The organism is Streptomyces uncialis, from assembly GCF_036250755.1.
Lineage (GTDB): Bacteria > Actinomycetota > Actinomycetes > Streptomycetales > Streptomycetaceae > Streptomyces > Streptomyces uncialis.
In genome coordinates, this window is sequence record NZ_CP109583.1 from 4714306 (window position 1) to 4771646 (window position 57341).

Consider the following 57341-nt stretch of genomic DNA (forward strand, 5'->3'; position numbering starts at 1 on the left):
TGGATCCCGCTGGCGACGGCGAAGTCGCACGGCCGCGCGGTGTCGCACGTACCGGGGATGACCGCGCAGGAGGTGTACGTCTTCACCCGGCAGGCCGCGGATCTGGTGGGCGCCACGAAGATGGACCGCCCGGAGGACGTGGAGCCGTCGCCGCACAGCGGCAAGGTGTACGTGGCCCTCACCAACAACTCCGACCGCGGCAAGCCGGGGAAGGCGGGCGCGGACGAGGCGAACCCGCGCAGCCTCAACAAGCACGGCCAGGTGCTGGAGCTGACCGAGTTCTGGGACCGTCCGGACTCCACCCGCTTCGCGTGGAGCCTGTTCCTGGTCGCGGGCGACCCGGACGACCCGTCGACGTACTTCGCCGGGTTCCCCAAGGAGCGGGTGTCCCCGATCTCCTGCCCGGACAATGTCGCCTTCGACCCGCACGGCAATCTGTGGATCTCCACGGACGGCAACGCGCTCGGCACCCACGACGGGCTGTTCGGGGTCGCCACCCGCGGCGAACGCCGCGGCGAGCTGAAGCAGTTCCTCACCGTGCCGACGGGCGCGGAGACCTGCGGCCCGGTGATCCAGGACCGCCGGGTGCTGGTGGCCGTGCAGCACCCCGGGGAGGTGGACGGGGCGAGCGTGGAGAAGCCCGCGAGCACCTGGCCGGACGGTCCGGGCAGGCTGGTCCGTCCGTCGGTGGTCGCCGTGTGGCGCGCGGACGGCGGGGACATCGGGGTGTAGCCCACCTCCAGCAGACGGGACGGGCTCACGGCGTGTCGGCGGCCGAGGCGAGCGGGCTACGGGGGCGTCCGATACCGGGACGGTCCCGGCCCGCGAGCCACTCCCGGTACGCGGGTGCCTCCCGGGCCACCTCCCAGTAGGCGTCGGACAGATCGTCGTACACGGCCTCCAGCTCCGCCTCCGTCCGCGCCGCGAGGAACAGCCGTACGCCGATGGGGTCCCCGACCAGCGGTCGCACGGCGGTGTCGGGGCGCGGGCGGGTCGTCGGCTGGGAGACGGTGACCACCTCGCCGTCGGCGACGAGCGTGTACGCGGTGAGGTAGTCGCCGTGCAGCACCCGGGGGCTGAGCCCGGCGGCCCGCAGCACCCGGGACAGCGCGTCCCACTCCCCGTCGACGGTCGAGTCGACCATCCAGCGGTCGTCGGCGAGTTCGGTGAGGGCCACGGTGCGCCGGGCGGCGGCCGGGTGGTCGGCGGCGAGCGCCACGAACTGCGGTTCGCGTTCGACGAGGACCCGGGTGCGCAGCTCGGCGGGGAACCGCAGCGGGCTGCCCTCGACCTCGTGGACGAACGCCACGTCGAGCTGTCCTTCCGCGACCATCCGCAGCAGCGCGTTCGGGGACACGTCCATCTGGAGGGTGGGTTCGGTGCGGGGGTAGCGCAGCCGGAGCCTGCGGAGCCAGCCGGGCAGGGCGCGGCTGGCGGTGGAGCCGATGAGGAGCTGGGTGCCGTCGGCGGTGCGTCCGGCGGCGGCCCTGGTGTCGGTGACCAGGGCCCGCATCTCGGCGACCAGCGGGCGGGCCCGGCCGAGCAGCGCGCGGCCGAGCGGGGTGGGGCGGCAGCCCGTCCGCTCCCGGGTGAAGAGCGCTCCGCCGACCGCCTGTTCTATCCGGCGGAGCTGGGTGCTGAGGGTGGGCTGGGCCACGCCCAGGGCACGGGCGGCCTTGTGCAGACTGCCCGTGTCGGCGATGGCGCACAGCGCGCGGAGGTGCCTCACTTCGAGGTCCATGACAGTTGAGCGTAGAACCGCTCAGGTCGTCACACCAGACGTCCCCACCCGGCCACCCCGCCCCGGCACCCCCTCGTACCCCGCTGAACTGCGGCTTTCCGGGGCGGAGGTGACGTCAGGTGGCGCGGGGGCGGGGACGGTGGGGACGGCGGGTGGCGCGGGGGCGGGAGCCGGTGGGGACGGCGGTGGCGATGTGGCGCGGTCGGCGGGGGCGGCGGATGGCGCTCTGAACGCCGCCGGTGGGCGGACAGGCGGACGAGGGGGTCCGGACGGCGATAGCCCGGCGCTATCCCCGATTGCCATCATCCCGGCCGCGTCGAACTCCCCGACACTCACTGGAAGTTCGACCCCACCCTCCGAAGCAACGAAGCACACGAGGAGCCCCCCACATGAAGCCCCCCACAAGCTTCCTGTCCCCCGCGCTGGGTCTCGCCCTGGCCGCGGTCACCCTCGGTATGACCGCCGCCCCCGCGGCGGCCGGGGAGATCAGCACCCCCGAAGCGGCCGTCGCCGTGTCGTCGACGGAGTCGATAGCCCGCTACGAGGGCTCCGGCGAGGACAAGAAGGCGACCCGGGCCTTCTACGAGGCCGTACTGAAGTCGGTGGCCGAGAAGCGCGCGGCCAACCCGGGTGCGGCGGCCGTCACCGTCGTCTACAACGCGTCCCGCGCGCCCTCGTTCCGCCAGCAGATCGCGAGCAGCACGTCGATCTGGAACAGCTCGGTGTCCAACGTCCGCCTCCAGGAAGGGGCCAGCGCCGACTTCTCGTACTACGAGGGCAACGACGCCCGTGGTTCGTACGCGTCGACCAACGGTCACGGCCGGGGCTACATCTTCCTGGACTACCGGCAGAACCAGCAGTACGACTCGACCCGGGTCACCACCCACGAGACGGGCCATGTCCTCGGACTGCCGGACAACTACCGGGGCCCGTGCAGCGAGCTGATGTCCGGCGGCGGCCCCGGCACGTCGTGCCGCAACGCCTACCCGAACGCCAACGAGCGGGCCCGGGTGAACCAGCTCTGGGTCAACGGCTTCGCCAAGGCCCTGGAGAAGGCCGGCGCGACCCTCCCGAAGGCCGGCTGAACCCCGGCCGACCGACCCCGGACCGGCCCTGGCCGACCGTTCCGGACACCCCCCACAGGTGCGGGCCGCCCCTTCCTGGGGCGGCCCGCACCGCCTGTCCGTCCCGGTAACGGGTACGCCCACCGGCAGGGACCCGGAGCCGGATCACGTAGGCCCGCGTCCGCTCACGTACGCGGTGAGGCGATGGCGCGCGCGGCGGTGACCTCCCGCCGCAGCGGACACAGCACGCTGTCGTCCTCGACGGCGGAGAACTCGGGCCGGAACTCCCGCAGCACCGCGCTGGTCCGCAGATTCCCGGAGAGCGCGAGCAGCTCGCCCACCACCTCCGCGACCTCCTCCGTACGCGGCGGGTCCGCCCCGTGCCGTACCCGTACCCGCGCGCCGGTGGTCGCGTCCGCGATCCGCTCGACCGCGACGACCAGCGGCCACCAGGCCGCCGCGTGCCGCCCGGTGGGCGGCGGTTCGGTGAGCGCCCGCTGGAACTCGGTGCGGATGGCCGACAGGTCCCGGTACAGCCGCCGCCGTTCCCGGGCCCGTGCCACATGGTCCGAGTCGGGGGCGAACGCGCAGGTGATGTACGCGGCGGTGTCGTCGACGGCGTCGGCGAGCCGGTCACCGACCCGGGTGTGCCAGCTCTCCGGCCACAGCAGGTATCCGGCGACCAGGGCGATCGCGCAGCCCATCAGACTGTCGAGCAGCCGGGGGACGAGCAGCCCGACGCCCTCACGGTTGAGGATGTCGGACAGCAGCAGGATCACCGGGGTGATGGCGGCGGTCTGGTAGCCGTAGCCCCGGGCGGAGAACACCGGGACGAGCGCGCCGAGCACCAGCATCACCGGCACGTCCCACCAGCCGCGCGGCACCTGCGCGAGGACGGCCGCGGCGGCGACGAGCCCGACGACGGTGCCGCCCGCGCGCAGCACGGCCCGCGAGAACACCGAGCCGAAGTCGGGCTTCATGACGAAGGTGATGGTGAGCGCCACCCAGTACGAACGCGGTACGGGCACCAGCGAGACCAGGGCCTGCGCCAGCCCGATGCACAGGGCGAGCCGCAGCCCGTACCGCCAGGAGGCGCCGGACAGCAGGGCCGCGTGGGCGGTGGCGCGGGCCCGCGCGCCGAGGGCGGCGGGCCGGCCGAGCCGGTCCTCCAGGTCGCCGGGCCCGAGGTCGCGGCGGGCGACGACGTCGGCGGCGTGCGCGACGGCCTGTGCGGCGACGCGCGCGGCGGGCGAGTCGTGCGCGACGGGGTCCGGCCGTCCGGCCTCGGCGCGGCCCGAGGCGATGGCGTCGGCGAGGGTGCGCACGGCGGCCGGGATCGCGGGCGGCAGCGGGGTCGCCCACTGGTCGGCGGCGGGCGCGGACTCGGCGATGGGGGTGATGGCGTTGAGGGTGGCGACCAGCCGCACCAGGTCCGGCCCCCGGCCGTGGTAGCGGGCGCGATGGGCGAGGACGAGGTCGTACGCGCGGTTGAGGCTGGTCGTCAGCGCGACCCGGGTCTCCGGATAGCGCTCCGTACCGGCGGCTTCGAGCAGATCGGCGGCGGCGCGGTACGCGGCGGCGACCGCGGCGCGTTCGGGCACCTGGGCGCGCAGCGGCCAGGCGAGCAGCCCGAGGACGAGGACGAGCAGCCCGCCGCCCGCGAGCAGCGCGGGCGCCACCCACCAGGCCCCGGGCATGGGCAGTCCGGCGCCCACCACGGCGTTCAGCAGCAGCAGGAGTCCCGATACGGAGGCCACCGCGCCGATGCTGGACATCATCCCGGACACCAGCGCGACCCCGGTGACCACGCCGACGGCGACCCATCCGTGCCCGTACACCGCGGCCCCGACGGTCACCCCGACCGCCCCGAACAGCTGCGGCACGGCGATGTTGAGCACCCGCATCCGGTAGGCGTCGGCGGTGTCGCCGATGACCCCCGACAGTGCTCCTATCGCCGCGAGCGCCCCGTACTCGGGCCGCCCCACGGCCAGCCCGACGGCAAGCGGCACGACCAGCGCGACCGCGGCCCGCACGACCGCCGCCCACGGCACCGCGACAGGCTCCGACCGCACGGCCCCGACAAGCCAGGCGGGCGGCGCGAAACGGCTGCTGGATGAGGCCATGACGGCATTCTCCGCCATGGCGGGGCGCGTGCGGCGGTACGGCCGGGGCAGGTCCCGCCGGGGCGTCACGCTCCGCCGGGCCGGAGTTCACCCCCGCCGGTTCCGCGCCGAGAGGATGAGACCGTCGAAGTCGACGGGGCGCCAGCGGTCGCGGCCCGCTGTGCGTACGGCCCAGCCCTGTTCGTTCGTCGCGGGCTCGACCCGGACGACCTGGTGGTGACGCGCCGGCAGTACCCACCGCAGGTCTGGGCCGCCCTGCTCCGACGGCACGGCTTCGTGAACCTCGACGCACAGGCGGTCGCCGCCCCCGAACCGGACGGCCGGGCCACGCTGCTGGTCCGGGGCGAACGGCCCGCGTATCGCGTACACCGGCACGCCCCACGCTGAGCACGCCCAGGAACCCACTCCCCCGAGTGAACGTGTGGCCGGGCTCAGCGAACGCCGGGCCGGGGACCGTCAGCCCAAGGACACTGGCCCTCCCGTAGAGAGCGTGAGGAGGCCCGGAGTTGGCGAAGTCGTTCACCACCACCATCGGCGGCAGCAAGGTCGAGCTGCCCGGCACGATCCGTACCATCCGTGAAGCGCTGGCTCCGGAGCTGGTCGACGCCTTCATCGAGGACGTGGAGGACGCCGGGCCGGACGAGGTCCCCGGAGTTCTGGCCCGATGGGCGCTGCGTACGCCTCAAGCCCATGACCCGGGTGAGGAAGAGCAAGTCGCCCGCATCCTCGACGGGGATACCTCAGGCCTCGTCTACGCGGACGAGGGCGACGAGTGCGGGAGCGCCGGGTGAGCTTCCGGATCGCCTGTAGGGACGACCTGCAACTCCGCCCCAACTCATAGCCTTTGCACCATGGCGACATCCGCAGAGCCCAAGTACCAGGGCCTGATCTTCGACTTCTTCGGAGTCCTGACCTTCAACATGGTCGAAGTGATCTCGTACTTCGAGGACCGGGAGGGGCTCGCGAGGGGAACCTTCCTTCGCGGCTGGGCCGATCCACGAGGACAGGAGCTCTTCCGGCGGCTGGAACTCGGGGAGATCACCCAGACCAACTGGAACACCGGCTTCGCCGCCCTGATCGGCGTCGCGCCTGACGACCTGATGGCCAGGTATCTTCACGACGCCTTCCCGGCCCACCACGTGCTGAAGGTGGCGCGGCAGGCACGGGCCGCCGGGATCAGGACGGCTGTGGTGTCGAACAGTCTCGGACGGGAGCCGTACGACCCCTACGCGGGTTTCGACCTGGAGCGCTCCTTCGACGCGGTGGTGCTCTCCGAGGAGCACGGAGTGCGCAAGCCGGACGCCGCCATCTTCCGCCTGGCGCTCGACGAACTCGGTGTGCCGGCCGAGCGGTGTCTGTTCGTCGACGACAGCGAACAGAACCTCGCCGCCGCCCACCGGCTCGGCATCACACCGCTGCTGGCGCTGGACGAGGTGGTTGCGGCCCGACGCCTCCGCGAATTGCTCGGGCTGACCGACGAGTAGGAACCCGTGTACGGACCCGCTTCCGTCGCACGCCGCACGGTGCCCGGTCCCGTTGGTGTGGTCGTGTGCGCGGCACCCGTACGCGGCATGGCGGATCGGTGCGCTCGGCGGAAGGATCACTTCATGAGGATTCTGGTACTGGGCGGAACGTGGTTCCTGGGCAGGGCTGTCGCCGTGGCGGCGGTAGACCGCGGCTGGGACGTGTCCGTGTTCAACCGGGGCAGGTCGGGAAGCACCCCGGACGGCACACGGGCGATTCAGGGGGATCGGACGAACGTCCACGACTTGGCGAAGCTGGCAGGGCGCGGCCCGTGGGACGCGGTGATCGACACGTCGACGTCCGAGCTCGCGCCTCGCGATGTACTGGCCGGAGCACACGCCCTGCAACCCGTTGCGGACCGGTACGTCTACGTCTCCACGGTCAGCGCCTACCAGGGCTGGCCCGCCGAAGCGCTCACCGAGTCATCAGTCCTGCTGGACGCCCCCGCCGATGCCGACGCCGACTTCGGACGGCTTCCGGACGGCTGGAAAGGGCCGGACCTGCACTACGGCCGTCAGAAGGCCGGGGCCGAGCGGGCGTCCGTGGCGGCGTTCGGCCCCGACCGGGTCTCGGTCCTGCGCCCCGGGGTGATCCTCGGACCCGGGGAGTACGTGGGCCGTCTGCCCTGGTGGCTGCGCCGTGCCGAGCGGGGCGGCGCGATCCTGGCACCAGGTGAGCCGGGCCGGACCATCCAGCCCGTCGATGTCCGCGACGTGGCCGCCTTCGCGCTCGACCAGGCTGCGGCGACGACCGGCGGCGCCTACAACGTGACGGCGCCGATCGGCCGGGAGACGATGGGCGGCTTCCTCGAAGCGTGCCTGGAAGTCACCGCCGGTGACGGGCACCTCGTGTGGACGCCCGACGACGTGCTGGAGGCCGCGGCGGTTCGGCAGTGGACGGAGCTCCCGCTGTGGCGCACGCAGGCCGGGGTGTGGAACATCGAGTCGTCCCGAGCGCGGGAGGCCGGGTTCGCGTGCCGACCGCTGTCCGAGACCGTCCGCGACACCTGGCGATGGCTGAGCGAAGGCGGAACACCGGTCGCGCACCCCCGGTGGGCCAAGCACGGCATCGACCCGGTGAAAGAGGCGGAGATCCTGGCCCGGTCGTAACGGTGTGCCCTCACGAGCCGCACCCGTGCCCGCCCCACGTGCGGCGAAGGGCTTTCAAGCCGCCCGCAGCGGCCTGATCATCGAGGCGAACACCGGGGAGTCCGGGAAGGGCTGCTGCTCGCCGAACTTCGTGTATCCCCACGCCTCGTACACGGCCTGGACGGCACCCTCCCCGGCGGCGGGGTCGACCAGCAGGGTCACGCGTTCCTCGGTACGCCGGTCCAGCCACGCCTGATGGATCTGCCGCGCGACACCACGGCCACGCCACTGCTTCCGTACGACGATCTCGTTGAGGGCGGCCGTACGGGAACCCGTCTCGTCCGTCGACCCCGGAGGCACCGGCGTCGTCATGGAACGCCACCAACGGGTGTCCGGCCCGAGCGGCATACCGAACGCGAATCCCACCGGGACATCCCCTTCATGGCCGACGACCGCGGACCATCCCGGGCGGGACGCGTAAGCGGTCAGCCGTTCGTCGAACCGGTCCACGGTGTGGAAGGGGCCCGTGAGACCGAAGTCCCGGTGCCGCACCTCGGCGTGGATGTCGAGGATGGTCTGCCTGACCTCGGGCAGGGTCTCGGCCGAGTAGTGCGTGAGGTCGATCATCGGGTTCCTCTCCATGAGCTTCATGAGCTCCATGAGCTGGCTGCGGCTACGGCTACGGCTACGGCTACGGCTACGGCTACGGCTACGGAAGGGTGCGGAGCATGACGGCGAACAACGGCGAGTCGGCGAACGGTCGCCGCTCCCCGACCTTCCGGTAACCCCACCGCTCGTACAACGCCTGGACCTTGGGGTGTTCGGAATCCACCGACAGCACGGCCAGCGACTCCGTCCGCCCCACGAGCAAGGCGTCATGGAGGCGCGCGGACAGCCCGGTCCCGCGCCACCTCGCGCCGACAGCGAGTTCGGACACGCCGTAGGTGGCGGTTTGCCCGGTCGGCGGCTCGGTGTGGCCGCGCCACCATTCACGCCCGTCGGCCAGCGGAGCGCCGTACACGAAGCCCGCCGGTGCCTCACCGTCGTACGCGATGACGCAGGTGAAGCCGGGGCTGCCCGTCCAGTGGTCCACGAACCAGGGGAACCGTGCCGTGAAGGGGTCTCCGGGGTCGCTCTCCGGGAGGGCGGCGTGGATGTCGATGAGGGTCTGCCGGATGGCGGCCCGGTCGGCGTGTGTGTAGTGGCGCAGGGTGATCGCGCTCAAGGTCAGCTTCCTTTCGCGTTCATCAGCTCGGTCCAGTCGCGGGCCTGCACGGACGTCGGAGCACGGCGCACGAGCTCGCGTCGGTAGTCGCCCAAGGCCGTGCGCATACGTGCGGGCAGCGGTGTGCCGTCCATGATGTCGAAGACGGACGCGGCCGTCGTGTAGGAGAGTTCCACGTCGTCTTGTTGTAGTTGCGCGGTGGCCATCCGTGTGGTGATGAGGCCACGGTTGCGGCGGAATCGGGGCGGGAGTGCGGCGAGGGCCTGATGGGCTGACGCTTCGGCCTCCTCGGGAGCACCCAGTTCGAAATGCACAACCGCGCTGAGCGCCCAGAGTTCGGCGGAGCCGTAGAAGTCGAGCCATGAGGGCCGGGGCGCGTCGAGCGTGGAGGCGGTCTTGGTCAGGGATTCGCCAGCCCGACCGAGTTGGCGCAAGGCTGACTGCTTGTCTCCCGCGCCCGCATGGGCAACGGCAGAACGCGCATGTGCGAGAGAGGCGAGCAACGGATCCCGCCTCGCGACAAGGGCTTGAGCTGCCTCAGCAGCCGCTATCGCGTCGGCGTGCCGAGATTGGCGGAACGAGACCATCGACATCACGTTCCACACGGAGAGCTGCGCGTAGTGGTCCTGCGACATGCCCGCCAACACGGTAGCTCGGGCCAGGTGCGAGTGGGCACGGTCGAAGTCACGGGAGTCGAAGCATGCCCAGGCCGCGCGAGTGGTGTATTCGGCGCCGATGCCATGGAGCCGCTTGCGGATGCGCTGTGTGGCACTGCGCTCTTGGAGTCCGAGTGCCCGCTGTGCACCGGCAATAGCGGCGTCCTCCAAGGACTTGTGGCCGCCTCGACGGTCATCCATCAGAGTGAGGTGGTCCAGGTCCTGGCGTAGGCGCTGCACATCGGAAATGCCGACCTGGGAACTGGCCAGTACGGGTGGCGCAGGAGCGGTCGGACCCCCGCTCGTCGGCGCTGAGGACATGTCGGGTAGCGCCGCGCCTGCGGTGATGGCTGCGGCTGCGGTGGTGAACCGGCGTCGCTTCACAGATCCCTCCACGAAGGCTTGGCGGACGAGTACCGCCGACCTGGGTGGGGGCTTCTGGAAGCCCAGTTCGGCGAGTTCACATCCGAATTCTTCTTCGAGTGCGCGCCTTTGTCTCGCCTGCGGCCACCGCGTTTTTCCAGTCAACCAGTTCCGGATATGGCGGTCCTGGAGGGTCCCGTACCTCCCGGTGAAGCCTTCGATGCGCTTGTTCAGCGATTCTGCGAGCTCGTGTTGCCTCATGCCACGCGCTTCCATACGGGCGGCGAGTAAGTGGTTCCGCGACATGCACACACCGTAGCCATCCCGTCACAACAGCGAAGACCGTTCTGGCAAGAATTGCCGGTCAGCGGACGCCCGGCGTCCCGCCGTATTGCCTGTCGAACTCCGTTGTCCGCTCGTTGAATTGGCACACCCACTCCCAGAGCCGCCCGGTCGGCTCACGCCAGGAAGGGCAGCCATGGGCCTGACCCGATCTCCCGCCGGAACCGCGGCACTGAACAACGACGAGTGGTCGATGACCTACGCGATGGTGCCGCGCGTCGTGTCGCTGGCGCGGCGTCACACCCAGCGGTTCGTGGAACGGGTCGGCTGGAAGGGTGACGCGGATGTGGCGGTGCTCGTGGTGTCCGAGCTCGTGACGAACGCCGTCCGTTACGCACGGGTCCCAGGCCGTGCCCTGACGCTTCGGCTCCGCGTCCAGGAGTGCGGCGGCCTCCTCGTGGACGTGTCCGATCCGCTGCCCGACTTCCCGTGCTTCGACGAGGACACCACCCGCGCGGACGACGAGGGCGGCCGGGGGCTGCCGCTGGTCCGTCTGCTCTCCGAGCTGTCCTGGCGCCCCGACCCGGACGGTCGCGGGAAGACGGTCCGCGCGTGCTTGCCACCGTCCCCCGGGTGACAGATCCCGCTCCGGCCGGACCCATGACCGCGATCCCGTGTCACGACACGTCCCGGCGACGGGGCGGGCCCAGCCGGGCTGCTCCAACCGAACTTCCAGGAAGAACGATGACGACCACGAGGCTCTGCGACGACTGCCAAACCACCATCCGATGGTGGCACCACCCCTGCGTGCGCCGGATCAACTTCTCCGCCTCCGGGCCCGGAAGCCGCTCCTATATGCACCGGTCCTGCGCCGAGTACTGGGCGATCTCCTGTGCCGCGTGCGTGCGGGCACGGATCTTCGGCAGGCCCGAGCAGGAGCACCGCTGCTACGACACCACCCGGGTGCCGAGGTTCTTGCCCCGGAGCCGCCTCTGCCCGTGTTCCTGCCGGACCGGCCGCCGCTGGACGGGCGGAAGGCGGCGGCACTCCTGAACACCTTGCTGCCCCCTATGCCGGTCAGGAACTGGATCGAGGCCGAGACCGATATGCCCCTCACCGACGCCACCGCCACGGCCACCGCCGACGAACTCGTAGGAGCGACCCCGTGACCACCCATCCCGAACCCGAGGCCCGGATGCGGGCGCTGGCCGCCGATCTCGTACGCGACGGCTCCATCCGTTCACCGGAGTGGGAGAGCGTCTTCGCCTCCGTGCCGCGTCATCACTTCGTGCCCCGGTGGTACGAGGCGGCCACCGATCCACGGGGCATCACCGTATGGAACGAGCGCGACGACACCGACCGTGAGGCATGCCTGAGGACGGTCTACAGCGATGCCACGCTCGTCACCGGCCTCGAACCCGGTACGTCCGAGCGGGTCGGTGACCGGGCCTGGACCGGGGTGGCCACCTCGTCCAGCACCCAGCCCGGACTCATGGCCGGGATGCTCGAAGACCTGCGGGTCGGTGACGGTCATCGGGTCCTGGAGATCGGTACCGGCACCGGGTACAACGCCGCGCTGCTGTCCGCCCGGCTGGGCGACCATCTCGTCCATTCCATGGACATCGCCCCTGAGCTGGTGGAAACGGCGGGCCGACGACTTGCGGCGCTCGGCTTCCGTCCCGCGCTGGCCCATGGGGACGGGCGTGCCGGGTTCCCCGGGGGTGGCGGTTTCGACCGGATCATCGCCACCTGCTCGGTCCCCCGGCTGCCGGACGCCTGGATCGGGCAGCTCCTCCCCGGCGGGTCGATCCTGAGCGACCTCGATCTCGGCATCGCGGGCGGCCTGATGCGCTTCACCCCCGAGGAGGACGGAACCGTGCTCGGTCGCTTCACCGTGACCACCGGACAGTTCATGCCGGCCCGCGCCGATGCCCTCTCGTACGGACAGGCCCCCCGGGTTCCCTACGCCCCGGACTCGGGGAAGCGGCCCTCACGCGTCACCGCCGACGCCATCCGGGGCGCCTATCCGTTCCGGCTGCTGCTGGCCTTCGCCCTGCCCCGCGCGGAGCTCGTCCATCACACCGACGACGACGGCACCTGGTCCGTCCAGCTCCAGACCTCCGAAGGGGCCTGGGCCCGGGTGCCCCTCGGCGGGGAGTCGTACGTCACCGAGGGCGGTGACGGTGCGCTGTGGCGGGAGGCCGAGGCCACCTGGAGCTGGTGGAACGAGCAGGGGCGGCCCGGCCTCGACCGCTTCGCCGTCGTCCGGAAGCCCGACGGACGGATGCACGCCCGCTGTCTGTCCACACAGGCACGCTGGGACCTGGGTACCTGACGCGCGAGGGACCCCGAGGTACCGGTCGCTCCGAAGTCCGACCGGGCCCGGGAACGGTGCACTTCAGAACTGTCGAGGGGGCGCTTGTGGCACGTCTGGTGCTGTGGGACATCGATCACACGCTGATCGCGACGGGCGGTGTGGGCCGTGAGCTGTCGGCTGCGGCGTTCGAACAGGTGCTGGGCATCCCGATGCGGGAACAGGCGACGGTCGACGGCCTGACCGAAGCTGTCATCTTCCGGGAGACCGCCCGGTTGCACGGCGTGGACAGCGACCGGGCCATGTTCGAGCGGTTCGCGGCTGCCCTGGCCGAGGAGCACGTCCGGCGCGCCTCGGACCTGCGCGAGCGGGGGCACGCCCTCCCCGGGGCTGCGGAGGCCCTCGCCGCGCTCGCTGCGGCGGGGGTTCGGCAGACCGTCGTCACAGGGAACGTACGAGCCGTCGCCGGGATCAAGCTCGCCGTCTTCGGACTGGATCGGCACATCGACTGGGCCGTCGGAGCCTACGGGGAGGATGCCGACCTGCGGCCCGCGCTGGTGCGTATCGCCTTGGCACGCGCCGAGGCTTCCCCGGTCGACGCGGTCGTGATCGGAGACACTCCCGCCGATATGGCGGGGGCCCGCGCCAACGGGGTCCCGGTGATCGGTGTGGCGACCGGCCGCTCCGACCCACGGTCTCTTCAGCGCTCCGGAGCCGACACGGTGCTCATGGGCCTGGACGACACCGACGGCCTCGTGGAGCTGGTGCTCGGTACCGGGTGACACGTCCGGGCCGGGGTGGTCTCGGCTGTTACGTTCGACGGGTGCGTCCTCGCGGGACGTGGCCGCGTCCCGGGCGGGCGTGTGGCGAGCGGTGAGGAGCGGGACGTATGCGGGTGGACCACTGTGGTGACGGCCCCTACGACGGTGCGGGGTCGGTCGCGTGATGGCGCGGAGCAAGCTCATCCAGGAGCTTCGGCGGGACGGCTCCGCCCATACCGCCGCGACCGCCGCCGCGCTCGTCGAGGACTACGCCCATCAGCTCGCCGTCGAACTGCGGGACACCGGGCACCGGGAGGCCGCCGACCTCATCGACCCCCGCGCGGGACAGTGCGTGTGCGGGGCGCCCTCCGGCGACGACCAGGAGAGCGCGGAGATGCGCCGGTACTGGCAGCACTCCCGGTCGTGCTCCCTGGGGGAGTGACCCCGGCGCCCACCCCCGACGCCCACCCCGACGCAGTCCCCCGTACCCGCCCCGACATCCGCCTCGGCGCCCGCCCCGACACGCCTCCGGTACGCCCCCGGTTCGGACCGCGCCGGGCAGGTCCGCCCATCTGCCCGAGGAGACCCACCCGCCCCGGGCGGCCCACCTGGCCCGGGGAGACCCACCCGCCCCGGGGCGGGCCTTGGGCGCCGGTCACACCAGGCGGCGGATCTCTCCCCGGACGCGGTAGAAGCCGCCGCTGGACGGGTGGAGCGCGTCGACCACGTAGCGGGCGCCCGGCTCGCGTATGCCGCGCGGGAACTGGACGTTCCAGTCGGAGTCGTAGCCGTCCGAGACGACATGGACGCGGACCCGCGAGCCCTGCTGGACGCACTCCACGACGATGCCGCCCGCCGGGGCGACGCTGACCGTGGCCAGGGCGGTGGGCGACGCGGCGGGCGTGTAGGTGGGCAGGGCGGCGGCGGACTTGATGTCACGGGCGACGGGCACCGTGCCGTGCTGGGCGGCGGCGATCGCCGCGTCCGTGGCGTCCACGCACACCAGCGAGCCGTCGGTGGTGACCATGTACAGCCGCTCGTCCAGGTACTGCATCGACAGGGCCGAACCGCTGCCCGTGCCCAGCTTCCACAGCCGGTTGCCCGCCGCGTCGAAGCAGTACACCGACGACGACGAGTCGCCCGCGAAGACATACGCGCCGCCGGGGGCCGTGGCGCAGGAGTACACCGAGGCGTCGCAGCGGTAGGTGGCGAGGATCTTGCCGGAGTCCTTGGACAGCCGCTGCACGACGTTGCGTGAGGTGCCCGCGTACACCTCGTCGTCCTCCTGCCAGCCGAAGAGGACCCCGCCCTGGGTCGGGGTGTGCCACAACTCGCCGGTGCCGTTGGCCGCGTACGCCGTGACGCCCTTCTGGTGGCCGTGGTAGACGCCCCGGCTGTCGGCGCGGACCATCCATCCGTAGTCGCCGGAGGACTTGCGGGACCACTGGTGCTCGTCCTCGTGGTCGATGACGGTCAGCCCGCCCTTGGCGTCGGAGACATCGAGAACGCCCTCGTGGATGTCCAGCCAGAAGATGTCCACATCGGGGGTGATCGTGTACGCGCCGTACGGCAGCTTCGAGGACAGGTCGTACACCGTGCCGTCGTCGCAGCCCGCGTAGATCCAGAAGTCGTCGGCGACCAGGCACTTGACCCCGTCGGGCAGGGAGTAGCGGGCGAGGACCTCGCCGCCGTGACTGAGCGTGTAGACATCGCCCGACTGGTTGCCCACCCAGCAGCGGTCCTCCGCGATGTGGATGCCGAACGCCGCCGACCCGGTGCGGAACCGCCACAGCACCGGGGCGACCGAACGCGCCGTCGACGGGGCCGAGGTGACCTGGCGGCGGGTCACCGCACGGGCCGCGCGACCGCCCCGCACCGCCGGGGCGTACCCCTTGCGGACCTTCTCGCCGAGCTTCTTGGCCGCCGCGGCATGCGCCTTCTCGACCGTGGGGAACGACGACACCTGGGTCTGTCCGTCGGCGCCGATCCTGCCGTAACGCACCGAGACGACCGTCCCGTCGACGGTCACCTCGTAGAACTTGTGGGCGCCCGCGCCCTCCTGCGACAGCTCCAGATACGTCGTCGAAAGCGACATGACAGACCCCTCCCCCAGGACGGAACGGACGATTCCTGTACGCCTGTTCCCACTGCCAAGAACACTAAGGGTCACCACTGACAGCCGCCCAGCCCCCTCCCGCCACCTGTGGATAACTCCGCACAACGGTTCCCACCGTTCCTCAGCGGCCCGGCCCGACCGGCGACCTGTGGACAACCTGCCCGCGCGTCCGGCATGGCCGCGCCCCCGCCCCCCGTAACCGCCCCGCCCCCCGTGACCAGCGCCCCCGTACCCCGTAACCGCCCCGCGCCCTACGTACCGCCCTACTCCCCGGCCGACGACTCCGCAGGCGCCACATCCGGTACCGCCACCGGGACCGACCCCCCGGCGAGGGACCGCGCGCCCGCGACGCCCACCAGGGACGCCGCCACCGCCTGCCGCACCGGGATCAGCGGGGGCGCGCCGTCCTCCACGGTCGCCCGGAACGCCGTGAGCAGCAGCGCCGTGCCCTCCGCCGCGCGTTCCACGGTCCGTCCGCCGAGGGTCAGCGGCGGCGGTACGCGTTCCTCGTCACGTACCGTCGCGGCGGCGCCGGGAGGCGCGGTCCAGCTCTCGCCCCGTACCCGTACCGACCACGCGCGTGCGCCCGGCGCGCGCACCGACTCCGCGAGCCCGCGGGTGCCCCGGACGCCCACCCAGCTCCAGTGGCTGTCCGGTTCGCCCTGGAGGAAGCCGTGCCGGGTGACGGCGAGGGCGCCGCTGGACAGCCGTACGGTCATGACGACCGCCGCGCGGGGGTCGGCCTCGTCCACGGTGAACGCGGAGACCTCGACGGGCCACGCGCCGGTGAGCGCGAGGACGGGGGAGAGGGTGTGCGTGCAGTACGCGGTCGGTGCGAGACGGCCCCGCCAGTGGTCCGGGTCGCCGATCAGCGCGTCGACCGCTTCCGGCGCCATGCCGTGCAGGTAGTCCGCCTCGATCAGCGAGATCCGGCCCACCTCACCGGCGTCGACGGCCGCGCGGATCAGCCGGACATGCGGGTGCAGGACGTAGTTCTCGGCGAACGAGTAGGTGGCCGTGGAGCGTTCCGCCGCCGCGATCAGCCGCCGCCCCTCCGCCTCGTCCGCGCACGCCGCAGACTCCGACAGGACGTGGACGCCGTGCTCCAGGAAGGTGACGGCGAGCGGCGCGTGCGCGTAGAAGTCGTTGGCCAGGACCACCGCGTCCAGGCCGAGGTCCAGCAGGTCCTCCCAGCGGGCGGTGCTCAGCGCGTCCGGCAGCGTTTCCCGGGCGGCGGCCCGCCGTGCCTCGTCCCGGTCGCAGACGGCGACCACGTCCATGCCCACCCGGCGGCACCAGTCCGCCAGGTGGAGCCCCATCATCCCGAGTCCGACGATCCCTGTGCGCATACCCATACGGGCAGCGTCACACGGGTGCGGGGGGCGACCGCAACTCCTTTACGCCGTAAGGCTGTTCGCCTACGACTGCTCTCGTACGACTGCTCTCGTACGGCCGTTCCCGGGTGGCCGTTCCCGGGTGGCCGGCACGCGGCCGGTCGGCCCTACTCCGCCCGCGCCGCCCCCGGGGTCTCGTGCAGGGTGAGGTCGACGACGACCGTGCGGTGGTCGGTGTCGCCCAGGTCCAGGAAGCGGGCGCCGCTCGCGGCGAACTCCTCCGACACCAGGACGTGGTCGATCTGCGCGCCGATGAGCCGGGCGGTCGACGCGGGCCAGGTCGCGGTGCGGGAGGCGTCCGCGATCCGGGCGCCGTCGCGCAGCCCGGTGTCGAGGAGGCGGCGGAACGCGGCGTGGTCCTGGGTGGCGTTGAAGTCGCCCGCGACGATCGTGGGACCGTCCCCGGCGGCGGCGAAGTCGTGCAGCGCGTCGAGTTCGCGCCGCCAGGTGCCGAGTTCACCAGGCAGCGGGGGCATGGGGTGGGCGAGCTGGAGCCGGACCGGACGGCCCTTGACCTCGGCCACCGCGCCGGGCATGCCGAGCGTGCTGCCGGGGATGCCGCCGGTGCGGCGCAGCGGGGTGCGGCTGAGGATCGCGGAACCCGCGGCGCCGTACTCCTCGACGGCCGAGCTGTGCGGGTAGTCGCCGCCGAGCTTTCCGCGCAGCGCCGCGAGGCAGCCCGGGTCGCACTCCTGGACGAAGAGGAGGTCGGGGCGTTCCCGGCCGGCCGCCTTGATCAGGGCGTCCGTCGCGCCGCCGTACTCGACGTTGGACGTCATGACCCTGAGCCGGGCGAGCGCTTGGCCCGCCGGGTCGGAGACCTTGCCGTACGGCTCGGTGTACCAGGCGACCGCGCCGAGTGCGAGGACGCCCCACACCAGTCCGGTGCGCCAGCGCGCGAGCACCGCGAGCAGTAGGGCGAGCGCGGTCGGCGCGAGCAGCCAGGGCAGGAACGCGAGGAGCTGCGGTACGGGGGTGACCCCGTCCACGTCCGCGATCCGGCAGCCCATCACGACGCTGACACCGAGGAGCAGCAGCCCCGCGAACCAGGCCCCGGCGCCTGCCCGACGGCGCCCTTCGTACGGCGGGAGCCCGGGGAAGGTGCTCCCGTCGCTCCGTGTGGCCGTGGCCATGTCCACCTTCGCCTTTCCCGCGTGTGCGGCGCGCCGCGGGTCCTGTGCGCCCCGTGCGCGCCTCCCGGGCAGGTTACGTACCGCCTGAATCCTCCCTCAAGGACGGCGGGACGTCGGTGACGGTTGCCCCCGCGGGCTCCCGGTGCGCGCGGCCGTCGGAGTCGACGGCGGGTTCCGGCAGGTCAGCGGGCCACGGCAAGGGCATCGGGGTGCCGATGGCGATGGCGTCGGGGTGGGGGACGGCGTGGGTTTCGGGATGGCTGACGGGGTGGTGCGCGGGGTCCGGTGCGGTGCCCTGGGTGGGGGCCTGGGTGGGGGCCTGGGCGGGGGCCTGTCCCCCGGTGGCGGTCCGGGCGCCGCGTACGCCCTCGAAGCGGCCCGCGGCCCATGCGGTGAGCGCCACGACGACACCGGCCGTGAGGATCACCCACGCGGCGGTGCGCAGTGAGCCGGTGAGCGCGTCGAACACGGCGCCCGCCGCCGCGCGGGACACATGCGGCGGCAGGTCCGCGAGGGTCACCTCCCGGCAGACGGCGATCCCGGCGGCGAGCACCGCCGCGCTCGCCGCCGCGCCGAGGGCGGTCGCGGTGACGGCGCGGCGGCGGACCGTCGCGAGCAGGATGCCGCCGAGGGCGAGCAGCACGGACACGGCGGGCAGCCAGACCCCCGCGAATTCGAGCATGTGGAACCCCTTCCGCAGGCGCTCCGGTTCCTCGCCCCGGAGCACGGTGACGACCGTGGGCTCGACCGGGATGCGCCCGGCGAACGGGACCCCGTCGTGGACGAGTCGCTCCTTGACCCGTTCGGTCACGGGAGCGAGGTCGATGGTGACGCTCTCGCCGTGCTGTTCGCGGACCGCGCGCATCACGACGTCGTGCGCCGCGCGGTTCGCGGCGTCCCAGCCGGCGCGGTACGCGTCGGTGCCGGTGAACGAGCCGACGGCGTCCCGGACGAACAGCCGGACCGTCCGCTCCTGGAGGGGGCCCCGGTCGACCTCGCGCATGATGCCCGCGGTGACGGCGTCCGCGAAGGCGTCCCGGACGCCCGGTTCGGTGGCCAGGGGGGCCATCGCCGCGGTGTACGCGTCGGGGTCGCCTATTTCGAGGCGTGCCCAGGTCGCCAGCGCGCCGAGGGGCAGCAGGGCGCAGGCCGTGGCGGTCAGCGTGGCGGCGAGGGCGCCGCGGGCTGTTGTTCGGGGCACGGTTCCACGGAAGTCCTCCGGACGGGTGGGCGCGAGTGGGGTGCGTCGTTCGGGGGGTTCCGGGCCCCGATGGACGCATCTGGCACGCGGGGGCGTGCGGCTCGTGCTAATCGCTTCCGCGGGGGTGTCGGTTTTCGTCGTCCGTCGTCCGTCGTCCGTCGTCCGTTGTCCCTGTCCCTTGTCCGTGCGGGTGCGTGGTGCCTTGCGGCACGGCACTGGGGTTTGTCCGGGTGCACGTATTCACGGCTGTGCGGGTCGCTCGTGGGTGCGCAGTTCCTCGCGCCCCTGGATGCTGCCCCAGCCGGTTGTCCGTCGGGTGCGGGGCGGCCCTCGTCTTTGCGCAGTTCCCCGCGCCCCTTCGGGGTCGCCTCGGGTGCACGTATTCACGGCCGTGCGGGTCGGCCGCGCCCCTGGATGCTGCCTCAGCCGGTCGTCCGTCGGGTGCGGGGCGGCCCTCGTCTCTTGCGCAGTTCCCCGCGCCCCTTCGGGGTCGCCTCAGGTGCACGTCCCCACGACCGTGCGGGTCGGCCGCGTACCTGGATGCTGCCCCAGCCGGTCGTCCGTCGGGTGCGGGGCGGCCCTCGTCCTTTGCGCAGTTCCCCGCGCCCCTTCGGGGTCGCCTCAGGTGCACGTCCCCACGGCTGTGCGGGTACTCCGGGGGTGCGCAGTTCCCCGCGCCCCTTCGGGGCCCGCCTCGGGTGCACGTATTCACGGCCGTGCGGGTCGTTTCCCCGCGTCCCTTCGGGGTCACGGGGCCTTTGTCCGGCGTACCCGGCGGCGGCGGGGTGGCCGCTGTGCGGTCTCCCACGGGGGGCCGCCCGGTTCCTCCTCGTCCCAGAACCCCGTCCCCGCCTCCGTCCCCGTACCCCGCACCGCGAAGATCGTCGTGTCGTCGCCGAGGTGTCCGTTGCAGTGGGCGAGGGTCGCGTCCCGGACGAGGGTCACCAGCCGTTCCGGCCGGGCGTTCTCCGGATCGGCCGCCACCATCCCGGTGACCGCCTGGAACAGCGGGAAGAAGACGCCGTGCGCGTCGCGGGCCTCGGTCACCCCGTCGGTGACCAGGAGCACCGTCTCGTCGGGGCGGACGGCCACCCGCTGGACGAGTGCCGGGCTGTCGGAGAGGTCCCCGAGGCCGAGCGGCAGCCCGTCGCCGGGGACGAGTTCGCGGACCCCGGCGGGGCTGACGAACAGCGGCGGCTGATGGCCGAAGTTGACGATCTCCAGCCGGGACCCGGGCCGCTCGGACGGCGGGAACCCGAGCAGGACCGCGGTGGCGAACCGGTCGCCGTCGTCGCGGCCGACCCGCAGACAGTAGTAGCGGTGGCGACGCATCCGGGTCTCCAGCCGCTCCGCGACGGTCGACAGCCGTGGCTCGTGGTACCCGGACTCCCGGAACGAGCCGAGCAGCACCGCCGCCCCGTCGACCGCGCCGAGGCCCTTGCCCTGGACGTCCCCGAGCAGGACCCGGGTGCCGTGCCGGCTGGGCTGGATGTCGTAGAAGTCGCCGCCGACCTTGGCGACGCTGTCCGCCGCGAGGTAGACGGCCGCGTGGTCGAGTCCGCCCCAGCGGGGCGGCAGCGGGCGCAGCACGGTGAGCCGGGTGGTGTCGGCCACGTCCCGCATGTGCAGGGCCCGCCGTTCGTTGCGCAGCCGTACCCAGCTGGCACCCGTGGCGAGCGCACCGCCGATGCCGACGAGGATGAAGTCGGGCAGCCCGGTCTGGAACTCGTGCGGCCAGGCGTTGTCCACCAGGGTGTACGCCGCCAGCGAGATCACCGCGAAGGCCGCCGTCCCCCACACCCCGCACAGCGCCGCCGCGATCCCCGGGACCATCACGATCCAGGAGGCCACCCGGAACTCGCCCCCGGTGTTCCAGTCGAACAGCACGAGGGCGACCAGCAGGACCAGCGGCGGCAGCCACGCCACGCTGTACCCCCGTATCCGCAGGGAGGACGTGGCGGCGGGCTCCTGACCGCCCGGCACGGGGAAGGAGCCGAGGGGCACCCCGGCGCGGGTACGCGGGCCCCCGTCGCGCCGGCGCACCCGGCCGCCGCCGGGTCGCGGCGGGCGGGCGCGGGAGTCCGGCGGGGCGGGGTGGGAGCTGCGGATACGCATAGGGCGCCGGGTGTCCGTAGCGGGACGGGGGCTCAGTCCTCGTTGATGTAGTAGTGGTAGTAGGTCGCCGCGAACACACCGGCGGCCACCGCGAGGGAGATCCCCGTGGAACGCAGCACGGAGTGCCCGGTCTGGCTGTAGCAGAAGCCGAAGGCGAGCCCGGCGAACACGGCCCAGGACATCGCGCGCGGTCCGGAGCGCAGGGCCGGTCCCACCCGGTGCAGTGCGAAGGCGACCGCGGCGACGGCGATACCGGCGGCGAAGCCGAGGAAGATGTTCCAGCCGGTGACCTGGTAGCCGCTCGCGTCCCGGCTGATCCCGGAGATCCAGAAGCCGTACACGACGCCCAGCAGGACGGGCAGCCAGGTGCCCGGCGCCATGGGGTCGACGGCGGACGACGCGGCGGGGGTACGGGGACGCGGGGCCGGGGTCCCCGTTGCGGGGGCCGTGTGCGTCATGGGACCACTTCCTCTCCATGGGCGCTGCCGGGCGGGCCGGGTGTGCCGGGTGTGCCGTGCGGTCCGGCCGTCGCCCGTACCTCTCCAGAGCACACCCGGGGGGCCGTGCGGGCAACTTGTGCCGGGTCCCGGACCGCCGCCAAGAAATTCGCACACACATTCGGCAAGGACCGATGAGTTCCGGCCCCGCCACCGGTCCCCACTCCACGGACCGCACTCCCACGCGTTCGCCCGGCACCGTCCGGCGCGGATCGTGGACCATGGATGAAACGGACGAAAGGCGCGAGGCGGACATGAGCAGCGCACAGAGCGGACGGGCGGCCACCACGGCCGGGCCCGCCATCGAGACCGAGGGCCTGGTGAAGACGTTCGGCGGCACCCGGGCGGTGGACGGCGTCGACCTCGTCGTCCCCGTCGGCACCGTCTACGGCCTCCTCGGGCCCAACGGCGCGGGCAAGACCACCACCGTCAGGATGCTGGCGACCCTGCTGCGGCCCGACGGCGGCCGGGCCCGCGTCTTCGGCCACGACGTCGTCCGCGAGGCCGACGCCGTACGCACCCGGGTCAGCCTCACCGGCCAGTACGCCTCCGTCGACGAGGACCTCACCGGCACCGAGAACCTGGTGCTGCTCGCCCGGCTGACCGGCCACGGCCGCAAGGCCTCGTACGGGCGGGCGGAGCAGCTGCTCACCGCGTTCGGACTTGAGGAGGCCGCCGAACGCCAGGTCAAGAACTACTCCGGTGGCATGCGGCGCCGTATCGACATCGCCGCCTCCATCCTCAACACCCCTGACCTGCTCTTCCTCGACGAGCCCACCACCGGGCTCGACCCGCGCAGCCGCAACCAGGTCTGGGACATCATCCGCGCGGTCGTCGCCCAGGGCACCACCGTGCTGCTCACCACCCAGTACCTCGACGAGGCCGACCAGCTCGCGTCCCGGATCGCCGTCATCGACCACGGCCGGGTGATCGCGGAGGGCACCAAGGGCGATCTCAAGGCGTCCGTGGGCGCGGGTTCCGTGCATGTCCGGCTGCGGGACGCGGGCCGTCGCGAGGAGGCCCGGGAACTGCTCGCCCGCGTCCTCGACGCGCGGGTCGTCCTCGAACCCGACCCCGTCGCGCTCAGCGCCCGGATCGGGCAGGACACCGCGCCCGACGGGCACAACGCCGCCGACCAGGCGTCCCGCGCGCTCGCCGAACTGACCCGCGCCGGGATCACCGTCGACAACTTCGCGCTCGGCCAGCCCAGCCTGGACGAGGTCTTCCTGGCCCTCACCGACCGCCCCGTCACCCCCGCGCACGACCGGCCCCCGCATGACCGGCCCGCGAACGACCGGCCCACGAACGAGCCCACGGAAGAGGCAGCGGCATGAGTACCGTGACCACCACGGACGCCCAGGAACTCGCCCCCGTCCGGACCGACTCCCTCGCGGATCTGCTCATCGCGAAGGACCGGCCGCCCCGGCCGGGACCGCTCTCCGCGTCCCTCACCTTCGGCTGGCGGGCCATGCTGAAGATCAAGCATGTGCCGGAACAGCTCTTCGACGTGACCGCGTTCCCGGTCATGCTGATCCTGATGTACACGTACCTCTTCGGCGGGGCCCTCGCCGGGTCGCCCCAGGAGTACATCCAGTACCTGCTGCCCGGCATGCTGGTGATGTCCATCGTCATGATCACCATGTACACGGGTGTCGCGATCAACACGGACATCGACAAAGGCGTCTTCGACCGCTTCCGGACCCTGCCCGTGTGGCGGCCCGCCGCGATGGTCGGGTACCTCCTCGGCGACATGGTCCGCTATGTGATCGCCTCCATCGTGATGATCAGCGTCGGCCTGATCATGGGCTTCCGCCCGGACGGCGGGCTCCTCGGCGTGCTCGCGGGAGTCGCGCTGCTGGTCGTCTTCTCGTTCGCGGTGTCGTGGGTGTGGACGATGTTCGGGCTGCTGCTGCGCACCGAGAAGTCCGTCATGGGCGTCAGCATGATGGTGATCTTCCCGCTGACGTTCCTCAGTGACATCTTCGTCAAGCCGGAGACCATGCCCGGCTGGCTCCAGGCGTTCGTCAACCACAACCCGATCACCCATGTCGCGACGGCCGTGCGGGAACTGATGGCCGGACACTGGCCCGCCGCCGAACTGGGCTGGGCGGTGGGCTGGTCCGCAGCTCTCGTCGTCGTCTTCGGGACGCTGACGATGCGGATGTACAACCGGAAGTAGCGCCCGGGGCGCGCCGGGGCCTCGTCGGTTCTCGCGGGTCCGCGCCGGTCCTCGCGGGCCAGGCCGCGCCGATCCTCGCGGGCCAGGTCACCCGGGCCGGGTACTCCGGTCAGTCGGCGGGACGGGGGGCCGGGCGGTCGGGGGCCAGGCGGGCCGCCCGGCGGGACAGATAACGGGCCTCCGGTTCGCTGAGGGTGCGCCGGGCGGCCTCCTGGTACGCCGCCCGCGCGGCCACCGGGTCCCCGGCGCGTTCCAGCAGATGGGCCCGTACGGCGTACAGCCGGTGGTTGCCCGCGAAGGGGCCCGGCGAAGGCGTCGCCTCCTCCAGCCGGTCCAGTTCGGTGAGGCCCGCCCGCGCGCCCCGCACCATCGACAGCGCCACCGCCCGCCCGAGCGCCGCCATCGGGTCCGGGCCGAGGGCCACCAGCACGTCGTACAGGGCCAGGATCTGCGGCCAGTCCGTGTCCCGCGCCGACGCCGCCTCACCGTGCAGCGCGGCCACGGCCGCCTGCACCTGGTAGACGCCGACGGGCGGGCGGCGCAGCGACTCCTCGACCAGGGCGGTGCCCTCGGCGAGGGCGGCACGGTCCCACAGGGCGCGGTCCTGCTCGTCCAGCGGCACGAGTTCGCCGTGCGGACCGGTACGGGCCGCGGCGCGGGCGTCGGTCAGCAGCATCAGCGCGAGCAGTCCCGTGACCCGGCCGTCGTCCGGCAGCAGCGCCCGCAGGACGCGGGTGAGCCGGATCGCCTCCCGCGCCAGGTCCCCGCGGCGCAGCCGCTGTCCGGACGTGGCCGTGTGCCCTTCGGTGAAGATCAGGTACAGCACCTTCAGGACGGCCCCGAGCCGTTCGGCCAGCTCGGCGGGGTCCGGCCGCCGGAACGGGGTCCCCCGCAGCTTCTCCTTGGCGCGGCTCACCCGGCGGGCGATCGTCGCCTCCGGTACGAGATGGGCGCGGGCGATCTCGGCGGTCGTCAGTCCGCCGACCGCCCGCAGGGTCAGCGCGACCCGTGCCGCCGGGCTCAGTTCGGGACGGCAGCACAGGAACAGCAGGGTCAGGGTGTCGTCGCCGCTCGGCGCGCGGGACTCGCCGGGCGACGGCGCGGTGCGCTCGTGCGCGGGCACGAGCCGCGCCGCAGTCTCCTCCCGGCGGCGCCGGGACTCCTCCGCCCGCAGCAGATCCGTGAGCCGCCGGGACGCCACCTTGATCAGCCACCCCCGGGGGTTCGCGGGCACCCCGTCGGCCGGCCACTGACCGGCCGCCGCGAGCAGCGCCTCCTGGACGGCGTCCTCGGCCAGGCCGAAGTGCCCGTACCGGCGCACCAGCGCGCCCAGCACCTGCGGCGCGTGCAGCCGCAGCAGATCCTCGACGCCGCCCGCGCGGTCACCGCCGCCGGCCCCGCTGCCGCTGACGTGTCCGCCGTCTGCGTCGCCGGGGCCGTCGCCGTCACCACGGACGCGGGCGTCGCCGTCACCACGGACGCGGGCGTCCCCGTCACCACGGGCGCGGGCGTCCCCGTCCCCGTCAGCGTCCCCGCGTCCGTCGCCGTCCCTCACCGCTCGCTCCCGGTACGTGGTTCCCGGACCGTCAGGCGGTGATCTCGCCCTGGGCCATCAGGGGCCGGATCACCACCGGCCGGATCGCCGATCCCGCGGGCTGCGGACACCGGGTGACCCGGGCCGCGATCTCCGTGACCCGGTCCAGGCTCGCGCAGTCCAGGATCCAGTATCCGGCGAGGACCTCCTTCGTCTCCCCGTAGGGACCGTCCGTGACCACCGGCTGCGGATCGTCGGGGGCGCCGGTCACGAACCGCGCCAGCGCGGGCTCCGTCAGCCCCTGGCCGTCGATCAGTTCCCCGCTCTCCGCGAGATCGTCGCTCAGCGCGCTCATGAACGCGCCCATCGCGACCAGGTCCTGCTCGGTGTACGCGGGACTCCCGTCGGAGCTGTCGCCCCGCATGGCCGCGTAGTCCGCCTGTGTACCGAGGATCATCACCATGTACTTCATTACGGCTCCCTTGAGAGTGCTCCAGTGGCACCGGTCCTCCGGTTCCATGGATACGTCGGAGCCGGACACGGTTTCCGGACAGTCCTCCCACGATCCGCGCGACTTTTCCCGGAACCACCACCGACACGGTGACCGGACCCGTCCCGGAGCCGTTCGCGGTCCGCCGCCCTCGGAGCGAGGTCCGCCGCCCTCAGAGCGACAGGAAGCCCAGCGCCACCGGAGCGGCCGAGAACAGCAGCATCACACCGGGGGCCGCCAGACCCTTGGTGTCCTTGGCCCGCAGATGGGCGATCAGGGCGCCCACGAAGTACAGCACCGCGCCGATGCCCGCCGCGATGCCGAGCGGGCGGTAGAAGATGCCCGCGAGCAGCCCGAGCGCGGCGGCGAACTCCAGCACGGCGAGCGGGACGAACCAGCTCAGGGGCACGCCGAGCCCGGTGATGGTGTCGGTCACCCGCTGCTCGCGCACCAGCTTCCCCCGGCCGGAACCGGCCAGCATCAGGGCGAACAGAACGGCGACGACCACGTAGGCGATGTACACGGGGACCTCTTACGGTCTAGGCAGACAGATCGTTGAACCATAACAACGATTGACGAAACCGGGTAATGGACGGCTGTTAGGGTATTCACATGGTGGCGGGCGAGGCGGAAGAGATGACCGAGGGCCTGGCGTTCCTGCTGGCCAGGCATGGTGCGGGCGCCCAGATGATGCTCCGCAGAGCGCTGGTCTCCAGCGGGCTGACACCGCGGCACATGATGACCTTGAAGCACCTGGACACGGGCCCGGTGAGCCAGCAGGCCCTGGTGGACATGCTGGAGGTCGACCCGAGCGTGCTGGTGGCCGTCCTGAACGACCTGGAGCGCGACGAGCTCGCACTGCGCCGCCGCGACCCCGCCGACCGGCGCCGGCACATCGTGGAGATCACCCCCGCCGGAGCCGCTGTGCTGCGCAGGTCGGACGAGATCCTCGCGGAGGCCGAAGGAGAGCTGTTCACCCATCTCTCCCCGGCGGAACAGCTCCTGCTGCGCGACCTCCTGAACCGGATCAACGTCTCCCCCGACCAGTTCACCTGCACCGAGGACTGACGTCGGCGGCGACACCCCCACGCTCCCCGAGAGGCCCCCGTGACCAGCGATGACGCGCACCCCCCACCCACCGCCGGCACCACCGCCGACGGCCGGGAACGCAAGGGCCAGCGCACCCGCCGCCGCATCCTGGAAGCCGCCCGCAAGCAGTTCGCCCAGTCCGGGTTCGAACGCGCCACGATCCGCGCGATCGCGGCCGACGCGGGCGTCGACAAGGCGTCCGTCATCCACTACTTCGGCACCAAGCAGGAACTCTTCCGGGAAGCCGCGGACTGGCACATCCCCGTCACCGAACTGACGACGGACGACCCCGGCCAGTCCGTCGAGAACTACCTCCGGTACATGCTGACCTCGTGGTCCAACGACCCCGACACCCCGATGACGGCGTTGCTGCGCGCCAGCATGACCAGCGAGGAAGCGGCGGCCCTGCTCCGGGAACGGGTCACGGAACAGGCCGTGGACCCCGTCGCCGAACGCCTCGGCGACGACCCCGACGCCCGGCTGCGCGCCGCCCTCGTCGGCGCGATGATGATGGGCATCGCCACCCACCGGTACGTACTGCGGCTGCCGGACCTCGCGGCGGCCGACCTGACGGACGTACTGCGCGTCTCGGTCCCCGTCCTGCGCGAACTCCTCGTGAGGCCCGACGACCGCCCCGCCTGAAGCCTCCCACCGCCCCGGGCCCCGAACCCGGGGTCCCGAATCCGGAGTCCCAAATCCGGAGTCCCAAATCCGGGAGCCCGCCGTCCACGCGGCGGGCTCCCGGCGTTCCCGGACGGGCCGGACACACGCGGGTGTCACTCATGGCGGTACGCCCCGTGAAGGGCCGGTGCGACCCGTGAAGGGAGGTGTGACGCGTTTCTCAACGTACGGTGAGAAATAAAAATCAACGTACGTATAGTTTTCACGGTGGTCCGGCCGGACGGCCCCGCCGAACCCCGGTACCCCCGTGAGAACACCTAGGAGCACCACGTCATGACTGCAACCGCGTCCGGCCGCGAGGCCCCGGCCGCCGTCCAAAGACACCTCGGCTGGGCACTGGTGGTGATCGCCGCGGCCCAGCTGATGGTCGTGCTGGACGGCACGATCACCAACATCGCGCTGCCGAGCATCCAGTCCGACCTGGATGTGTCGGCGTCCACGCTCGCGTGGATCGTCAACTCGTACGCCCTCGCCTTCGGCGGTCTGCTGCTGCTCGGCGGCCGGGCGGGCGACCTCTTCGGGCGCCGCCGGATGTTCCGCGTCGGCATCGTCGTCTTCACCGTCGCGTCCCTGCTGGGCGGCTTCGCGACGAACGAGGTGACGCTGATCGGCGCGCGCATCCTCCAGGGCATAGGCGCGGCCATCGCCGCCCCGACCGCGCTGTCGCTGATCACCACGAACTTCCCCGAGGGCGCGCCCCGCAACAAGGCCATGGGCGTGTACGCGGCGATGGCGGGCCTCGGCTCGACCGTCGGACTGCTGCTCGGCGGTGTGCTGACGGACTACCTCGACTGGCGCTGGGTGTTCTTCGTGAACATCCCGATCGGCATCGCGGTCCTCGCCGGTACGAAGCTGCTGGCCGAGGGCAAGCCGGAGCACGGACGGCTGGACGTGCCGGGCGCGATCACCGGTACGGGCGGTCTGATCGCCCTCGTCTACGGGATCACCCGGGGCGGCGAGCACAGCTGGTCGGACGGGCTGACACTCGCGTCGTTCGCCGTGGCGGCCGTGCTGCTGTCGGTGTTCCTGGTGCTCCAGACGAGGTCGGCGCACCCGATGATGCCGCTGCGGCTGTTCCGGGACCGGGGCCGCTCCGGCGCGTACGTCACGATGCTGTTCCTGGGCGCGGGCATGTTCGCGACCTTCTACTTCCTGACCCTCTACCTCCAGCAGATACTCGGCTACAGCCCGGTGGAGACAGGGCTCGCGTACCTGCCGTTCACCGTCGGCATGATGGTCTCGGCCGGGCTCGGCTCCCGGCTGATCTCCCGCTACTCGCCGCGCGCGATCGCGGGCCCCGGCCTGCTGATCGGTGCGCTGGGCATGCTGTGGTTCGCGAGGCTGGAGCACGACTCGTCGTACGCGACGCATCTCGCCCCGGCGATGTTCGTCACGGCGCTGGGGCTCGGGGCGAGCTTCGTGCCGATGACGCTAGGTGCGGTGCGGGGGGTGCTGCCGGAGGACTCCGGGATCGCGTCGGCGCTGCTGAACACCGCGCAGCAGATCGGTGGCGCGCTGGGGCTGGCCGGGCTCACGACCGTGGCGATGACCACGGCGGACGATCTCGTGCCGGATGCCTCGGGCACGTTCTACCGGGCGATGGCCACGGGGGATGCCGCCCTCCTCGACCGTGCCGGTCAGGCGCTCACCGAGGGGTACGCGGCGGCGTACCTCGTGGCCGCGGGGCTCTTCGTCGCGGGGCTGATCATCACGGTCACCGCCGTCCGCGGCGACAAGCCCGACGCAACGGCCCCCCTCCCGGCCGCCCACCTGGGCTGACCGGTTTCCCCCCGGGGCCGCGGGTCGCCTTCACTCGCGCCCCCGGGGGTCCGTCCGGCTGGACGTACTTGTCCCTGTGCGGGTCGGACGGGGGTGCGCAGTTCCCCGCAGGTCGCCTTCGCTCGCGCCCCGAGGTCTGTCCGGCTGGACGTACTCCGTTCCGTGCCGTCGCTCGTGGGTTTCGCGCAGTTCCCCGCGCCCCTGGGTGGTGCCCCTTCGGGTTTGTCCGTCGGGTGCGGGTCTGCCCTCGTCTTCGCGCAGTTCCCCGCGCCCCTGGATGCTGCCCCGTTGCTGTCGCTCTTCGGGTGCGGGCCGGTTCTCGTTTTCGCGCAGTTCCCCGCAGGTCGCCTTCGCTCGCGCCCCGAGGTCTGTCCGGCTGGACGTACTCCGTTCCGTGCCGTCGCTCGTGGGTTTCGCGCAGTTCCCCGCGCCCCTGAAGGGGCACTCCTCTCCTCTCGCAGTCGCATGGCTGCGGGAGGGGGTGGGCGGGAATCTCTGCCCGCAGACTCCGATGCTCTTCAGTCGGGCAAGGGGGACGTCCGACCGAGCGCGTTGGAGCGAGGACGGAGAATCCCGACCGGCACCGACCCGAAGAACAACAGAACGCGCCCCAAAGGGGCGCGGGGAACTGCGCGAAGACGAGAACCGCCCCGCACCCGAAGAGCGACGACCAGAGGCAGCATCCAGGGGCGCGGGGAACTGCGCGAAACCACCGGGCGACGGCACAGGAAACAGGTGCGCCCACCGGGACAGACCTGGGAAGCGCAAGCGAAGGCGACCTGCGGGGAACTGCGCAGACCACCGAGCGACGGCACAGCAACGAAGTACGTCCCGCCGGACAGACCTGGGAAGCGCAAGCGAAGGCGACCCGCGGGGATCAGCCGTCCGCCGGCTCCCGTTCGCGGGCGGCCCGCGCCCGCTCCTTCGCCTCGCGCCGCTTCCTGCTGCGAGGCCCGAACGTGAAGAGGTTCGTCGCCACGATCACCACCGCCGCGGCCATCCACAGCACCCCCTGCCCCTGGAGATACGCGACGAACGCCAGGATCAGCAGGAACCCCGCCCCCAGCAGCCCCGCCCAGTCGGCGGCCCGACCCAGCCAATCCCCGTAGTCCCGGTTCCGACTCACAGGACCTCCTTCCCGCCCCAAGGCCAACAGAGCCACCATTGTCCCCCGGCGGCCCCGAAAGGGAATCGGCCCCGAGGGGGAATCGCGGTTCAGCCGTACATCCGCCGCATCGCGAAGTCGACCATCTGCTCCACGGCCTTGGCGTCGAACACCATCCGGTGGTCGCCCTCCATGTCGAGGACGAAGCCGTACCCGGTGGGCAGCAGATCGATGACCTCCGCCCCGGTGATGACGAAGTACTTGGACTCCTTGCCGGCGTACCGGCGCAGCTCCTTGAGCGAGGTGAACATCGGGATCACCGGCTGCTGGGTGTTGTGCAGGGCCAGGAAGCCGGGGTTGTCGCCCCGCGGGCAGTACACCTTCGACGTGGCGAAGATCTGCTGGAAGTCCTCCGCGGCCATGGACCCCGTGGTGAACGCCCGCACCGCGTCCGCGAGCGACGGCGGTGAGGGCTCCGGGTACAGCGGCGCCTGCTGCTGCCCGTACCCCCCGGCCATCTGCTGCTGCGGCGGGGGCTGCGGCTGCGCGTAACTCTGCCCAGGGGCGGCGCCGCCCACGTGCTGCTCGTAGCCGTACATGAGCGCAAGGGTACCGAGCGGGGCCCCGCCCGCGGACCCGGCCCGGCCGGGTCGTGGGACACCGGCCGGGACACCGGCCGGGGCGGGTCCGTGAGGTGGCCGGATTCCGCCCGCGGAGCATGGCGCGGCGGTCCGGAACCGAGGCCCGGCCCGCAGACTCCCCCCGGTCGGGGGTTGCACGTTATTACCGACGGGTAGCATCATCGGAGGAACGTGCTACTCGTCAGTACACACACGTCATCACCCGAGCTACCTACGGAGCCGTCGTCATGGGGCACTACAAGTCGAATCTCCGCGACATCGAGTTCAACCTCTTCGAGGTGCTCGGGCGCGACAAGGTGTACGGCAGCGGACCGTTCGCCGAGATGGACGTGGACACCGCGCGCAGTGTCCTGTCCGAGCTGACCCGGCTCGCGGAGAACGAGCTGGCCGAGTCGTACGCGGACGCCGACCGCAACCCGCCGGTGTTCGACCCCGCCACGGGCAGCGCCCCGCTCCCCGAGTCGTTCAAGAAGTCGTACAAGGCGTTCATGGACTCCGAGTACTGGCGTCTCGGCATCCCGGAGGAGATCGGCGGCACCACCGCGCCCGCCTCCCTGATCTGGTCCTACGCGGAGCTGGTGCTCGGCGCGAACCCGGCGGTGTGGATGTACTCCTCCGGCCCCGCGTTCGCCCGCATCCTCTTCGAGGAGGGCACCGAGGAGCAGAAGAAGCTCGCGTCGGTCGCCGTCGAGCGCATGTGGGGCTCCACGATGGTGCTCACCGAGCCCGACGCCGGTTCGGACGTGGGCGCGGGCCGCGCGAAGGCCGTCCGCCAGGAGGACGGCTCCTGGCACATCGAGGGCGTGAAGCGGTTCATCACCTCCGGTGAGCACGACATGGAGGAGAACATCCTCCACTACGTCCTCGCCCGTCCCGAGGGCGCCGGTCCCGGCACCAAGGGCCTGTCCCTCTTCCTCGTCCCCAAGTACCTGTTCGACTTCGAGACCGGTGAGCTCGGCGAGCGCAACGGCGCCTACGCCACCAACGTCGAGCACAAGATGGGCCTCAAGGCGTCCAACACCTGCGAGATCACCTTCGGTGACCGGCACCCCGCCAAGGGCTGGCTGATCGGTGACAAGCACGACGGCATCCGGCAGATGTTCCGGATCATCGAGTTCGCCCGGATGATGGTCGGCACGAAGGCCATCTCCACCCTGTCGACGGGCTACCTCAACGCCCTGGAGTACGCCAAGGAGCGCGTCCAGGGCCCCGACCTGGCGAAGTTCATGGACAAGGCCGCGCCCAAGGTCACCATCACCCACCACCCCGACGTCCGCCGCTCGCTGATGACGCAGAAGGCGTACGCGGAGGGCATGCGCGCGCTCGTGCTGCACACCGCGTCCGTCCAGGACACCATCACCGCCAAGGAGGCGGCCGGTGAGGACGCCTCGCACGAGCACGCGATGAACGACCTGCTGCTGCCGATCGTCAAGGGCTACGGCTCCGAGAAGGCGTACGAGCAGCTCGCCCAGTCGCTCCAGATCTTCGGCGGCTCCGGGTACCTCCAGGAGTACCCGGTCGAGCAGTACATCCGGGACGCCAAGATCGACACCCTGTACGAGGGCACCACCGCGATCCAGGGGCAGGACTACTTCTTCCGGAAGATCGTCCGCAACCAGGGCGCCGCGCTGAACTCCCTCGCCGAGGAGATCAAGAAGTTCCTCGCCATCGGCTCCGGCGGCGACGAGCTGGCCGCCGCGCGCGAGCAGCTCGCCCAGGCGGCGGTCGAGCTGGAGGCCATCGTCGGCGTCATGCTGACGGACCTCGCGGCCACCGAGAGCGATGTCCGGTCGATCTACAAGGTCGGACTCAACACCACCCGGCTGCTGCTCGCCTCGGGCGACGTGGTCGTCGGCTATCTGCTGCTGCGGGGCGCGGCGGTCGCCGCCGAGAAGCTGGACTCCGCGGCGCCGAAGGACCGCGCGTTCTACGCGGGCAAGGTGGCCGCGGCGAAGTTCTTCGCGGCGAACGTCCTGCCCGCGGTCACCACCGAGCGCCGGATCGCCGAGTCCGTCGGCCTCGACCTGATGGACCTGGACGAGGCAGCGTTCTGACCCACCCCTGACCCACCCCCTGACCCACCCCCTGAGCCGTCCCCGCGCCACCCCGCCGATCCGGCGCCGGGCCCTCCCGGACCCCGTCCCCACCCCGACCGGACCCCGTCCGGCCGGCACGGTCCCTCCCCGGACCGTGCCGGCCTGGCGGGGTCCGGCCCCGTACGGCCCGGAGCACCCCGTGCGACGGCCCGGGCCCCCCGCGCGCTCCGGTCCTGAACCCGCGCGCTCCGGTCCTGAAGCCCTACGGCGGTGGGTCGGAGGGTGTGCGGCGGTGTGGCGGACGGTGGACGGCGGTGGGACGGACGGTGTGCGCGGGGCGTGCGCGGGCGTGCCGGGTGGTGCGGGGACCGGGCCGCGCCCCCGGTTCCCCGACCACGCCGACGGACCGCCCGAACGGGTCGGCGGCGGACCGGCGACGACCCCGCACCGGCCCGCCCCCGGTCCCTGGTGGGCGGCGGTCGGGCACCCGCCCGGGAGCCGACACCCTTACCCGGGGGGCAACTGCCCGGGGCATGTACATTTCACTCAAGGCCCGCTCCCACCCGCAGGAGCGCGCCTTCCCGCGTCGTTAAGGTGAACCCATGAGCCAACCCCCCCGCTTCGACCGCGGTCACACCGACGACCTGATGACCTTTCTCGCGGCCAGCCCCTCCCCCTACCACGCCGTGGCGAACGCCGCCGAACGGCTGGAGAAGGCGGGTTTCCGGCAAGTTGCCGAGACCGACGCCTGGGACGGGACTGCGGGCGGGAAATACGTACTGCGCGGCGGTGCGATCATCGCGTGGTACGTCCCCGAGGGCGCCTCGCCCCACACCCCGTACCGCATCGTCGGAGCGCACACCGACTCGCCGAACCTGCGGGTGAAGCCGCAGCCGGACCTCTCCGCGCACGGCTGGCGGCAGATCGCGGTCGAGATCTACGGCGGCCCCCTGCTCAACTCCTGGCTCGACCGTGACCTCGGACTCGCGGGCCGGCTCTCCCTGCGTGACGGCACCCACCGGCTGGTCGACGTCGACCGCGCGGTCGCCCGCGTACCGCAGCTCGCCATCCATCTGGACCGCAAGGTGACGCCCGAGGGCCTGAAGCTGGACCCGCAGCGCCATATGCAGCCGATCTGGGGTTTCGGCGACTCGCTCGACGGCGACCTGATCCGGTTCCTGGAGGACGAGTACGGGCTCGACGAGGACTCGGTCACCGGCTGGGACCTGATGCTCCACCCCGTCGAGGCCCCCTCCTACCTGGGCCGCGACAAGGAACTCGTCGCGGGGCCCCGGATGGACAATCTGCTGTCCGTCCACGCGGCCACCGCCGCGCTCACCGCCGTCGCCGCGGCCGAGGACCTGCCGTACATCCCCGTCCTCGCCGCCTTCGACCACGAGGAGAACGGCTCCCAGTCCGACACCGGCGCGGACGGCCCGCTGCTCGGCTCCTGTCTGGAACGCTCCGTGTACGCGCGCGGCGGCTCGCTGGAGGACCGCGCCCGCGCCCTCGCCGGTACGGTCTGCCTGTCCTCGGACACCGGCCACGCCGTGCACCCCAACTACGCGGAACGCCACGATCCAACGCACCACCCGCGCGCGGGCGGCGGCCCCATCCTCAAGGTCAACGTCAACAACCGCTACGCCACCGACGGCTCGGGGCGTGCCGTGTTCGCCGCCGCGTGCGAGAAGGCGGGCGTACCTTTCCAGACATTCGTCTCCAACAACGCGATGCCCTGCGGGACGACCATCGGGCCGATCACCGCGGCGCGGCACGGCATCAAGACCGTCGACATCGGCGTCGCGATCCTGTCCATGCACAGTGCGCGTGAGCTGTGCGCGGCCGACGACCCGCATCTGCTGGCCAACGCGCTCGTCGCGTTCCTCAGCGGCTGACCGCGGGCCGGTCGCGGACCGCCCGCCCGGAGCCCGCCCGGACCGCCCCGCATGGACACGGCCTTCCCGGGTACCCGGGTTCAGTACAGCAACTGCCGTACCGACAGGCGTGTCTGACACGGAGGCGAGATTCATGGGGCTGGGCGGATGCATCGTATTCATCGCGGTGGGCGCGATCCTCACATTCGCGACGGACTGGGAGATGCAGGGGGTGAATCTCGACGTCGTCGGGCTGATCCTGATGGCGGTCGGCCTCATCGGGGTCGTGACCTTCAGCAGCATCGCCCGGCGACGCAGGGTCATGGTGCCGGGCGGCACCACGACGGTGGTGGAGAACCCCCCGAAGTAGGTCGACCTCGCAGGTCGCCTTCGCTTGCGCTTCCGAGGTCTGTCCGGCGGGACGCGCTTGGTCCTGTGCCGTCGCTCGGTGGTTTCGCGGTTCCCCGCGGTTCGCCTTCGCTTGCGCTTTCCAGGTCTGTCCGGCGGGACGCGCTTGGTCCTGTGCCGTCGCTCGGTGGTTTCGCGGTTCCCCGCGGGTCGCCTTCGCTTGCGCTTCCGAGGTCTGTCCGGCTGGACGCACTCCGTTCATGTGCCGTCGCTCGGTGGTTTTGCGCAGTTCCCCGCGCCCCTTTGGGGCGCTCCCGGGCGGTTCTTCGGGTCGGGGCCGGTCGGGATTCTCCGTCCTCGCTCCAACGCGCTCGGTAGGGACGGGAAGGTGGCCCCACTGGTGGCGTCGGAGTCTGCGGGCAGAGATTCCCGCCCACCCCCTCCCGCAGCCGGGCGACCGCGCGGGGAGGGGGCGAAAGGCAACCTCGGGAGGGCGAGCGGAGGCGGCCCGCCCGGCCGGGGTTACGGCATACCCGCCAGGACCAGTGTGAGGCGGTTCGTGGCGGCGGGGACCAGTCGGACCGGGACGCCCCAGTCCTGCTGGTGGACGTGGCACGCGGGGTACTCGTTCGCCGGGTCGTCGTCGCAGGACGCCGCCATCGCGGAGACATGGAGGACCCCTTCCCCCACCTCCGGATCGAGGTCCACGGTCCGCGTCAGATCCGTCCCCGCGCCCTCACCCGAGCGCAGCAGCTCCGGCGGCGTCGAGGAGACCAGCAGCCGGGTCGACGGACCGTACCGCGCGTCGAGCTTCTGACCGGCCGGTGCCTGGAAGACGACATCGAGGCTCAGCGGACCGGGCGCGACCTCCGTGGCCTCCCGGCGGGTGCGATGCGCGACCCCGTCGACACGAACCGCCTCCTCGGGCAGCCGGAGCCGGGTGAGCCGGTGCCGCGCCGACTCCACGACGACGATGTCCCCGTCCACGACGACCGCGTCGGACGGCTCCCGAAGGTCCGTGGCGAGCGTGGTGACCTCCCCGGTCGCGGGGTCGTAACGCCGCAGCGCGTGGTTGTACGTGTCGCTGACCGCGACCGAACCGTCCGGCAGCACGGTGACCCCCAGCGGATGCTGGAAGAGGGCCTGCTCCGCGTCCCCGTCCCGGTGCCCGAAGTCGAACAGCCCCGTACCGACGGCCGTGCGGACCGCGCCGTCGGACCCGATCCAGCGCAGCGCGCTCGTCTCGGAGTCCGCGACCCACAGCCGGTCACCGGCGGCGGCGAGCCCCGACGGCTGCGCGAACCACGCCTCCGTACCCGGCCCGTCGACCAGCCCCTCGTTGGTCGTCCCGGCGGCCACCGTGACCGTGCCGTCGGCGGGGTCGTACGTCCACAGCTGGTGGACGCCCGCCATGGCTATCCACACCTTGCCGCCGAAGAGGGCCACGTCCCACGGCGACGAGAGGTCGACCTCGCGCGCCGGACCGCTGGTGGGCGATCCCTGCCACCACTGGCGTCCCGTGCCCGCGAGGGTGGTGACCTCGCCGCTGACGAGGTCGAGGCGGCGCAGCGCGTGGTTCACGGTGTCCGCGACCACCACGGAGCCGTCGTCGAGCGCGGCGAGCCCCTGCGGCTCGTTGAACTCCGCGCGGTCGGCGGACCCGTCGGCCAGACCCCGGGTGCCGGAGCCGAACCGGCGGACGACGCTCTCGCCGTCCGACGCGAGTTCCACGAGCTGGTGGCGGGTGGTGTCCGAGACGAGCAGGTTGCCGGAGGGCAGCAGGAGGACCTTGCCGGGGAACCGCAGGCTCGTGGCGACGGGCTCGGGTGCCACGTACGGTCCGTCGCCGCGCCGCAGGGTGCCCTTGGCCGTGTGCTCGGCCTCCAGCTCCTCCACGAGCCGCTCGATCGCGTGCGCGTGCCCCTCACCGGCGTGCTGGGCGACGACGTAACCCTCGGGGTCGATCACGACGAGCGTCGGCCACGCGCGTACGGCGTACTGCTTCCAGGTCGTGAGCCGGGGGTCGTCGAGTACGGGGTGCTCGACCCCGTACCGCTCGACGGCGTCCACGACCGCCTGGTGGTCCGCCTCGTGCACGAACTTGGGGGAGTGCACACCGATCACCACGACGGTGTCACGGTGACGCTCCTCCAGCTCCCGGAGCTCGTCCAGGACGTGCAGGCAGTTCACACAGCAGAACGTCCAGAAGTCCAGCACGATGATCCGGCCGCGCAGCTCCGCGAGGCTGTACTGGTGGCCGCCCGTGTTGAGCCAGCCGCCCTCACCGGTGAGCTCCGGCGCGCGAACGCGGGCACTCCGGGGAGCCTTCTCCTGATCGTCCATACGTTCAGGATGCACCCGCCCGACAACGAACGGACAACCGGGTGCCCGCCCGCCCAAAGGGGCGCGGGGAACTGCGCGAAACCACCGAGCGACGGCACAGGAACGAGTACGCCCAGCACAGAAAACCCAGGGGCGCGGGGAACTGCGCGAAGACGAGAACCGGCCCGCACCCGGAGAACAACAGCAGGAGGCAGCATCCAGGGGCGCGGGGAACCGCGCACCCCACGAACGACGGCACAGGAACGAGTCCGCCCACCCGGAGAGACCTGGGAAGCGCAAGCGAAGGCGACCCGCACAGGAAACCCAGGGGCGCGGGGAACTGCGCGAAGACGAGAACCGGCCCGCACCCGGAGAACAACAGCAGGAGGCAGCATCCAGGGGCGCGGGGAACTGCGCACCCCCGTCCGACCCGCACGGGGACAAGTACGTCCCGCCGGACAGACCCAGAAGCGCAAGCGAAGGCGATCAGGCTCGGAAGTGGGGCCGGCGGTCCTTGAGGGCCGGGAACTCCTCCCGGACCACACCCACCCGCGCGGGGTCGAACTCGACGGAAAGCACCGCGTCGCCCGCCCCCGTGACCTCCCCGAGGACCTCGCCCCAGGGGTCGATCACCATGCTGTGTCCCGCCTGGGGCACCCCCGCGTGCCCCCCGGAGGTCCCGCAGGCGAGGACGAACGCCTGGTTCTCGACGGCCCGCGCACGCGCCAGCAGCGTCCAGTGCCCGAGCCGCCGCTCCGGCCACCCCGCGGAGACGACCAGCACCTCCGCCCCCGCGTCGACCAGCCCCCGGAACAGCTCGGGGAACCGCAGGTCGTAGCAGGTGGAGAGACCGACCGTGGTCCCGGGCAGCCGCACGGTGACCAGCTCCGAGCCCGCGCCCATCAGCACCGCCTCGCCCCGGTCGAAACCGAACCGGTGGATCTTGCGGTACGACGCGGCGAGCGAGCCGTCGGGGGCGAAGACCAGGGAGGTGTTGTAGAGGGTGCCGTCCGGGTCACGCTCGGGCACGGACCCCGCGTGCAGCCAGACGCCCGTGTCGGCCGCCGCCCGGGCCATCACCTCGTACGTGGGCCCCTTCAGGGGCTCGGACTCCGCGGCGAACGACTCGTACGCGAACGCGCCGGTCGTCCACAGCTCGGGAAGCACCACCAGGTCCGCGTCCGACTGCTCCCGGACGAGCGAGGCGACCCGGGTACGGCGGGAAGCGACCGATTCGGCGTCGTCTGCGCCGATCTGGAGGAGAGAGGCGCGCACACTACCACCGTCCTGGCATTCAAGTCGTCAACACGGCCTACGATCGTCACACGAAAGCACTGCCGGGGTCTCGTCAACCAGCGTACTGTCCTTTCCGGGGAACCCCCGGACCCCCACCCGCGCCGAGCCCGGCCCACCGCACGCAGCACGCCCGACCCGCAACGCAGCCCGCCGCAAGCAACAACCGCCCGAGGGGTCTCGTGAGTCTCCATCCCAGCCTTCAGAACTACGCCGACGCCTGGACGCACTCCGTGGAAGCGATAGCGGAGCTGGTGCAGCCGCTCGTGGAAGGGGAGTGGAACCGCGCGACACCCTGTCCGGGCTGGTCGGTCCGGGACATCGTGTCGCATGTCATCGGCCTGGACTGCGAGATGCTCGGCGACCCGCGGCCGATCCACACCCTGCCCCGCGATCTGTACCACGTACAGACGGAGCACCAGCGGTACATGGAGATGCAGGTCGACGTCCGGCGGCATCACACCGGGCCCGAGATGACGTCGGAGCTGGAGTACACGGTCATCCGCCGCTCGCGGCAGATCCGCAACGAGACCCGGCAGCCGGAGACGAAGATCCGGGGGCTGCTCGGCAGCGAGGAGACCCTGGAGTTCGCGATGCGCAGGCGCGCGTTCGACATCTGGGTGCATGAGCAGGATCTGCGGATCGCCCTCGCCCAGCCCGGCAACCTCGACTCGCCCGGTGCGCACATCGCGCGGGACGCGATGCTGGAGGCGCTGCCGAAGGTCGTCGCGAAGGACGCGGGCGCCCCGCCCAACTCGGCCGTGGTGGTGGACGTGCACGGGCCGGTGGAGTTCCTGCGGACGGTACGGGTGAACGCGGACGGCCGGGGTTCGGTCGACGGCGCGCCCTCGCTGGGCCCGCTGGTCACCCTGGGGCTGGACTGGGAGACGTACTTCCGGCTGGCGTGCGGACGGGTGTCCCTGGAGTCGGTGCGCGAGCGCATCAAGGCCGAGGGCGACCAGGAGTTCGCCGCGGCGATCCTGCGCAACTTCGCCATCACCCCCTGACCCCGTACGCCCCGCACGCCCCACCCGTCCGCGAGCAGCGAGTACTCAGCACCGCGCGCCGACGGCCCGGTACGCCCCTGCCCCCACGTACGCCTTCCGACCCGGCGTCACCGCCGGACCCCCAGGCCCGAACCCCCGGCCCCCACGGGCCTGTCGGCGCGTCAGGCCGCCGGTACGTGCACGGTGGTGACCCTGCTGGCGACGAGCCGTTCCCGTTCCCGGGTGGCGGCGCGCGCCCGCAGCCGGACGATCTGCGCGAGGCCGACCGCCTGGAGGACGAACACCGCCGAGAACGCGGCCCGGTACTCGCCGCCGGTCAGGTCGAGGAGCAGTCCGACCGCGAGCAGGGTGGTCATGGACGCCACGAAGCCGCCCATGTTCACGATCCCGGAGGCGGTGCCCTGGCGTTCGGGCGGGTTCGCGGGGCGGGCGAAGTCGAAGCCGATCATGGAGGCCGGCCCACCGGCGCCGAGGACCACGCACAGGGTCACGAGCACGGCGAGCGGGGGCCGGCCGCCCGGCCAGGCCAGGGTGAGCGCCCAGACGGCCGCGGTCGCCCCGACCGTGCCGAGGACCAGGGGCAGCCGCGCCGCGTGGTGCCGGGCGACGATCTGTCCGTACACCAGGCCCACCAGCATGTTGGAGACCACGAGCAGGGTGAGCAGTCCGCCCGCGGCGTCCGGGGTCAGGCCCTGCGCCTCGACGAGGAACGGCAGCCCCCACAGCAGCAGGAACACCATCGCCGGGAACTGCGAGGTGAAGTGGACCCACAGTCCGATCCGGGTACCGGGCTCGGCCCAGGACGAGGACAGCTGGCGCCGGACGAACGCGGCGCCCTGCCGGGGCCGGGTCCCCTCCGGCCGTTCGGCCGCGCCGGGGTGGTCCTTGAGGAACAGCAGCAGCGGGACGAGGACGAGCACCCCGGCGAGCGAACTGCCCGCGAACGCGGCCGTCCAGCCGACGCCGTGCAGCAGCCGTGCGACGACCAGGGTGGAGACGAGGGTCCCCGCCATACCCGCGAGTCCGGCGAGCTGCGCGATCATCGGACCGCGCCGCGCCGGGAACCAGCGGGTGCCGAGCCGCAGCACACTGATGAACGTCATCGCGTCGCCGCAGCCGAGCAGCGCCCGCGCGGCGAGGGCGGTGCCGTACGAGGGGGCGAGCGCGAAGCCGAGCTGTCCGGCGGTGAACAGCACGGCCCCGATGACCAGCACCTTCTTGGTGCCGAGCCGGTCGACCAGCAGGCCGACGGGTATCTGCATGCCCGCGTACACGAGCAGTTGCAGTATCGAGAAGGCGGACAGGGCGGACGCGCTGATCCGGAAGCGGTCGGCCGCGTCCAGGCCGGCGACGCCGAGCGAGGTGCGGAAGATGACCGCGACGAAGTAGACGGAGACCCCGATCGACCAGACGACGAGCGCGCGGCGCCCGCCGGGTGGGTCGCCGGGCAGCCCCGCCGACCCGGCGCTCACCGGACGTCACCCCGGGCGAGGCCGGAGAACCAGCCGATGTGGCGGTGCACGACGTCGACGGCGCGGTCGGTGTCCCCGGCGCGCAGCGCGTCGAGGATCTCCTCGTGCTCGGTCAGGGTCTTGGCGATCCGGTCGGGGTGGGAGTGCATGACGGCGACGCCCATCCGCAGCTGCCGGTCGCGGAGCTGCTCGTAGAGCCGGGAGAGGATCTCGTTGCCGCCGCTGCGGACGATCTCGACATGGAAGCAGCGGTCGGTGACGGCGGCCTCGGTGAACCGGCCGGCCGCCGCGTGCGCCTTCTGCTCGGTGAGGAGTTCGGCGAGGCGGGCGATCAGCCGGGGCGGCGCGGGGACGGCCTTGCGGATGGCGTGCTCCTCGACGAGCAGCCGGGTCTCGACGACGTCCGCGATCTCCTGCGCGGAGACGGGCAGGACGAGGGCGCCCTTCTTCGGGTAGAGCTTGATCAGCCCCTCGACCTCCAGCCGCAGCAGCGCTTCGCGTACGGGGGTCCGGGAGACGCCGACGGCCTCGGCCAGCTCGCCCTCGGTCAGCAGGGTCCCGCCTTCGTAGCGGCGGTCCAGTACGGCCTGTTTGACGTGGCCGTAGACCCGGTCGGCGGCGGGCGGCTGCTTGGCGGCGGGTCCGGTGGGAGGAGCGGCGGCGGCGCCTGTCGCACGGGTCCCGGGAGCGGCGGTCAGGGCGGCGGAGGCAGGCATGCGCACAGCTTAGATACAAGACGTACGCATGACGAGGAGGGTCCAGGATGCGGACCCGGGAACGGAGGGGGGAATTCCGTGCGCCGCCGGTGATAACTCCGCGATATCCCCGCCGGTCCGGTCATCGGTAAATCATGGGATCGGCCGGGGATAGGGCGGGGATATGGCGACAAAGAGACCGGGTGGAGGATTCTCCGCGAACACAGGGGATTCCTTTACCTTTTCCATGCATCCATCACCCCGCCCCAAGAGTCTTCAGCAAGTGCGGCATCTTCCTGTCGCCGCACGGATATACGTATTTCCAGGGGCGTTTGGAGCATTCAAGTTGAGTACTGGCATCAAGGGCATTCGTCGCGCTTCGGCCGTTACCGTGACACTCACGGCGGGCGCGATGCTCGCCGGAGGCGTGACCGCCACCTCGGCCCAGGCCGCTTCCCCGGCACCGCCGGCCATCACGGCCAAGGGCGGCTATGTGATGAACAACGCGACGGGGCGCACTCTTTACAGCAAGGCCGGGGGCACCAAGCTGTCCACGGGCTCCACCACGAAGATCATGACCGCCAAGGTGGTGCTGTCGCAGCGGAATCTGAACCTCGACTCCAAGGTGACGATCCAGAAGGCGTACAGCGACTACATCGTGTCGAAGGGCGCCTCGTCGGCAGGGCTGTTCGTCAACGACAAGGTGACGGTCCGTCAGCTGCTGTACGGGCTGATGCTGCCGTCCGGCTGTGACGCGGCCTACGCGCTGGCGGACAAGTTCGGCAAGGGTTCGACGCGCGACGCCCGCGTCAAGTCGTTCATCGGCCAGATGAACAGCACCGCGCGGACCCTCGGTCTGCGCAACACCAAGTTCGACTCGTTCGACGGCATCAGCAACGGAAGCAATTACTCGACGCCGAACGATCTGACCAAGCTCGCGAGCAACACGATGAAGAACTCCACGTTCCGGACCATCGTGAAGTCGAAGACCACCAAGCAGAAGGTCACCACGCGCAGCGGTGGCTACCGCTACATGAACTGGAAGAACACCAACAAGCTGCTCGGGACCTACCCGGGCGCCATCGGCATCAAGACCGGCTCGGGCCCCCAGGCCAAGTACTGCCTGGTCTTCGCCGCGACCCGCGGCGGCAAGACGGTGATCGGCACCGTCCTGGCGTCCTCCTCCGAGGCCAACCGCAACGCGGAGGCCAAGAAGCTGATGGACTACGCGTTCAAGCGCTGACGCGACCGCAGACGGAACGGGGCCGTGCCCCGGCCGGTTTCACCACCGGCCGGGGAACGGCCCCTTCTCGTACCGCACCGGGGATCACGCCCAGGCGATGAACCTCTTGGGCTGTTCCAGAACCGCCGCCAGATCGGCGAGCACCCGGGAGCCCAGCTCGCCGTCGACCAGCCGGTGGTCGAAGGAGAGGGCGAGGGTGGTGACCTGGCGGGGCTTCACCTTGCCCTTGTGCACCCAGGGCTGGAGCTTGATCGCGCCGACGGCGAGGATCGCGGACTCCCCCGGGTTCAGGATGGGGGTGCCCGTGTCGACGCCGAAGACCCCGACATTGGTGATGGTGACCGTGCCCCCCTGCATCGCGGCGGGTGAGGTCTTGCCCTCACGTGCCGTGGCGACCAGTTCGGCCAGGTCCTTCGCCAGCTGCGGCAAAGACTTCTCGTGCGCGTCCTTGATGTTCGGGACGAGCAGTCCGCGCGGGGTGGCGGCGGCGATGCCCAGGTTCACGTAGTGCTTGCGCACGATCTCCTGGTTCGCCTCGTCCCACGCCGCGTTGACCTCCGGGTTGCGCTTGATCGCGACCAGCAGCGCACGGGCGATCAGCAGCAGCGGATTCACCCGCAGCCCCGCGAGACCGTAGCTGTCGGCGTCCCGCTTGAGCTCCTCCACCAGCTTCATCGTGCGCGTCACGTCGACGGTGACGAACTCGGTGACATGCGGGGCGGTGAACGCCGAACCGACCATGGCCTGCGCGGTCGCCTTGCGGACCCCCTTGACCGGGATCCGGGTCTCCCGCGCCCCGGACACGGGCGCCTGCGGCTGTACGTGCTCCTGGGTCTCCGCCTCGGGCTGGGGCGCCGGTGCCTGCCGGGCCCCGTCCGACGGCTCCGCGGCCGGGGCGGACACGGCACCGTTCGCGGTCCCGGGTCCGGCCGCCGCGTGGACGTCCTCCCGGGTGACGATCCCGCCGGGACCGCTCGGTGTCACCACCGCGAGATCGACCCCGAGGTCCTTGGCCAGCTTGCGGACGGGCGGCTTGGCGAGCGGCCGCGCGCCGTTCGCGGCGGGAGCCGGGGCGGGCGCGGGGGCGGGTGCCTCGGCCACCACGGGAGCGGGCGCCGGTGCCGGGGCCTGCGCCGCCGGGTCCTGCTTGCGCGGCCTGCGGCGGGTCGAGCTCTCGGCCACGCCGTACCCGACCAGCACCGGCGTACGGCCCTGGGGCGCGGGCTTCTCCCCGGTGGGAGCAGCGGGGGCCTCGGGGGCGGCCGGGGTGGACGCCGGGGCCTCGGGGGCCTCCGGGGCGGGGGCGGCCTGGGCGAGGGTGCCGCCACCGCCCACGTCCACGGTGATGATCACCTGCCCCACGTCCACGGTGGTGCCCGCGGGGAACCGCAGTTCGGCCACCACCCCGTCGAACGGGATCGGCAGCTCGACGGCCGCCTTGGCGGTCTCGACCTCGCACACGACCTGTCCGTCGGAGACGGTGTCGCCGACCTTCACGTACCAGGTGAGGATCTCGGCCTCGGTCAGGCCCTCGCCCACATCGGGCATCTTGAACTCGCGCACGGAAACGGACGCCTGGGTCATCGTGGTCACAGCCCTCCTCCTCAGTACGCCAGCGAGCGGTCGACGGCGTCGAGCACCCGGTCGAGACCCGGCAGGTACTCCTCCTCCAGCCGCGCCGGGGGATACGGCGCGTGGTAGCCGCCGACCCGCAGGACGGGGGCCTCCAGGTGGTAGAAGGACCGCTCGGTGATCCGCGCCGCCAGCTCCGCGCCCGAGCCGAGGAAGACCGGCGCCTCATGGACGACGACCAGCCGGCGGGTCTTCTCCACGGACGTCTGCACCGTGTCGAAGTCGATCGGGGAGATGGACCGCAGATCGACGACCTCCAGCGAACGGCCCTCCTCCTCGGCCGCCGCGGCGGCCTCCAGGCAGACCTTCACCATCGGGCCGTACGCGACCAGCGTGAGATCGGTGCCCGTACGGACCACGGACGCCTTGTGCAGCGGGCCGGGGATCGACTCGGGGTCGACCTCGCTCTTGTCCCAGTAGCGCCGCTTGGGCTCGAAGAAGATGACCGGGTCGTCGCTCTGGATCGCCTGCTGGAGCATCCAGTACGCGTCGGAGGAGTTCGACGGGGAGACCACCTTCAGGCCCGCCACATGCGCGAACAGGGCCTCCGGCGACTCCGAGTGGTGCTCGACCGCGCCGATGCCGCCGCCGTAGGGGATACGGATGACGACCGGCAGCTTGATCTTGCCCAGCGCCCGCGCGTGCATCTTCGCGAGCTGCGTGACGATCTGGTCGTACGCCGGGAAGACGAAGCCGTCGAACTGGATCTCCACCACCGGGCGGTACCCGCGCAGCGCGAGACCGATGGCCGTGCCGACGATGCCGGACTCGGCGAGCGGGGTGTCGATGACCCGCTCCTCCCCGAAGTCCTTCTGGAGTCCGTCGGTCACCCGGAACACCCCGCCGAGCTTGCCCACGTCCTCGCCCATCACCAGGACCTTGGGGTCGGTGTCGAGCGCGCGGCGCAGGGATTCGTTGATCGCCTTGGCGATCGGCAGCTTCTTGACGGCCATGGTCACTTGTCCTCCCCGTCCGCGAACGACGCCTGGTAGGCGGCGAACTGCGCGCGCTCCTCGTCGACGAGCGCGTGCCCGTCCGCGTACACGTTGTCGAAGATGGCCAGATGCTCCGGGTCCGGCATGGCCCGCACCACCTCACGCACCCGCTTGCCGAGTGCCTCGCTCTCGGCCTCCAGCTCCGCGAAGAACGCCTCGTCCGCGTGCGACTGGGCCTCCAGGTACGCGCGCAGCCGGATGATCGGGTCCTTGGCCTCCCAGGCCGCCCGCTCGTCGTCGTGGCGGTAGCGGGTGGGGTCGTCGGACGTGGTGTGCGCGCCCATCCGGTACGTGAACGCCTCGACCAGGGTCGGCCCCTCGCCCCGGCGGGCGCGCTCCAGCGCCCAGCGGGTGACGGCGAGACACGCGAGGACGTCGTTGCCGTCGACCCGTACACCGGGGAAGCCGTAGCCGCGTGCGCGCTGGTACAGCGGCACCCGGGTCTGCTTCTCGGTCGGCTCGGAGATCGCCCACTGGTTGTTCTGGCAGAAGAACACCACGGGCGCGTTGTAGACCGCCGAGAAGGTGAACGACTCCGCCACGTCGCCCTGGCTGGAGGCGCCGTCACCGAAGTACGCGATCACCGCCGAGTCCGCGCCGTCCTTGGCGATGCCCATGGCGTAGCCGGTGGCGTGCAGGGTCTGCGAGCCGATGACGATCGTGTACAGGTGGAAGTTGTTGGTGGTGGGGTCCCAGCCGCCGTTGTTGACCCCCCGGAACATCCCGAGGAGCAGTGTGGGGTCGACGCCCCGGGTCCAGGCGACGCCGTGCTCCCGGTACGTGGGGAACACGTAGTCGTCCGGGCGGGTGGCGCGGCCCGAGCCGATCTGCGCGGCCTCCTGGCCGAGCAGCGAGGCCCACAGGCCCAGCTCGCCCTGGCGCTGGAGGGAGGTCGCCTCGGCGTCGAAGCGGCGGGTGAGGACCATGTCGCGGTAGAGCCCGCGCAGCTCCTCGGGGGTGATGTCCTCGACGAACGCGGCGTACTCGGCGAGCGCCTTGGTCGGCCTGACCCGCTTGCCCTCGGGGGTCAGAAGCTGGACGAGGTCGGGCTGGCCGCCCGGGGTCTTCTTCGCGGCGGCCCGCTTGCGCGGCCCCCGCGTGACAGTGCTCTCCACGGTCACGTGCTGCTCCTCCGTCGGTCCGGCCGCCCGGGTTCGCCGGGCGGGCCAGTGCGGTCGCCTGACCCCGAGACCCGCGCACGGGGTGGGTGCGTCGGCCGGGAACAGGCGTGACAGGTGCCCCGGCGAGCGCCCTGCACCAAGCACGTTACCCAGTGTCGCGCCTTGCCGCGAAAACCTCCTGACCTGCAATTTTCCTTGGAACTCCAAGTAAATCGCGCGGGCCGGGAACTCTCGCTGGTCACAGCGTCGGGCAAGTGCCCGCAGGGGGCCGGAACAGGCGAACGTTATCCCGGGGACCCCGGGCAGCGGAAGAGATCGTGTGTGAGACTGACAGCGTGCGCGAAGAGGGAAAAATTACGGTATTTCTTCTCGACGACCATGAGGTCGTCCGCCGCGGTGTCCACGAGATGCTGAGCGGCGAGGACGACATCGAGGTCGTCGGTGAGGCGGGCACCGCGGCGGAGGCCCTGGCGCGTATCCCGGCGGTCCGTCCGGACGTGGCCGTGCTGGACGTCCGGCTGCCGGACGGCAGCGGTGTCGAGGTGTGCCGGGAGATCCGGTCGGCCGACGAGTCCGTGAAGTGCCTGATGCTGACGTCGTTCGCGGACGACGAGGCCCTCTTCGACGCGATCATGGCGGGTGCCTCGGGCTATGTCCTCAAGGCGATCCGCGGCAACGAACTGCTGTCGGCGGTGCGTGAGGTCGCCGCCGGGAAGTCCCTGCTCGACCCGGTCGCCACGGGGCGGGTGCTGGAGCGGCTGCGGGACGGCGGCCGGGACAAGGGCGACGCGAAGCTGGCGTCGCTGACCGAGCAGGAGCGCAAGATCCTCGATCTGATCGGGGAGGGGCTGACCAACCGGGTGATCGGTGAGCGGCTGCACCTCGCCGAGAAGACCATCAAGAACTATGTGTCCAGCCTGCTGTCCAAGCTCGGGATGGAGCGGCGCAGCCAGGCGGCGGCGTACGTGGCACGCATCCAGGCCCGCCGGGACTGACCCCCGCCCGGTACTTCCGTCACGGGGGTTTCGCGGGGGTTCGGGACCTTCGGCCCGGGGGGTGCGGGCCGGGGTTCCCTGTCGCGGTGGCGGCGGATGGCCGACATTGACCGTATGCCCCTGCCCACGCCCAGCTCCGCGTCGCCGGACCCCGCGGGCGACACCGCCCGCGCCTACGCCCTGCTGGCCGGGACCGGTCACGGGCGGGTGGCCACGAGCATGCGCGCGCTCCCGTTCCTCGCCACCGCGCGCCACATCCTGGCCGACGGCCGGCTGCTGCTGCGGATGCACCGGGGCACCGGCTATCACCAGGCGTGCGTCGGCAGTGTCGTCGCGTACGGCGCGGACAACCTCGGCGGGCGGGACGCGGCCGGGGGCGAGTGGTCCGTGCAGCTCGTCGGGGTGTGCGAGGCCGTGCGGCCGAGCGACGGGGAGCTGCTGCTGTTCGGTCCGGTCCCGGGGCGGATGGACGGGGAGCCGTACGACCCGGTGTATCTGCGGATCGAGCCCCAGTTCATCACCGTGCACACCGCGGACCCGGCGCCGCCCGCAGGGGACTGACCGGGCCCGCCGGCCGCGACGGGATCAGGCGGTGGTGCCGGGACCGGAGGGTGCTTCCGAGGCCGGACGGTGGTTCCCAGGCCGGAGGGTGTGCCGGGACCGGACGGTGGTTCCCGGGCGGGAGGGTGGTGCTGGTGCCGGGATCAGGGGGTGGTGCCGCCGTCGCCGCCCGGGTCGCCCGCACCGCCGTTGCCGCTGCCGGCCGCGCCGCCCTCACTGCCCGCGGCGCCGCCCTCGCTTCCGGCCGAGCCGCCCTCGCTGCCACCCGGGGACTCCCCCGTGCCGGGGGACTCGCCGGTGCCGGGGGACTCCCCGGTGTCGCCGCCGTCCGTCTCGCCGCCGGTGGTGGGCGCGCCGGTCGGTTCCCCGGTGGTGTCGTCCCCGCTCGGGGTGGGCGACGTACCGGTCGTCGGCTGACCGCCGCCCGGCTGCTGGGAGTAGGACGAACGGCCGCTGCCGGGCTGCTGCTGCTTCGGCGGGGTCCAGGTGTCGTCGTCGCCGCCGTCGTCGTCGCCGCCGGTGCCCGGACCGGTGTCCTGGCTGGGCGTCGACTCCTTGGACTCCTTGGCGGAGGGGCTCGGCTTGTCCGACTTGGTCACCGAGGGCGGCTTGTTGGTGTCCGGTTCCTTGGTCTTGCCCGACAGCTGGCTGACGGCCACCGCGATACCCACGGCGATGGCGACGACCGCGAGGGCGGCCAGCAGCCACATCTTGTTGCGGCCGCGGCCCGGACCGCCGGAGCCGTGGTCGTCGTACCCGCCGTAGCCGCCGCCCGCGCCCTGCGGCATCTGCTGGGGGATCTGCGAGGTGCCCGAGTCGGGGTGCGGCAGCGCGGTGGTCCCCGCGACGCCCATCCCCATGCCCATCCCCATCGCGGGGGTGTGACCGCCCTCGTGGGTGTCGACCGGCCCGGTGTTCCAGGTACCGGTGTGGCTGCCCTGCTCGTACAGCATCTGGATGCCGTACTGGATCAGGCCGCGCATCTCCTCGGCGGTCTGGAAGCGGTCGTCGGGGTCCTTCGCCAGCGCCCGCATGACCAGGCCGTCCAGCTCCGGCGGCACCCCGTCGGAGACCTCGGAGGGCGGGACCGGGATGTCCTGGACGTGCTGGTAGACCACCGACAGCGGGGTCTCGCCGGTGAAGGGCGGACGCAGGGCGAGGAGTTCGTAGAGCAGACAGCCCGTGGCGTACAGGTCGGAGCGGTGGTCGACGGCCTTGCCGAGCGCCTGCTCCGGGGAGAGGTACTGCGGGGTACCCATGACCATGCCGGTCTGGGTCATGGTCGACTGCGCGCCGTGCAGGGCGCGCGCGATGCCGAAGTCCATGACCTTCACGGCGCCGTTGTGCGTGATGATGACGTTCGCGGGCTTGATGTCCCGGTGCACGATGCCGTGCTCGTGGGAGTAGGCGAGCGCCTCCAGCACCCCGGAGACGATGATCAGCGCCTGTTCCGGCCCGGGGGCCTCGGCGTTGATCAGCAGATCGCGGATCGTGCGGCCCTCGACGATCTCCATGACGATGTAGGGGACCACCTGGCGGCCCACCTGGTCCTCGCCGGAGTCGTACACGGCCACGACGGCGTGGTGGTTGAGCCCGGCGACCGACTGTGCCTCACGGGTGAAGCGGGCCTTGGACACCGGGTCCTCGGCGAGGTCCGAGCGCAGCAGCTTCACGGCGACGGTCCGGCCGAGCCGGACGTCCTCGGCGGCGAACACCTCGGCCATCCCGCCCCGGCCGAGCCGGTGCGTCAGCCGGTAGCGGCCGTCCCCGACCAGTCCGCCGTTGCCCCACAGCTCCGGCGCGTCAGACATACCGCCACCACCGGCCTCGGGGTCGGACGGGCCCTGGGCGCGCTGCGTCTGTGCCATCAGTCCTCGCCGTCGTTTCTGCCCGCGTGCGCGCGGTGGTTGTCACGGTCTCCGTCGGCCCACGCTACAGCCTTCCCCGGCCCCTCCGTTCCGAGATGGACCGGCCATCGAACCCTTAACGTGCGCTTCGGGGCAAATCCTGTGTACGTCGTACAGAGACGCTGTAACGCTTCCGCGACGCTTCACCCGCTCAGGGTCACGGAACGGGTCCCCCAACTTGACGTGTCGGTACCCTCCGGCAGACTTGGCCGGTAATAGCGCAATCGATCACCGAACGCGGAAGCCGGGCGGGCACTGAGCCACCCGGGCCGATGGGGGACGCAAGTCATGAGCCAGGACGGCGCGCACGGTCGCTACGCAGGGCGTTCGGTCGGTGGCGGACGCTACCAGCTACGGGATCTGCTCGGCGAGGGCGGCATGGCCTCGGTGCACCTCGCGTACGACTCCGTCCTGGACCGCCAGGTAGCGGTCAAGACGCTGCACACCGAACTGGGCCGGGAGCCCGCGTTCCGTGAGCGGTTCCGCCGCGAGGCGCAGTCCGTGGCGAAGCTCACGCACACCAATATCGTCTCGGTCTTCGACACCGGCGAGGACGAGCTGAACGGCTCCACCACGCCGTACATCGTCATGGAGTACGTCGAGGGCCGGCCGCTCGGTTCGGTACTGGAATCGGACATGGCGCAGTTCGGCGCGATGCCCACCGACAAGGCGCTGAAGATCACCGCGGATGTGCTGGCGGCGCTGGAGATCAGCCACGAGATGGGCCTGGTCCACCGGGACATCAAGCCGGGCAACGTCATGATGACCCGGCGCGGTGTCGTCAAGGTCATGGACTTCGGCATCGCGCGCGCCATGCAGTCCGGGGTCACGTCGATGACGCAGACCGGCATGGTGGTCGGCACCCCGCAGTACCTCTCCCCCGAACAGGCCCTCGGCCGGGGCGTCGACGCCCGTTCGGACCTCTACTCCGTCGGCATCATGCTGTTCCAACTCGTCACCGGACGGCTGCCGTTCGAGGCGGACTCCGCACTGGCCATCGCGTACGCGCATGTCCAGGAGGAGGCGGCCTCGGCGTCCTCGATCAACCGGGCGGTGCCCCCGGCGGTCGACGCGCTGATCACCCGGGCGCTGCGGAAGAACCCCAACGAGCGGTTCCCCAGCGCGGAGTCCATGCGGGACGAGTGCCTGCGGGTCGCCCAGTCGCTCCAGCAGGTCGCGCCGAGCATCGTGCCCGGCGCCCGGACGGCGAGCGGGTCGGGTGTCGGCTCGGCCGTCTTCCCGCCCGTCGACCGGACCGCGGCGCCGCCGCCGGGTCCCGTCCACACGCCGTACCAGCCGGGCCCCTACGGCCCCTCGACACCCGCGCCCGGCCCGAACCACGCCCCCACCCCCGGTTACGGCTATCCGCAGCAGCAGGGGTACGGGACCCCGGCCCCGCCCGTCGGGTACGGCGTCCCGCAGCAGGCGCCGACCCCGCCGCCCGCGTACGCCATGGCACCCCACCAGCAGCAGGGGCCGGGCGGTGGCCGCCGGTCGCGGGGCCGCGGGGCGGGGGTCGCCGTCGCGATCGCCGTCGCGATCGCCATCGTCGGCGGCGCGGCCTACACCTTCACGAACAACAACAACGACCCCGGCGACGACGAGGCCGGGGGCAACGCTTCGCCGTCGGTGTCCGCCAGTGCGGACACCGGTGGCGAGTACCGGGGTCCGGACACCACGAAGGTCATCGAAGAGACCGAGTGCACGGAGCCCGAGACCTCGTACAGCGACGAGAACATGGTCGAGATGCCCGACTTCACGCTGAAGCACATCGGCTCGGTGAAGGAGTGCCTCCAGGCGGCGGGCTGGCAGTTCGACACGACGGACGTCGCCGAGAACACCTACGGGGACGGCGCGGTGATGAAGCAGTTCCCCCGGGCGGGCACCGACTTCGACCCCGAGGACCCCCCCACCATCCAACTGGACGTCTCCACCGGCAAACCCCAGTAGGGGCCGGAGAGCCGGACAGCCGACGGAAGGCGCCCCGAAAGGGGCGCGGGGAACCGCGCACCCCACGAGCGACCCGCACAGGAAAAAGTACGCCCAGGAACGACAACCCAGGGGCGCGGGGAACTGCGCACCCACGTCCGTACCCGCACAGGGACAAGTAGGGGACAGGTGGAACCCCAGGGGCGCGCGGAACCGCGCGAAACCCACGCCCGTACCCGCGCAGCGACAAGCACCGCGTAGCGACAACCACGGGGACCGGGGGGGAACTACGGGGACCGGGGGGAACCCCGGGGCGCGGGAGGCCCAGAGCATAGGGCCCTCCCGGGGGCTCAGACGCTTCGGGGAGGGCCCGGCGGATCAGAGGTACGGGCCACCCGTACGGCCACCCGGGTGAACCTGCTCATCGTCGCCCCCGACACCCGGCGGAAGCGCCCGCCGCATCTGCTCCAGCTGCGCCCGCGCTGCCATCTGCTGCGCGAACAACGTGGTCTGGATGCCGTGGAAAAGCCCCTCCAGCCACCCCACGAGCTGCGCCTGCGCGATCCGCAGCTCCGCGTCGCTCGGTGTCGCCTCGTCCGTGAACGGCAGCGACAGCCGCTCCAGCTCGTCCACCAGCTCCGGCGCGAGACCGTCCTCCAGCTCCTTGACCGAGCTGGAGTGGATCTCCTTGAGGCGCTGACGGCTCGCCTCGTCGAGAGGTGCCGCCCGCACCTCCTCCAGAAGCTGCTTGATCATGCTGCCGATGCGCATGACCTTGGCGGGCTGCTCCACCATCTCCGTCACCGGCACCTCGCGGAAGTCCTCGTCTCCTCCGCCGCCCAGTGCCATTCCGTCCTGGCCCACGACCAGGACCTGGGGGCTGTCGGGCGACCGTTCGTTCCTCGGCATCTCCATGGGCCCATTGTCTCGCACCCGGGCGCCCGGCGGAGTGGTGCCCCCGATCATTCATGATCCACCCCCCGGCCGGCGGGTCCGCCCCGGCCGGCCGTCCCCCGCAGCCGGGACTCGCAGTGGTCCAGCCAGCGGGCCTCCGCCTCGGCGCGGAACACCTGCTGTTCCAGGAGCAGCAGCCGTGCCACCTCGTCGGGACGGGTGGGCCGCGACGCGAGGACCGCGAACCACCGCTCGTTGTGATCGCGCAGCGCCCGCGCCACATGACGCCGCTGGGCGTCGATCACCGCCCCCACGTCGACCACGGAGGTCTCCATGGCCATCGCCAGTTTGATGGCCAGCTCGTCCCGGGCCGGGCTCACCCGGTCCACCGGCCGTCCGAACCAGTCCGCCAGCTCCGCGCGGCCCTCGTCGGTCAGCGCGTACAGGGTGCGGCCCGCGTCGTCCGTACCGCTCTGGACGACCAGCCCGTCCCGTTCCAGCCTGCCGAGGGTCGTGTACACCTGCCCTACGTTCAGCGGCCAGGTCGTGCCCGTCCGCGCCTCGAACTCCGAGCGCAGACGCGAGCCGTAGCGCGGTCCCCGGTCGAGGAGGGCGAGCAGGCCGTGGCGTATCGACATAGTCGGAAGAGATACCGGCCCCGGGGGCGGGGCGCCAGAGGCTTCCCCGCCGCCGTGGCGCCCGTCACAGGGCGCGCAGCCGCCAGCCCATGTACCCGAGGCCGAGGCCGACCAGGACCAGTCCGGTGCCCAGCGGAAGGATGCCGAGGGGGGTGCCGTAGGAGCGGGACGGCGCCGGGGGCACGTCGTCCGCCGCGTGGTCGACGGTCCCGGGGACGGCGGCCTCGTCGTCCTGCGTGTCCGGTTCCGGCGCGGTGTCCGGCGTCCACATCGGCAGCGGCCGGCCGGGGCGGTCGGGCAGCGGCTCCCGGGGCACGTGCGGGGGACGCGAGGTCCGGGGCGACGGCGACGTACGGGGTTCGGCGCTCTCGCGGGGGCCGGTGCGGCGCTCGGGCCGTCCGGGCCTGGGCCGTCCCTCACCCGGTTTGCTCCCGGCCCGTGACTCACCGGGCCACGGCACCTCGATCCGGATGCCGGGCGGCGCGGGCGCCGGTACGGCCGGCACAGGGGCGACGGGTACGGGGGTCACCGGGACCGGGGTGACCGGCGCGGGGCCGGTCGGCGGATGTCCGGGCGGCGAGGTGCCGGACGGCGGGCGGCCCGTGGCGGTCGGTGCCGGGTGGACCGGGGCGGTACCGCGTGGTGGCCCCGGGGTGCCGGACGGGTGCCCGGCGCTGACCGGCTGGAACGGCTGGGCGGGCCGGGGCGGTGCGGGGGAGTGCGCGCCGGGCGCCGTGGACGGCCTGCCCGGCAGGGCCGCCGCCGCCACCGGCAGCAGGACCACCTGGCCCGTCAGTGCCAGACCGAGGAGCAGCCGCGCGGCTCCGGTGCCGCACACCCAAGAACCCACGGTGACCGCCCTCCAGGCCATGCCCCCAGACCATCGTGACAAGCCTCACACACCCCCCGAACCCAAGCACCCCGAACACCCCCAAAAGAACCCCACCCACGCCCCCCGGCCCCGGCCCTCTCGCCCCCGAGCCCTCCGGCTCCCGGCTCCCGGCTCCCGGCTCCCGGCTCCCGGTGAGGCAACCCGCACCCGCGTGACGACCCCAGCCAGGCAGGGCGCCCCCGAAGGGGCGCGGGGAACTGCGCAAAACCACGGACGCCCCGCACCCGCGTGACCGCCGCAACCGGGCAGAGGGCCCCGAAGGGGCGCGGGGAACCGCGCACCCCCGGACGCCCCGCACAGGAACAAGCGGGCCCAGGTGGCAAAACCCCGGCGCCGCAAGCGAAGGCGCCCCGCGAGCCGAGACCCGCGATCGCCGGACGGTCGGACCGCCGGACGGACAGGCCCGCCGAACAGTCGGACCGGACGGACCGTCACACGCGCCGGACGGTCACACCGTCAACAGCACCTTCCCCACATGTCCGCCCTCCTCCAGCACCGAATGCCCCACCCCCGCGTCCCACATCGGCACCGCGCGGTCGACGACCACCCGCACCCGCCCCGCCGCGACCAACGGCCACACATGCTCCCGCACGGCCGCCACGATCGCCGCCTTCTCGTCCGCGGGCCGCCCCCGCAGGGAGGTCGCCGACACCGTGCCCCGCTTCACCAGCAGCGCCCCGATGTTCAGCTCCGCCTTGGCCCCGCCCTGCAATCCGATGACGACCAGCCGCCCGTTCATGGCCAGCGCCCGTACGTTCCGGTCGAGGTACGACGCCCCGATGATGTCGAGGATCACGTCCGCGCCCGCGCCGCCCGTCGCCCTGCGGACCTCCTCCACGAAGTCCTGTTCACGGTGGTCGACCAGGATGTCCGCGCCCAGCTCGGCACAGCGCTCCAGCCGCTCCCGGCTGCCCGCGGTGACGGCGACCGTCGCACCCACCGCCTTGGCCAGCTGGATCGCCATCGTGCCGATCCCGCTGGCCCCGCCATGGATCAGCACGGTCTCCGCGGGCCGCAGCCCCGCGCACATGAACAGGTTGGACCACACCGTGCACGCCACCTCGGGCAGCGCGGCGGCCTCCACCAGGGAGACCCCCTCGGGCCGGGGCAGCAACTGCCCGACGGGCACCGCGACCTGCTCCGCGTAGCCGCCGCCCGAGAGCAGCGCGCACACCTCGTCACCGACGGACCAGCCCACGACCCCGGGGCCGAGCGCGGCGATCCGGCCCGAACACTCAAGCCCGGGATAGGGGGACGCGCCGGGCGGCGGATCGTAGCGGCCCTGACGCTGGAGCAGATCGGCGCGGTTGACGGCGGAGGCGACCACCTCGACCAGGACCTCGCCCTCCCCCGGTACGGGATCGGGCACCTCGTCCCAGTTCAGTACCTCGGGTCCGCCCGCCTCGGCAATGGTGATCGCACGCATGCGGCGAGGCTACTCCGCCGACCGCACCGGGCCGGTACGTGGCGCCCGGCGGAACCCGGTCATTCCCGGGGGAGTTGTCGCGTGTCAGGGGCCGAAGCGCTGCGCGGCGAGGCGCGGACGATGGTGATCAGACGGTCCGTCGACTGGAGTTTCCCGATCGCGGGATCGTCGTAGCCGAGCACCCGGTGCCCCCGCACCACGCTCACCACCAGATCCCCGGTCTCCCGGGCGCCCAAGCCCACCTCGGCCTTTATGACCGGTCGTTCCACGATGTCGAGGCCCGTGCCCTGCTGGATCAGATCCTCCATCACCATGCCCGCGCTGGGGCTGAGCACGGAGAGCCCGAGCAGCCTTCCGGCCGCGCTGGCACTGGTGATCACGGAGTCGGCGCCGGACTGCCGCAGCAGCGGCGCGTTCTCCTCCTCACGAACCGCGGCGACGATCTTCGCCGCCCGGTTGAGCTGGCGCGCGGTGAGTGCCACCAGGACGGCCGTGTCGTCGCGCTGGGTGGCGATGATGATCTGCCGTGCCTTCTGGACCTCGGCCCGCAGCAGCACATCGCTGCGGGTGGCGTCGCCGATCACCCCGACGAACCCCTCGGCGGTCGCCGCCTCGATGACCTTGCCGCTGGGGTCGACGATCACGACCTGGTCCTTCTTCAGCCCGGTCGCGCAGACCGTCTGGATCGCGGAACGCCCCTTGGTGCCGAAGCCCACGACGACGGTGTGATCACGCAAGTTGGACCTCCAGCGGTTCAGGCGCCATTCCTCCCTGGTGCGCTCGGTGAGCACTTCCAGGGTCGTACCGACCAGGATGATCAGGAACACCACACGCAGTGGGGTGACGACAAGGATGTTGATGAGCCGTGCGCCATCGCTCACGGGCGTGATGTCACCGTAGCCCGTGGTGGAGAGCGTGACGGTGGCGTAGTAGAACGCGTCGAGCAGGTCGACGGAGTCGTCGGAG

54 protein-coding genes (2 of these 54 only partly in view) are annotated in these 57341 nt (G+C 72.1%); 24 read left to right on the plus strand and 30 right to left on the minus strand.

What is annotated here, in order from left to right; translation table 11 throughout:
* Positions 1–732: the final stretch of a PhoX family protein gene (locus OG711_RS19545; protein ID WP_329559922.1), read on the plus strand. The gene continues 1365 nt to the left of window position 1, outside the view; the window shows 732 of its 2097 coding nt (coding positions 1366–2097); its start codon lies beyond the left edge, outside the window; the stop codon is at positions 730–732.
* A 25-nt stretch (positions 733–757) separates the two neighbouring features.
* Here the strand turns inward: OG711_RS19545 and OG711_RS19550 are convergent, their stop codons facing one another.
* Entirely contained in the window at positions 758–1741 is a 984-nt protein-coding gene (locus OG711_RS19550; RefSeq protein ID WP_329559923.1) for a LysR family transcriptional regulator, read from the minus strand.
* Between the two features lie 389 nt (positions 1742–2130).
* Between OG711_RS19550 and snpA the strand changes: the two genes are divergently transcribed.
* On the plus strand, positions 2131–2826 hold the full coding sequence (gene snpA, locus OG711_RS19555; RefSeq protein WP_073782844.1) for a snapalysin: 696 nt from the start codon (positions 2131–2133) through the stop codon (positions 2824–2826).
* Between the two features lie 164 nt (positions 2827–2990).
* On the opposite strand, the gene OG711_RS19560 is transcribed toward snpA, so the two are convergent.
* Both OG711_RS19560 and OG711_RS19565 read right to left on the minus strand, forming a co-directional pair.
* Complete coding sequence (locus OG711_RS19560; RefSeq protein WP_329559924.1) at positions 2991–4928, minus strand: FUSC family protein; 1938 nt, start codon at positions 4926–4928, stop codon at positions 2991–2993.
* Between the two features lie 87 nt (positions 4929–5015).
* A complete protein-coding gene (locus tag OG711_RS19565) occupies positions 5016–5198 on the minus strand; it encodes a type I-E CRISPR-associated endoribonuclease Cas2 (protein WP_405648498.1) in 183 nt (60 codons plus the stop codon).
* On the opposite strand from OG711_RS19565, the gene OG711_RS19570 reads away from it, so the two are divergent.
* The 4 genes from OG711_RS19570 to OG711_RS19585 all read left to right on the plus strand — a co-directional run bounded on the left by OG711_RS19570 (position 5145) and on the right by OG711_RS19585 (position 7561).
* Positions 5145–5315, plus strand: a complete 171-nt coding sequence (locus OG711_RS19570; protein ID WP_329564270.1) for a hypothetical protein — start codon at positions 5145–5147, stop codon at positions 5313–5315. The genes OG711_RS19565 and OG711_RS19570 overlap by 54 nt on opposite strands.
* Positions 5316–5434: 119 nt before the next feature.
* A complete protein-coding gene (locus OG711_RS19575; RefSeq protein ID WP_329559925.1) occupies positions 5435–5719 on the plus strand; it encodes a hypothetical protein in 285 nt (94 codons plus the stop codon).
* A gap of 60 nt (positions 5720–5779) precedes the next feature.
* Positions 5780–6412, plus strand: coding sequence for an HAD family hydrolase (locus OG711_RS19580; protein WP_329559926.1), 633 nt, complete (start codon positions 5780–5782; stop codon positions 6410–6412).
* Between the two features lie 123 nt (positions 6413–6535).
* A complete protein-coding gene (locus OG711_RS19585) occupies positions 6536–7561 on the plus strand; it encodes an NAD-dependent epimerase/dehydratase family protein (protein WP_329559927.1) in 1026 nt (341 codons plus the stop codon).
* A 54-nt stretch (positions 7562–7615) separates the two neighbouring features.
* Here OG711_RS19585 and OG711_RS19590 read toward each other — a convergent pair whose 3' ends face one another.
* Genes OG711_RS19590 through OG711_RS19600 form a run of 3 tightly spaced genes read right to left on the minus strand, consistent with a single transcriptional unit; the run spans position 7616 to position 10045 of the window.
* Complete coding sequence (locus OG711_RS19590) at positions 7616–8191, minus strand: GNAT family N-acetyltransferase (RefSeq protein ID WP_329559928.1); 576 nt, start codon at positions 8189–8191, stop codon at positions 7616–7618.
* A 58-nt stretch (positions 8192–8249) separates the two neighbouring features.
* Positions 8250–8765, minus strand: a complete 516-nt coding sequence (locus OG711_RS19595) for a GNAT family N-acetyltransferase (RefSeq protein ID WP_405673798.1) — start codon at positions 8763–8765, stop codon at positions 8250–8252.
* A gap of 2 nt (positions 8766–8767) precedes the next feature.
* Positions 8768–10045 (minus strand): XRE family transcriptional regulator, encoded by a 1278-nt coding sequence (locus tag OG711_RS19600; RefSeq protein WP_329564272.1) that lies wholly within the window; start codon positions 10043–10045, stop codon positions 8768–8770.
* A 217-nt stretch (positions 10046–10262) separates the two neighbouring features.
* Between OG711_RS19600 and OG711_RS19605 the strand changes: the two genes are divergently transcribed.
* The 5 genes from OG711_RS19605 to OG711_RS19625 all read left to right on the plus strand — a co-directional run bounded on the left by OG711_RS19605 (position 10263) and on the right by OG711_RS19625 (position 13583).
* A complete protein-coding gene (locus OG711_RS19605) occupies positions 10263–10703 on the plus strand; it encodes an ATP-binding protein (protein WP_329559929.1) in 441 nt (146 codons plus the stop codon).
* Between the two features lie 107 nt (positions 10704–10810).
* A complete protein-coding gene (locus OG711_RS19610) occupies positions 10811–11119 on the plus strand; it encodes a hypothetical protein (protein WP_329559930.1) in 309 nt (102 codons plus the stop codon).
* Positions 11120–11231: 112 nt separating this feature from the next.
* Complete coding sequence (locus tag OG711_RS19615; RefSeq protein WP_329559931.1) at positions 11232–12401, plus strand: methyltransferase domain-containing protein; 1170 nt, start codon at positions 11232–11234, stop codon at positions 12399–12401.
* Between the two features lie 86 nt (positions 12402–12487).
* Entirely contained in the window at positions 12488–13162 is a 675-nt protein-coding gene (locus OG711_RS19620) for an HAD family hydrolase (protein ID WP_329559932.1), read from the plus strand.
* Positions 13163–13325: 163 nt separating this feature from the next.
* Positions 13326–13583, plus strand: a complete 258-nt coding sequence (locus OG711_RS19625) for a hypothetical protein (RefSeq protein ID WP_329559933.1) — start codon at positions 13326–13328, stop codon at positions 13581–13583.
* A 213-nt stretch (positions 13584–13796) separates the two neighbouring features.
* Here the strand turns inward: OG711_RS19625 and OG711_RS19630 are convergent, their stop codons facing one another.
* The 6 genes from OG711_RS19630 to OG711_RS19655 all read right to left on the minus strand — a co-directional run bounded on the left by OG711_RS19630 (position 13797) and on the right by OG711_RS19655 (position 21558).
* Complete coding sequence (locus OG711_RS19630; RefSeq protein WP_073782808.1) at positions 13797–15236, minus strand: WGR domain-containing protein; 1440 nt, start codon at positions 15234–15236, stop codon at positions 13797–13799.
* A 284-nt stretch (positions 15237–15520) separates the two neighbouring features.
* The gene (locus tag OG711_RS19635) at positions 15521–16612 is read right to left on the minus strand and encodes a Gfo/Idh/MocA family protein (RefSeq protein WP_329559934.1); all 1092 of its coding nucleotides are present in this window, start codon (positions 16610–16612) and stop codon (positions 15521–15523) included.
* A gap of 146 nt (positions 16613–16758) precedes the next feature.
* Complete coding sequence (locus OG711_RS19640; RefSeq protein ID WP_329559935.1) at positions 16759–17784, minus strand: endonuclease/exonuclease/phosphatase family protein; 1026 nt, start codon at positions 17782–17784, stop codon at positions 16759–16761.
* Between the two features lie 73 nt (positions 17785–17857).
* The gene (locus OG711_RS19645) at positions 17858–18985 is read right to left on the minus strand and encodes a hypothetical protein (protein ID WP_073782804.1); all 1128 of its coding nucleotides are present in this window, start codon (positions 18983–18985) and stop codon (positions 17858–17860) included.
* A 747-nt stretch (positions 18986–19732) separates the two neighbouring features.
* Positions 19733–21100 carry a PP2C family protein-serine/threonine phosphatase gene (locus OG711_RS19650; RefSeq protein WP_329559936.1) on the minus strand — a complete coding sequence of 456 codons (1368 nt, stop codon included), beginning with the start codon at positions 21098–21100 and terminating at the stop codon, positions 19733–19735.
* 32 nt (positions 21101–21132) lie between these two features.
* Positions 21133–21558, minus strand: coding sequence for a hypothetical protein (locus tag OG711_RS19655; RefSeq protein WP_073782800.1), 426 nt, complete (start codon positions 21556–21558; stop codon positions 21133–21135).
* A gap of 293 nt (positions 21559–21851) precedes the next feature.
* Here OG711_RS19655 and OG711_RS19660 point away from each other — a divergent pair, with 293 nt between their 5' ends.
* Both OG711_RS19660 and OG711_RS19665 read left to right on the plus strand, forming a co-directional pair.
* On the plus strand, positions 21852–22931 hold the full coding sequence (locus OG711_RS19660; protein ID WP_329559937.1) for an ATP-binding cassette domain-containing protein: 1080 nt from the start codon (positions 21852–21854) through the stop codon (positions 22929–22931).
* A complete protein-coding gene (locus OG711_RS19665) occupies positions 22928–23776 on the plus strand; it encodes an ABC transporter permease (protein ID WP_329559938.1) in 849 nt (282 codons plus the stop codon). The genes OG711_RS19660 and OG711_RS19665 overlap by 4 nt, the downstream gene beginning before the upstream one ends.
* A gap of 109 nt (positions 23777–23885) precedes the next feature.
* Here the strand turns inward: OG711_RS19665 and OG711_RS19670 are convergent, their stop codons facing one another.
* The 3 genes from OG711_RS19670 to OG711_RS19680 form a co-directional block, all read right to left on the minus strand.
* Positions 23886–25136 (minus strand): RNA polymerase sigma factor, encoded by a 1251-nt coding sequence (locus OG711_RS19670; protein ID WP_266510548.1) that lies wholly within the window; start codon positions 25134–25136, stop codon positions 23886–23888.
* A gap of 226 nt (positions 25137–25362) precedes the next feature.
* Positions 25363–25782 (minus strand): YciI family protein, encoded by a 420-nt coding sequence (locus OG711_RS19675; RefSeq protein WP_073782796.1) that lies wholly within the window; start codon positions 25780–25782, stop codon positions 25363–25365.
* 190 nt (positions 25783–25972) lie between these two features.
* On the minus strand, positions 25973–26323 hold the full coding sequence (locus OG711_RS19680; RefSeq protein WP_073782794.1) for a DoxX family protein: 351 nt from the start codon (positions 26321–26323) through the stop codon (positions 25973–25975).
* Positions 26324–26412: 89 nt separating this feature from the next.
* On the opposite strand from OG711_RS19680, the gene OG711_RS19685 reads away from it, so the two are divergent.
* The 3 genes from OG711_RS19685 to OG711_RS19695 all read left to right on the plus strand — a co-directional run bounded on the left by OG711_RS19685 (position 26413) and on the right by OG711_RS19695 (position 29349).
* The gene (locus OG711_RS19685) at positions 26413–26868 is read left to right on the plus strand and encodes a MarR family winged helix-turn-helix transcriptional regulator (RefSeq protein WP_073782793.1); all 456 of its coding nucleotides are present in this window, start codon (positions 26413–26415) and stop codon (positions 26866–26868) included.
* Between the two features lie 39 nt (positions 26869–26907).
* Positions 26908–27531: a TetR/AcrR family transcriptional regulator gene (locus OG711_RS19690; RefSeq protein WP_266509857.1), complete on the plus strand. Its 624-nt coding sequence runs from the start codon at positions 26908–26910 to the stop codon at positions 27529–27531.
* Positions 27532–27843: 312 nt separating this feature from the next.
* Positions 27844–29349 (plus strand): MFS transporter, encoded by a 1506-nt coding sequence (locus OG711_RS19695; RefSeq protein WP_073782788.1) that lies wholly within the window; start codon positions 27844–27846, stop codon positions 29347–29349.
* A gap of 877 nt (positions 29350–30226) precedes the next feature.
* On the opposite strand, the gene OG711_RS19700 is transcribed toward OG711_RS19695, so the two are convergent.
* On the minus strand, positions 30227–30475 hold the full coding sequence (locus OG711_RS19700) for a hypothetical protein (protein WP_073782786.1): 249 nt from the start codon (positions 30473–30475) through the stop codon (positions 30227–30229).
* Positions 30476–30564: 89 nt separating this feature from the next.
* Positions 30565–31053: an SseB family protein gene (locus tag OG711_RS19705; protein WP_073782784.1), complete on the minus strand. Its 489-nt coding sequence runs from the start codon at positions 31051–31053 to the stop codon at positions 30565–30567.
* 269 nt (positions 31054–31322) lie between these two features.
* On the opposite strand from OG711_RS19705, the gene OG711_RS19710 reads away from it, so the two are divergent.
* From OG711_RS19710 to OG711_RS19720, 3 genes are all read left to right on the plus strand, one after another.
* Positions 31323–33149, plus strand: coding sequence for an acyl-CoA dehydrogenase (locus tag OG711_RS19710; RefSeq protein WP_073782782.1), 1827 nt, complete (start codon positions 31323–31325; stop codon positions 33147–33149).
* Between the two features lie 584 nt (positions 33150–33733).
* The gene (locus OG711_RS19715) at positions 33734–35026 is read left to right on the plus strand and encodes a M18 family aminopeptidase (RefSeq protein ID WP_073782780.1); all 1293 of its coding nucleotides are present in this window, start codon (positions 33734–33736) and stop codon (positions 35024–35026) included.
* Between the two features lie 133 nt (positions 35027–35159).
* Positions 35160–35375: a DUF6458 family protein gene (locus OG711_RS19720; RefSeq protein WP_073782778.1), complete on the plus strand. Its 216-nt coding sequence runs from the start codon at positions 35160–35162 to the stop codon at positions 35373–35375.
* A 500-nt stretch (positions 35376–35875) separates the two neighbouring features.
* Here the strand turns inward: OG711_RS19720 and OG711_RS19725 are convergent, their stop codons facing one another.
* Positions 35876–37696, minus strand: a complete 1821-nt coding sequence (locus OG711_RS19725) for an NHL domain-containing thioredoxin family protein (protein ID WP_329559939.1) — start codon at positions 37694–37696, stop codon at positions 35876–35878.
* A gap of 465 nt (positions 37697–38161) precedes the next feature.
* Positions 38162–38950, minus strand: a complete 789-nt coding sequence (locus OG711_RS19730) for a carbon-nitrogen family hydrolase (protein ID WP_329559940.1) — start codon at positions 38948–38950, stop codon at positions 38162–38164.
* Positions 38951–39150: 200 nt separating this feature from the next.
* Here OG711_RS19730 and OG711_RS19735 point away from each other — a divergent pair, with 200 nt between their 5' ends.
* Positions 39151–39975, plus strand: coding sequence for a maleylpyruvate isomerase family mycothiol-dependent enzyme (locus OG711_RS19735; protein ID WP_266509867.1), 825 nt, complete (start codon positions 39151–39153; stop codon positions 39973–39975).
* 161 nt (positions 39976–40136) lie between these two features.
* On the opposite strand, the gene OG711_RS19740 is transcribed toward OG711_RS19735, so the two are convergent.
* Complete coding sequence (locus OG711_RS19740) at positions 40137–41447, minus strand: MFS transporter (protein WP_329559941.1); 1311 nt, start codon at positions 41445–41447, stop codon at positions 40137–40139.
* The gene (locus OG711_RS19745; protein WP_079184377.1) at positions 41444–42163 is read right to left on the minus strand and encodes a GntR family transcriptional regulator; all 720 of its coding nucleotides are present in this window, start codon (positions 42161–42163) and stop codon (positions 41444–41446) included. The genes OG711_RS19740 and OG711_RS19745 overlap by 4 nt, the downstream gene beginning before the upstream one ends.
* A gap of 370 nt (positions 42164–42533) precedes the next feature.
* Between OG711_RS19745 and OG711_RS19750 the strand changes: the two genes are divergently transcribed.
* Positions 42534–43385 carry a D-alanyl-D-alanine carboxypeptidase family protein gene (locus OG711_RS19750; protein ID WP_073782768.1) on the plus strand — a complete coding sequence of 284 codons (852 nt, stop codon included), beginning with the start codon at positions 42534–42536 and terminating at the stop codon, positions 43383–43385.
* 84 nt (positions 43386–43469) lie between these two features.
* Here OG711_RS19750 and OG711_RS19755 read toward each other — a convergent pair whose 3' ends face one another.
* Genes OG711_RS19755 through pdhA form a run of 3 tightly spaced genes read right to left on the minus strand, consistent with a single transcriptional unit; the run spans position 43470 to position 47133 of the window.
* The gene (locus tag OG711_RS19755) at positions 43470–44969 is read right to left on the minus strand and encodes a dihydrolipoamide acetyltransferase family protein (RefSeq protein ID WP_329563921.1); all 1500 of its coding nucleotides are present in this window, start codon (positions 44967–44969) and stop codon (positions 43470–43472) included.
* A 20-nt stretch (positions 44970–44989) separates the two neighbouring features.
* Positions 44990–45970: an alpha-ketoacid dehydrogenase subunit beta gene (locus OG711_RS19760; protein ID WP_073782766.1), complete on the minus strand. Its 981-nt coding sequence runs from the start codon at positions 45968–45970 to the stop codon at positions 44990–44992.
* A 2-nt stretch (positions 45971–45972) separates the two neighbouring features.
* Positions 45973–47133, minus strand: a complete 1161-nt coding sequence (gene pdhA, locus OG711_RS19765; RefSeq protein ID WP_073782764.1) for a pyruvate dehydrogenase (acetyl-transferring) E1 component subunit alpha — start codon at positions 47131–47133, stop codon at positions 45973–45975.
* Between the two features lie 335 nt (positions 47134–47468).
* Here pdhA and OG711_RS19770 point away from each other — a divergent pair, with 335 nt between their 5' ends.
* Both OG711_RS19770 and OG711_RS19775 read left to right on the plus strand, forming a co-directional pair.
* A complete protein-coding gene (locus OG711_RS19770; RefSeq protein WP_073782762.1) occupies positions 47469–48128 on the plus strand; it encodes a response regulator in 660 nt (219 codons plus the stop codon).
* Between the two features lie 114 nt (positions 48129–48242).
* Positions 48243–48689 carry a pyridoxamine 5'-phosphate oxidase family protein gene (locus OG711_RS19775; protein ID WP_329559942.1) on the plus strand — a complete coding sequence of 149 codons (447 nt, stop codon included), beginning with the start codon at positions 48243–48245 and terminating at the stop codon, positions 48687–48689.
* Between the two features lie 143 nt (positions 48690–48832).
* Here OG711_RS19775 and OG711_RS19780 read toward each other — a convergent pair whose 3' ends face one another.
* Positions 48833–50557: a protein kinase domain-containing protein gene (locus OG711_RS19780; RefSeq protein ID WP_329559943.1), complete on the minus strand. Its 1725-nt coding sequence runs from the start codon at positions 50555–50557 to the stop codon at positions 48833–48835.
* A gap of 327 nt (positions 50558–50884) precedes the next feature.
* On the opposite strand from OG711_RS19780, the gene OG711_RS19785 reads away from it, so the two are divergent.
* Positions 50885–52546: a Stk1 family PASTA domain-containing Ser/Thr kinase gene (locus OG711_RS19785; protein ID WP_266509879.1), complete on the plus strand. Its 1662-nt coding sequence runs from the start codon at positions 50885–50887 to the stop codon at positions 52544–52546.
* A 357-nt stretch (positions 52547–52903) separates the two neighbouring features.
* Here the strand turns inward: OG711_RS19785 and OG711_RS19790 are convergent, their stop codons facing one another.
* From OG711_RS19790 to OG711_RS19810, 5 genes are all read right to left on the minus strand, one after another.
* Positions 52904–53440, minus strand: coding sequence for a bacterial proteasome activator family protein (locus tag OG711_RS19790; RefSeq protein ID WP_073782756.1), 537 nt, complete (start codon positions 53438–53440; stop codon positions 52904–52906).
* A 47-nt stretch (positions 53441–53487) separates the two neighbouring features.
* The gene (locus OG711_RS19795; RefSeq protein WP_073782754.1) at positions 53488–54057 is read right to left on the minus strand and encodes a PadR family transcriptional regulator; all 570 of its coding nucleotides are present in this window, start codon (positions 54055–54057) and stop codon (positions 53488–53490) included.
* 64 nt (positions 54058–54121) lie between these two features.
* On the minus strand, positions 54122–54928 hold the full coding sequence (locus OG711_RS19800; RefSeq protein WP_329559944.1) for a hypothetical protein: 807 nt from the start codon (positions 54926–54928) through the stop codon (positions 54122–54124).
* Positions 54929–55397: 469 nt separating this feature from the next.
* The gene (locus OG711_RS19805) at positions 55398–56375 is read right to left on the minus strand and encodes an NAD(P)H-quinone oxidoreductase (protein ID WP_073782750.1); all 978 of its coding nucleotides are present in this window, start codon (positions 56373–56375) and stop codon (positions 55398–55400) included.
* 59 nt (positions 56376–56434) lie between these two features.
* Positions 56435–57341 carry the 3' portion of a potassium channel family protein gene (locus tag OG711_RS19810; RefSeq protein WP_073782748.1) on the minus strand. The gene runs 200 nt beyond the window's last position, so only the last 907 of its 1107 coding nucleotides appear in the window; its start codon lies beyond the right edge, outside the window; the stop codon is at positions 56435–56437.

Coding starts and splice junctions, on each gene's coding strand:
- OG711_RS19550 (WP_329559923.1), bottom strand. CDS start 1,741: ATGGACCTCGAAGTGAGGCACCTCCGCGCGCTGTGCGCCATCGCCGAC.
- snpA (WP_073782844.1), top strand. CDS start 2,131: ATGAAGCCCCCCACAAGCTTCCTGTCCCCCGCGCTGGGTCTCGCCCTG.
- OG711_RS19560 (WP_329559924.1), bottom strand. CDS start 4,928: ATGGCCTCATCCAGCAGCCGTTTCGCGCCGCCCGCCTGGCTTGTCGGG.
- OG711_RS19580 (WP_329559926.1), top strand. CDS start 5,780: ATGGCGACATCCGCAGAGCCCAAGTACCAGGGCCTGATCTTCGACTTC.
- OG711_RS19585 (WP_329559927.1), top strand. CDS start 6,536: ATGAGGATTCTGGTACTGGGCGGAACGTGGTTCCTGGGCAGGGCTGTC.
- OG711_RS19590 (WP_329559928.1), bottom strand. CDS start 8,191: ATGAAGCTCATGGAGAGGAACCCGATGATCGACCTCACGCACTACTCG.
- OG711_RS19600 (WP_329564272.1), bottom strand. CDS start 10,045: ATGAGGCAACACGAGCTCGCAGAATCGCTGAACAAGCGCATCGAAGGC.
- OG711_RS19605 (WP_329559929.1), top strand. CDS start 10,263: ATGGGCCTGACCCGATCTCCCGCCGGAACCGCGGCACTGAACAACGAC.
- OG711_RS19610 (WP_329559930.1), top strand. CDS start 10,811: ATGACGACCACGAGGCTCTGCGACGACTGCCAAACCACCATCCGATGG.
- OG711_RS19625 (WP_329559933.1), top strand. CDS start 13,326: ATGGCGCGGAGCAAGCTCATCCAGGAGCTTCGGCGGGACGGCTCCGCC.
- OG711_RS19630 (WP_073782808.1), bottom strand. CDS start 15,236: ATGTCGCTTTCGACGACGTATCTGGAGCTGTCGCAGGAGGGCGCGGGC.
- OG711_RS19635 (WP_329559934.1), bottom strand. CDS start 16,612: ATGGGTATGCGCACAGGGATCGTCGGACTCGGGATGATGGGGCTCCAC.
- OG711_RS19640 (WP_329559935.1), bottom strand. CDS start 17,784: ATGGCCACGGCCACACGGAGCGACGGGAGCACCTTCCCCGGGCTCCCG.
- OG711_RS19650 (WP_329559936.1), bottom strand. CDS start 21,100: ATGCGTATCCGCAGCTCCCACCCCGCCCCGCCGGACTCCCGCGCCCGC.
- OG711_RS19655 (WP_073782800.1), bottom strand. CDS start 21,558: ATGACGCACACGGCCCCCGCAACGGGGACCCCGGCCCCGCGTCCCCGT.
- OG711_RS19660 (WP_329559937.1), top strand. CDS start 21,852: ATGAGCAGCGCACAGAGCGGACGGGCGGCCACCACGGCCGGGCCCGCC.
- OG711_RS19665 (WP_329559938.1), top strand. CDS start 22,928: ATGAGTACCGTGACCACCACGGACGCCCAGGAACTCGCCCCCGTCCGG.
- OG711_RS19675 (WP_073782796.1), bottom strand. CDS start 25,782: ATGAAGTACATGGTGATGATCCTCGGTACACAGGCGGACTACGCGGCC.
- OG711_RS19685 (WP_073782793.1), top strand. CDS start 26,413: ATGGTGGCGGGCGAGGCGGAAGAGATGACCGAGGGCCTGGCGTTCCTG.
- OG711_RS19695 (WP_073782788.1), top strand. CDS start 27,844: ATGACTGCAACCGCGTCCGGCCGCGAGGCCCCGGCCGCCGTCCAAAGA.
- OG711_RS19705 (WP_073782784.1), bottom strand. CDS start 31,053: ATGTACGGCTACGAGCAGCACGTGGGCGGCGCCGCCCCTGGGCAGAGT.
- OG711_RS19710 (WP_073782782.1), top strand. CDS start 31,323: ATGGGGCACTACAAGTCGAATCTCCGCGACATCGAGTTCAACCTCTTC.
- OG711_RS19715 (WP_073782780.1), top strand. CDS start 33,734: ATGAGCCAACCCCCCCGCTTCGACCGCGGTCACACCGACGACCTGATG.
- OG711_RS19720 (WP_073782778.1), top strand. CDS start 35,160: ATGGGGCTGGGCGGATGCATCGTATTCATCGCGGTGGGCGCGATCCTC.
- OG711_RS19725 (WP_329559939.1), bottom strand. CDS start 37,696: ATGGACGATCAGGAGAAGGCTCCCCGGAGTGCCCGCGTTCGCGCGCCG.
- OG711_RS19745 (WP_079184377.1), bottom strand. CDS start 42,163: ATGCCTGCCTCCGCCGCCCTGACCGCCGCTCCCGGGACCCGTGCGACA.
- OG711_RS19755 (WP_329563921.1), bottom strand. CDS start 44,969: ATGACCCAGGCGTCCGTTTCCGTGCGCGAGTTCAAGATGCCCGATGTG.
- OG711_RS19760 (WP_073782766.1), bottom strand. CDS start 45,970: ATGGCCGTCAAGAAGCTGCCGATCGCCAAGGCGATCAACGAATCCCTG.
- OG711_RS19775 (WP_329559942.1), top strand. CDS start 48,243: ATGCCCCTGCCCACGCCCAGCTCCGCGTCGCCGGACCCCGCGGGCGAC.
- OG711_RS19780 (WP_329559943.1), bottom strand. CDS start 50,557: ATGGCACAGACGCAGCGCGCCCAGGGCCCGTCCGACCCCGAGGCCGGT.
- OG711_RS19785 (WP_266509879.1), top strand. CDS start 50,885: ATGAGCCAGGACGGCGCGCACGGTCGCTACGCAGGGCGTTCGGTCGGT.
- OG711_RS19790 (WP_073782756.1), bottom strand. CDS start 53,440: ATGGAGATGCCGAGGAACGAACGGTCGCCCGACAGCCCCCAGGTCCTG.
- OG711_RS19795 (WP_073782754.1), bottom strand. CDS start 54,057: ATGTCGATACGCCACGGCCTGCTCGCCCTCCTCGACCGGGGACCGCGC.
- OG711_RS19800 (WP_329559944.1), bottom strand. CDS start 54,928: ATGGCCTGGAGGGCGGTCACCGTGGGTTCTTGGGTGTGCGGCACCGGA.
- OG711_RS19805 (WP_073782750.1), bottom strand. CDS start 56,375: ATGCGTGCGATCACCATTGCCGAGGCGGGCGGACCCGAGGTACTGAAC.